A 55,654-nucleotide genomic window follows, 5' to 3' on the forward strand; every position below is an offset into this window, starting at 1 on the left:
CTTCGACCACATCACCACAGCCCGCTACTACCGAATGAAGACTTAACCGAAGAGGCCCGGGTGGGTCAGATTTACTTCGGCGGCCCGATGGGAAGGTGGGTCAGGATTAAGTCGGCGTTGACAGCTGGAGAAGCTTGTCACCTCGATCAATGCGGCCAACCTTCGCAGCAAGCTTCCCGATGGTCGCACCCTGACCGCCGCCATCGCTGCCCGCGACAGCCTGATCCAGCGCCACGCGCTCCTGCAGTCCGCCATTGGCGCGACGCAGAAGGAGCCGGACCGATACAGCGTGCGGGAGATCAAATGGGTTGCTGCCGTGGACGTTGCGAAACTCCAGCGGCAATCCGAGGATCTTGCCCGCCAGATTCGCGAGTTGAACGCCACAATCCAGGAAACGAACTGGAAGATCGAACTATGAGTTTTGGAGGTGCCGGGCGAGCGTGGGACCCTGGCACGGGGCCGGGGGGTCGAAAACTTACCGGGCCCGCTCTGGAGCGCGATGGGCAGCGCATGACTCACATCTCAGCCCATCACATCGCACCGGTGAAATTGCACGCAGCATCATGCACCACCACACGCTGACGGCACCTCCTACCCGAATGAGCTGTAACCAGCTAGTCAACAGGGCGCACAAGGGTGGCGGCTCCATTCTGTCGCACCGTCCTTGGTCCCCCCATGATTGATGCAGCACTGGCGCAAGCAGTTGTGCAACGACTGTCCGCACTCTGTGGCGAGCGTCTGGAGGATTTCACATCCGAGATTCAGGACGATGCGACATTCTTGTTTCTCACTTGTAGGCTGCCGTACGGAGGGCCTGTCGATCTCCCGAAAGAACCGCGCTCGCAGATCGTGGCGAAGCTCAATGAAATGGTCCCAGCACATCCTGAGCAGAAGCTCGGAAGCTGGCAACTAAACGTGAATCGAGGAGCAGGAATTGCAGATGCTTTGTTCCCGCAAGAGGGCTAAATTGCACTGATGGGCCCCGCGGACGTCGTGAGACAAACATGTGAGCTCTTGGTTCGCGCAGGACCGGGGGCCGCCGCTGCATTCGTCCGAAACGAGTATCCGTTGTCGAAGCCGCAGACCACGCGAACGACCTGGGCACCGCTTCGGTGTATGCCTGTCTTTGTTCGTGACCGCTTTACGGACAGGTACAGCGGCACGCCGTTGGTGTTCCCAGGGGCGTTGCGGCTTCTCTCCCTGCTGATGCCGACGGAGTTTCCGTTTCATCCCAATTGGCGGCAGTCTGAGACGCATCCTGCTTACTGGGAGCTCTCGCCCACCATCGACCATGTGGTGCCGCTGGCACGCGGCGGAACTGACGATGAATCAAACGTCGTGACAACGTCGATGCTTCGGAACGCGGCAAAGTCCAATTGGACGCTGCAAGAGTTGGGATGGTCGGTGTTGCCCGTCCCGGCAGAGAGTGGATGGGATGGGCTCCTCCCGTGGTTCATGGAGGCTTATGAGCAATTCGAGGTCGCGCGCGAGCACCTCGGTACACGCGAATGGCACAGGGTGGCGAAGAGTGCGGCTTGACATTTCAATCCTGCTGATGACAGCCATGCTCGCCGCTTGCGAAGACCCGCAGACGCGCGACGTCAAGGCACGCCTGGTGGGCACGTGGTTCGCCGAGTCGCAGGAGCACGGCGGCGTCGCTCGAAGAGCACTCACGCTGGAAGCGGGCGGTCATCTGAAGGAGAGCGTCCGCATCATTGCTCCCAATGGCGCCTCGGACCTCGAGTCGCGGGAGGGTGAGTGGTTCTTCGACGGGGTGAACCTCAAGCGCAAGTACACATACGTCGATGGCCAGCCGCTCACGAACGCGCATTTCATCTACGACACGCACGAGCTGAGGTCCGTGACGGCTTCCGAGCTCGTGGCGGTCAGCAACGTAGGCCGGGGCGAGTTGCGCTTGAAGAGAGAACAGGGCGGGGTGAGGCCGTGAGCGAGCGCTCCAAGCGTGCTCTCGGATTGGTATCCCTTGTCGTGCGCGACTATGACGAAGCTTTGGCCTTCTTCGTGGATGTCCTTGGGTTCGAGTTGGTCGAAGACACTGAACTACCGGCGCAGGGCAAGCGGTGGGTCGTCGTTAGCCCCGGAGAGTCTGGCGCGCGGCTTCTCCTGGCGAAAGCATCGTCGGAGGAGCAGGCGTCGCGGGTGGGCGCGCAGACCGGAGGGCGGGTCTTCCTCTTTCTCTACACCGACGACTGCTTGCGTGACTACTTGCGATTCAAGGCATTGGGTGTGAAGTTCGTGCGGGAGCCGGAATCCCAGCCGCATGGGGTCGTAGCTGTCTTCGAAGACCTTTATGGGAACCTGTGGGATCTCATTCAACCGAACGCGGCGAATCGGAGTTGGGAGTGGTGAGCTTTCGCTGTGACCATCGGTTCGGGCTGCCGTTCTCACGGTGAGCACGTGGTCCGTGTCGGGCACCGCGGCACCTTCGCGTGGAACGTCTGGCCGTTAATGGGGCTATAGGCCTGCAGGAGGAGCACCTGATTTGTCGGATCGCCGATGAAGGACACCGTGTCTCGGTAGGTCGCTGCGACGCCAATGTACGAACTCGCGGTGGGGCACCCGCTCAGCGTGAAGTTCACGTTGAACACGTTCTTGCCGCTCGCGCGCGGGGTCAGGTTTCCTGCGATCACGCAGTTCGTGTATGGCGCTACTCCGGAGAGAACGCCACCCGTGACTGTCATGGTCTGCGGCGCCAGCTTGGGCAGCATGAAAGTCCATGCGCCTTCGACCTGCGACACGCTCGCGGGCTGGTCGTAGTTGTAGTCCTTCTCCGCACCTGCCCGGACGACGGCCACCGTCCGCACGGACTCGCCGGGGAACTCCAGCTTCAGGGTCGGGCTGTTCGGAGGGAAAAGTGTCGAGAGCGGGTTCGACGTGCCGGTAACGAGTTCGGCTGGGCGGAACTGCCGCGACTCCCGGAATTCGGTCAGCGCAGACGGTGACTGGAACACCTGCGACACCTGGTTCTCGACGATCCGGTCGCCCGCGTAGGTGAACGTTCCTTGGGCGAACCAGAGGAGCGGGGAAGCCCCAGCCCCGTTGGCAGCCCATACCTCGCCGTTTTCGAGCACCAGGGCGCTGGCGGTGCTGAAGCGAAGGTCGATCGTGAAACTGAGGAAATCGGGAATGAGGTAAAGCCCTGCTGTAGCTGCGGTGTCGCTGCGGGCGGGGTCGCAGGCGCATCGTCGCCGCCGCCGCAGGCGCCCAGGACCAGTAATAGTGCCCCAGCCGGAACAAGTTGTCTCATGTAGCGCTCCAGCACAGGACGCGCCCGTGCGTGGCTAATCTACGCTGCAAATGCCCGACCGTAGGTGAGTTTCGCCATCGCGACGTGACCGCTAGCGGCGCTCCATCGGCCCCGGTCACACGCCGTCAAAGCCACCGAAACAGCTGTGATTGACGCGCCAGTTTCCGTAGTTACAATAACCCATGCGGGTGACCTACGATCCGGAGAAGCGCGAGTGCACGTTGCAAGAGCGCGGGCTCGACTTCGAGGATGCGAAGTTCGTCTTCTCGGGCGCGACTCTGGAGGTCGAGGACACGCGCAAAGATTACGGTGAAGCGCGCATCATCTGCTTCGGCTATCTTGCTGGTCGTATGGTTGTGGTCGGCTACACGCCGCGTGGCGCGGTTCGCCACGTTTTCAGCATGAGGAAAGCCAATGCCCGCGAGCAAGCACTCGTCGCGCCGCACCTTGAAATCTAACCTCGATCGCGTTGACAGCCACCGCATCAAGAAGTCGGAGTACGAGGAACTGCCTGAGCTCACCAAGGAGATGGTGGCGCGCGCAACCATCAATAAAGGCGGACGTCCTCCGTCCGAGAATCCGCGAAAACAGCTGACGCTGCGGCTTCCCGCTGACGTCATCGAGCGCTGGAAGGCCACTGGACCAGGGTGGCAAACGCGAATGGCCGAACGCCTGAGCCGGGTGCGCTGAGACTTGACGCTCCAGTTGCGATGGTTCTTTGCATTGCGCTGAGGAACAGAAGGCACGCGGCCGGCATACCGCCTTGCTGTTAGAACAGCTTGATTTCAAGGACCAGGTCTGTGATTGAGTGGACGATGTTTTGCTCGGTCAGCCTTGCCGACAGGAGATCGATGTCTTGCTCCTTGTAGCCAGATTGGAAGTCACCGTCCACCACACGCTCCCAATAGAATTTTCTTGGGACGACCAAGTGCGCCAAGTCTGCGTATTCAATGGCCTGGCGCCAAGTGCCGCCGTCAATCGTCCCGCTTTCGAGCAACTCGGCCTCACCTGGAAAGCCACAATTGAAGTATCGGACGCCGTGCTCCAAGCTGCTGAATGTGGTGAATGCGCACCATGAGGGACTGAGGAACGGGTCCCAGTCGCCGCGACCAAGAGTCCTGCTGCAGGTTCGAAGGCAGGTTCTCCACTCTTTGTCATCCATCGCTCACCTTCCGACGACTATGGTTTCTTCGGATCATAGGCAATCACAATTCCCGGGTCAGCCAAGTTCTTCTTCGCGTGAAAGTGCGGGCAGGGATGGTCTTTGTCGGCAGGATGCTCGACGATTTCGCCACCCTCCGGACTTCTGTGTCCGTACGGGTCGTTGCCCGCTCGTTGTCGAAGCTCCTTGTACTTGAGCTGGTCGTCCTTGGTCTTCGGCTTGTTGAACTGATCCCATCCAACCGGCGTCCACTCGGGTCCCACTCCTGCGTACTGCGCAGCGCGGAGAAACGCGTCCGTCCTCGAAGGCTGGTCTCGGCATGGATTCTCGTCCGAAACGTCTTTGCAGGCCTGATAGATTTCATAGCCCAGACTCCCTACGAGTACGAGTGTCGCCGCAGCATCTGCTACAGGGTTCGCCGGGCCGCCGCCGAGGAGAAGTGTCGCGCCAGCGCGAGTCCCAGCCCTCGTTATGAAGCCTGTTGGGTCGAACAGGCCCATCGGATCGGTACGGTCCAGTGGGCTTGCGTTGACATAGATGAACTCATTGGCACCACCTGCCTTGCCGATCGGATCTGGCTGGGTATAACGGTCTCCCGCACCCAAAAGCGTCCGTCGGTAGTTGTCGACCAGCCCGGACTCCTTGTCTCGGTATCGCCCGAGCCCCGAGATATTCAGTTCGATGCCGGGCTTGGTCCACGAGATTCGCGGAATTCCCACTTGATTGGCGGTCGTACTGAGAACATCACTCGGTTCGTTGTTAAGGAAAGCCGAATAGGGCGTCTGCCAGACGGGCTGCTTCGCTGCGTCCGTGATCAATCGTGGTGTACCGATGTGATCCGTGTGGATCGCATACAGCTTCCCGTTTCGGTACATGCCCACGAGAGTCGCCAGACCGTCACGGGTCGGCAACCAGATGAACTCCCCGGTCCCCTTGCTGCCGCTGGTGCCGTTGTCGTATTCACCAAGCAGCGCCCACGACGGAATCTCCCCGTCGCCATACACGAATGCCTGGCCAAGACTCGCCTTCCCCTTGCCTTGCGCAAAGAGCCACCCGAAGTTCTTCCGCAGCCAGTTCGTGAAGCTGTTCCCGAGCTCCACTTCGTTCGGCAACGTCTGCTCCACCTCCGGCTCACTCTTGAACACCCTCTGGCCGAGCGCGGAGTGCAGGTACCGCACGCTCGCGGCTTCGCCGTCCTTCATCACCTTGACCTTGGCGAGGCGGCCCATGTCGTCGTACACGAACGTGCGCAAGCCGTCGGACGTCATCGCCCCGTTCTCGTCGACGCTGTAGTTGACGGTGCTGCTGGTCGTGGAAACGGGTTGCCCGTTCTGCGTGCGCGTGATGGTCTGCGTGAACCCGAGCAGGCGATTGCTGCCGGGGTCCATCTTCAGCGTCTGGTTCGCCGCCTCGGCCAGGTTCGGCTGGTCGAAAGTGCCTTGAAGGTCAACGTCGCTGCCCTGCGTCTCGATGGCCGTGAGCCGGTTCGAGTTCGCGTCCAGCGTGTACACGCTCTTCGCACCGTCCCTCGCGAACGAGACCAGCCTGTCGCGGTTGTCGTAGGCAGCCGTCCAGGTGATCGGCGCCTTGTACAGCTCCGTCGTGGTCGTGGTGCCGCTCACGATCGTGCGCGAGGCCCAGAGGTCCTGCGCGATGCCGGTCATCCTTCCGGCCACGTCGTAGGAATACCGCGCGAACTCGTTGGACACCATGCGCCCGTCCGCGTCGAAGCTGCGGCTGGCCGCGTCCCCGTTGCTCCATGTCCACGACTTCGGCGCCCCGAGCGGCGTGTGGACGAGGTTGTTCACGAAAGCGAGGGCGGCCTTGTTCTTGCCCGGCTCCAGCACGTCGATGCCGCTGATCTGGCCGAGGCTGCGGCGGTAGGTCACCACCAGCCCGCTGCCGTAGCGGATGCTGGTGAGCTCGCCGTGGGTGTAGGTATAGGTGACCGTGAAGCGGCTCGGGCTCGACGGGTTGTCGTTGATGACGACCGTCTTGGTGAGCACGTTGCCCTCCAGGTCGCGCGTGTACGTGGTGCTGCCGGAGCTGTCCTCGATCCTCGAGAGGAAACCGGCTGCGTCGTACGCCAGGGTGGTCGTGTTGCCGGCGTGGTAGCGGATCGAGGTGGGCCGCCCGAGCGCGTCTCGCGTGATCGCCGTGACCTGGCCCTTCGCGTCCTTCGTCTCGACGACGTCGCCGTTCGCGTCGCGCTTGTACGTCATCGTGCCGATGTCCGGCGAGCTCTCGCTCATCGTCTCGCCGAAGGCATTCACCGTGTACGTCGTCTTCACGTTCTTCGGATCGACGACCTGCGTGAGCTGGTCCAGCGGCGTCCACGCTTGCGCAACGGAGGCGTTGTCGGGGAAGGTGGTCGCGGTCGTGCGGCGCAGGGCGTCGAGCGTCGTGCGGGTGGTCTGGTTCAGCGGGTCGGTCTGCGCGACGAGCTCACCGTTGGCGTCGTAGCCCAACTGGGTCGTCTGCCCAGCGGCACCTTGCACGCCGGCCAGCTGGCCGAGTGCGTTGATGACGCGGCGGGTCGCCAGCGCGATGTTGCCGGCCGCGTCCTTCACTTCCTCGCGGACACGGTTGCCGGCAGCGTCCAGCGTGTACGCGACGGCCGAACCGCGGTTGTCCGTGACGCCAACGAGTCGCTGCGCGGCATCGTACGAATACGAAACGACATAGCCGGTGGGCAGGGTCGCGCCTGCAAGCAAGCCGGACGGTGTGTACGAGTACGTGGTGCTCTCGCTGCCGCGCGTTTGCGCAACGACCCGCCCGCGTGCGTCGCGGGAGTACGTGGTGACGAGGCCGTAGGAGTCGACCTGCCGGATCACGCGGCCCGCGCCGTCGAACACGAACGTGGTTTCCTGGCCGAGCGGGTTCTTCACGCTGGTGCGGTTGCCCGCGGCATCATGGCCGTAGCGCCACACGCCACCCTTCGGGTCCGTCATGGCAACGGGCAGGTTGTTCACGGCGTACTCCCAGTGCCACGTTCGTGCTTCGCCGGTCGCGGTGTCCGTCACCGTTTTGGTGAGAACGTTGCCGAGGCTGTCGTACGCCAGGGCGGTGGTCCTGCCGGCCTCGGTGATCAACGTGGGCAGCCGGAAACTCGGATGCCACGTGGTCTGCGTGGTGCGTGCTTCGGGGCGGTTGGCCGCCTCGGTCACGGCCAAAGGCAACGAGCGGCTGGTATCCCACTGCGTCGTGCGCTGCACGCCCGCGAAGTCGTACTCGGCAACCGGCAGGTTCTGCTCGCCGAAGCTGGTGTTCGCCACCGAGCCGCCGAGCAGGTTGGACGAGCCGACCAATCGCACCTGGCCGTCACCGCCCTGCCATAGCTTGGTGACGGTGTTGCCCAAGGCATCCGTCGTCGTGACGCTCAGCTTGTAGAGCGCCGGGTCGACCACATGTCCGGCGACCAGCATGCCGTCGCCGCCGACTGCGCTCGGGTACGAGATGCTCTCCTTGGTCGGCACGCCGGCCATCTGCATCTCGGCGCCGCGCCCATGGGCGTCGTAGCGGTACGCGACGCGAGTGGCGCCGTCTTGCGCCACGCCGGTGAGCGCGCTGGGCCACGTGCTGTTGCCATAGGCGTATTGGCGCGTGCTGCCGTCGGCTCCGCGGCTGGTTGCGAGGCGGCCTGCGCTGTCGAAGGCAAACGCCACCGCGCTTCCATCCGGGAAGCTTGCTCCCGCAAGGCGGCCGCTGCTCTCATAGGACAGCTGCACGGATCGGCCGAACGCATTGGTGATACGCGTGAGGCGGCCCGCTTCATAGGCCAGCTCCGTGCGCCACCCGTTGCGCGCCGTCACCGACACGAGCTTGCCCGCCGTGTCGAACTGCCAGCGCGACTCGTCGGAGCTGCGCGTGAGCAGGAGCCCCGCTGTCGTGTCGACAAGTGTGTCGCGCCGGTTCGTCACCTTCCACGCGCCGTTGATACGCTCGAAGAGCAGCTTGCTGCCATCACCAAAGCGCACGACGGCGGTGGCGTCGGTCTTCTGCACCTGCGCCGCCCAGTTGTGCGCCCAGCGCGCACCCAGGCCGGCATCGACGTTGGCCGAGCTGCGGTAGTGGCGCGTGAAGGTCAGCCCGTTCGGCGCGCTGTCGGCGAAGTCGGTTTCGATTTCCTGCACATCGCCCGTGGCGGGCTGCAGTGCGGCGAACGCCGCAAGCGGCAACAGGGCAACGCAGATCGCGCCTGCGACCTTGTGAACGAATCCCATGATCTCTCCCTTACCGGATGCACACGTCGCAGTTGTCCACGACGATCTGTTTGGTGGCCGGTGCCACGCAGTCGGTGCAGGTGGCCGTGATGGTTGCGGTGGTCGCGCGCTGCGTCGGCGGCGTGTACGTGAACTGGAACTGGCCCGCGGCGTTCGTCGTGCCACTGAGCGGGCCCGAGCCGCTGATCGAGATGAACACCGCCTTGCCCGCGACTGCACTGCCCGCCTGCGTGACGGTCGCCACCTGCGGCAGCATCGGCCCCGCGGGCAGGGCCTTGGTGTGGCTGGGCCCCGAGAGCGATATCTCAGGCGGCTGCGCGGGCTTGGGCGGCGACCACGTGACGCGCGCGATCATGAGCGGCCCGCTGCCGAACCCGCTCACCGAGTTCGACGTGCGCTGGCACACGCCCCACGGCGCGTTGCCCGCGCCCGTCCAGATGGGGCCGGGCACGTAGACGTCGGTCCACGTGTACTGCGGGTAGCCGGCGCGGATGCCGGCGAGGTCCTTCTCGCACAGCTCATGCGGCGTCGCGAAGATGTACGTCGAAGGGTCCGGGTTGAACAGCCCGTACCAGCACTGGTCGGGCCACTGCCCGTACAGCGCCGCGCAGTACCCATAGCCGGTCGGCTGCGCCTGCGCAGCCACCTTGGCCGGCGCGAGGGCGCACGAAAAAACGAGCGCAACGAGCGCCCCGATCCACAAACGCATTCCCCATCTCCTTGGCTCGGCGGATGGGGTGCGAATCTAGGGCGGCAGGCTCAGTTTGTAAAACCTTTTGTTTTCAAGAGTTGCCCGGATGCATCACCAAGACTTACGTCTGTTGACTCAGGCGCGCCCGGTGCCGCTCCACCTGCGCCTTCACCTGCGCCGGCGCCGTGCCGCCGAGCGTGTTGCGCGCGCCCAGCGAGCCGCGCAGCGACAGCGCGTCGTACACGTCCTTCTGGATCGAGGGGTTGAACTGCTGCAGCACCGCCAGCGGCAGCTCCGACAAGTCGCAGTTGTGCGACGTGGCGGCCTTCACCGCATGCGCCACCACCTCGTGCGCGTCGCGGAAGGGCAGGCCCTTCTTCACCAGGTAGTCGGCGAGGTCCGTCGCCGTGGCATAGCCCTTGAGCGCCGCCTGCTCCATCGCCTGCGGCTTCACCGTGATGCCCTCCACCATCTCCGCGAAGATGCGCAGCGTGTCCTTGAGCGTGTCGACGGTGTCGAAGAGCGGCTCCTTGTCTTCCTGGTTGTCCTTGTTGTACGCGAGCGGCTGGCCCTTCATCAGCGTGATCAGCGCCATCAGGTGGCCCACCACGCGGCCCGCCTTGCCGCGCGCGAGCTCGGGCACGTCGGGGTTCTTCTTCTGCGGCATGATCGACGAGCCGGTGGTGAAGCGGTCGGCGATCTTGATGAAGCCGAAGTTCTGGCTCATCCAGATCACCAGCTCCTCCGAGAGGCGGCTCACGTGCACCATCGCGATCGACGCCGCGGCGGTGAACTCGATCGCGAAGTCGCGGTCGCTCACCGCGTCCAGCGAGTTCTGGCACACGCCCTCCATGCCCAGTTGCTGCGCGACGAACTCGCGGTCGAGCGGGTACGTCGTGCCGGCGAGAGCCGCGGAGCCCAGGGGCAGCTGGTTGGTGCGGCGGCGCACGTCCTGCATGCGGTCGTGGTCGCGCGCGAACATTTCCACGTAGGCGAGCATGTGGTGCCCAAAACTCACGGGTTGCGCAACCTGCAAATGCGTGAAGCCGGGCATCACGGTGTCGACGTTCTTGTCGGCGATGTCCACCAGCTTCTCCTGCAGTTCCACCAGCAGGCCGGAAATGAGGTCGATCTCGCCGCGCAGCCACAGGCGCACGTCGGTGGCCACCTGGTCGTTGCGGCTGCGGCCGGTGTGCAGGCGCTTGCCCGCGTCGCCCACCAGCTGCGTCAGGCGCGCCTCGATGTTCAGGTGCACGTCCTCCAGGTCCAGCTTCCACTCGAAGGCGCCGGACTCCACCTCGCCGCGGATCTGCGCCATGCCGCGCTGGATGTCCTCATGGTCTTTCGCGGAGATCACGCCCTGTTTCGCCAGCATGGCCGCGTGCGCGAGCGAGCCCTGGATGTCGGCCAGCGCGAGGCGCTTGTCGAAGAACACGCTGGCGGTGTAGCGCTTGACCAGCTCGCTCATGGGCTCGGAGAAGAGGGCAGACCAAGCCTCGGTCTTTTTTTCAAGCTGGCTCATTCGGTTCTCGGGGGTTTGGGGATGCAGGTGCCGTCCGTCAATAATGGGGCCGGACAGGACGTGGGATGGACGACTCGCAAATTTTATCGACCTTCCAGGAACTACCCGGCACGGCCCGGCAGCGGCAGCAGCGCGCGCCGCAACAGGTGCCGGTGTTCGACGCGTGCCAGATCGGCGTCGTGTTGCGGGCCGTCCTCTTCGTTGAAGCGACCGTCGCGGCCGCCGCGCTGTTCTCCGCCGGCGGCTGGTGGGACTGGCTCGTTCGCACCGCCATCGTCAGCGGCGCGGCCTTGCCGGCCACGCTGGCGTGGCTGCTCGTGGTCTGCAGCATCAAGCGGCCGCTCGCCCGCTGGCGCGTGAGCCGGCAGCACGCCTGCGGCGTCGCGCTGGGCGCGCTGGCCGGCCTGTACGGGTGCGGGATGCTGGCGCTGGTGGGCCTGGGCGAGCAGAAGTCCCCTTGGCTGGCGTCCGCCCTGGCGGGGGCGCTGATGGCGGGGTTTTTCGGGTACGCGCTGGTGCTGCGCTCCAAATTGCTGATGCCGGCGGCGACGACGGCAAGGCTGGCGGAGTTGCAGGCGCGCATCAGGCCGCATTTTTTGTTCAACAGCCTCAATAGCGCCATCGCACTGGTGCGCGACCAGCCGGCGAAGGCCGAGGCCCTGCTGGAAGATTTGAGCGAATTGTTCCGCCACGCCCTCGTGGAACAGGGTGACGCGGTGAAGCTTTCCGAGGAAATCGCCGTGGCCCGCCACTACCTGGACATCGAGCAGGTACGCTTCGGCGACCGCCTGCAGGTGGAATGGGCACTTGACCCCGATGCAGGGGATGCGCGCGTGCCACCTTTGTTTTTGCAGCCGCTTGTGGAAAATGCAGTCAAGCACGGCGTGGAGCCGAGCCCCACCGGCGCGCAGGTCAAGGTGAGCACGCAGAAGCGTGGCGGTGTGGTGGTGATCAAGGTGACCAACACGGTCCCGGGCGGGCAGGGGAGCCCGGGGCACGGGGTGGCGCAGGACAATGTGCGCGATCGCCTTCGCTTGCTCCACGACGTGGAGGCGCAATTCCAGACCATCCTCAAGGATGGCTTGTACCAGGTGCGGATGGAGGTGCCGGCATGACCAGTGGAACGACGCTGCAGGTCCTTGTGGTCGACGACGAGTCGCTCGCGCGCTCGCGTCTGCGCACGCTGCTCGCCGACTGCAACACGCCCTCGGCGGCGCTCGTCGCCGAAGCGATGAACGCCACGGAAGCCATGGAGCAGCTGCGAAGGCACCCGCGGCTCGACGCGATCCTGCTGGACATCCACATGCCGGGCGCCGACGGCCTGGCGCTGGCGCAGGCGCTGCGCTCGCTGCACGACGCTCCAGCGGTCGTCTTCGTCACGGCCCACGCCGAACATGCCGTCACGGCCTTCGAGCTCGAGGCCGTTGACTACCTGACCAAGCCCGTACGGCTCGAACGCCTGCAGTCCGCATTGCAGAAAGTGGAACGGCATCTCGCTGCGCGGCGCGCGCCGCAGGCGCCCGTGGCCGAGGAGGTGCTGGTCATCCAGGACCGCGGCCGCACGGAAAGGGTGCCGCTGGCCGAGGTGCTGTATTTCAAGGCTGAACTCAAATACATCACCGTGCGCACCGCCAGCCGCAGCTACATCCTCGATGGTTCGCTTTCCGACCTCGAAGAGCGCCACGGGCCACGCTTTCTGCGCGTACACCGCAACGCGCTCGTCGCTCGCCGCGCCGTGCGCGCGCTGGAGAAGCACTACGACCCCGAGGAGGGCGAGGGCTGGGCCGTGCGGCTGAACGGCGTGGATGAGTCGCTCTCCGTCTCCCGGCGCCAGCTGAGCGCCGTGCGCGAGGCGCTGGCCAGCTGAGCTTGCCCGGCGCCAGGTCGCGCGCCGGGCCTACACAAGAGTCATCCTGCGGCGGCGGCGCTGGCTCGGCGCTTGCCGGGATGATTGGCGCAAGCATGGATCCCACACTCGAAGAACCGCCCGAAGTGGTGGCGCGCACGCGCGTCGACCCGCGCACGCCCCCGCAGGTGCTGCTGCACCTGCCGGTGGTGGACGTGCGCAGCGTCGCGCTCGGCTTGCTGACCGTCATCGCCGTGCTGGCCGTGCTCAAGCTGGCCAGCGGGTTCTTCATCCCGCTGATGCTGGGGCTGGTGTTCACCTATGCGCTGGCGCCCGTCGTGGACTGGACCGAGCGCGTGCGCGTCCCCCGGGCGTTGAGCGCCGCGGTGCTGATCGTCGCGGTGCTGGGCGGCACCGGTGGCGTGGTGTACTCGATGGCCGACGACGCGAACCAGCTGATTTCCAGCTTGCCGGAGGCCGCCACCAAGCTGCGCGACGCGTTGCGCAAGCGCAGCGTCGGCTCGCGCACGCCGGTGGAGTCGGTGCAGAAAGCGGCGACGGAATTGCAGAAAGCTGCGGAAGATGCCACCGTCGCGGCCCCGCGCGGCGCGCAGCGCATCGTGGTGGAGCAGTCCCGCTTCGACATCCGCGAGCACCTGTGGAGCGGCACGTTGGGGCTGGCCAGCATGATCGGGCAGGCGGTGCTGGTCACCTTCCTCACCTATTTCCTGCTGATCTCGGGCGACACCTTCAGGCGCAAGCTGGTGAAGATCGCCGGGCCGGGGCTGGCGCAGAAGAAGGTGGCGGTGCAGGCGCTGGACGAGATCAATGCGCAGGTGCAGCGCTACCTGCTGGTGCAGCTGGCCGCAAGTGTCGGCGTCGGCCTTGCCACCGGCATCGCCTTCGCGTTCATCGGGCTGAACCACGCGGCGGTGTGGGGTGTGGCCGCCGGCGTGCTGAACCTGGTGCCGTACGTGGGCTCGATCCTCGTGACGATCGCGGCGATGCTCGTAGCGTTCCTGCAGTTCGGGGAGATCAATCCGGCTCTGGTGGTCGGTGCCGTGTCGCTGGTCATCAACACCATCGAGGGGTACCTGCTCGTGCCCTGGGCGACCAGCAAGGCGAGCCGGATGAACCCTGTGGCGGTGTTCATCGGCGTGCTCGCCTGGGGTTGGCTCTGGGGCGTCTGGGGGCTGTTGCTCGGGATCCCGATCCTGATGGCGGTGAAGGCGATTTGCGACAGAGTCGACCACCTCAAACCCATCGGGGAACTGCTCGGCACCTAGCCGGTGTTTCGCAGCCCGGCCGCGATCCCGTTGATCGACAGGTGGATCCCGCGCCTGGCGCGCTCGTCGCCCGAGCCCTGCCGCCAGCGGCGCACGAGTTCCACCTGCAGGTGGTGCAGGGGGTCGATGTAGGGGAAGCGATGCTTGATCGACCGCGCCAGTGCGGCGTTGCCGGCCAGGCGATGCTTCTCACCGGTGATCTTGCTCAGCGCATCCACGGTGAGATGCCACTCCGCCTCGATCGCACCGAAGATGCGCTTGCGCAAGCGGGCGTCTCCGACCAGTTCCGAGTAGCGTGAGCCGAGGGCGAGGTCGCTCTTCGCGATCACCATGTCCATGTTGGACAGCAGCGTGCGGAAGAAGGGCCATTGCCGGTACATCTTCTGCAGCAGCGCCAGCTGCTTCTTGTCGGCGGCGAATTCCTGCACCGCGGTGCCGAACCCATACCAGCCCGGCAACGTCAACCGGCACTGCCCCCAGCTGAACCCCCACGGGATCGCGCGCAAATCCTCGATGCGTTGCGACGCCTTGCGCGATGCGGGCCGCGAGCCGATGTTCAACTCCGCGATCTCGCGGATGGGCGTGGCACCGAAGAAGTAGTCGGTGAACCCGCTCGTGTCGTAAACGAGCGAGCGATAGGCCTTCATGCTCGCCTGCGACAACGCTTCGGCCGCCTGCAGGAACTCCCGCGTTGCAGGCTTCGTCGGTTGCAGCAACGTCGCTTCCAGCGTGGCGGCAACGAGCGTCTCGAGGTTGCGCCGCCCGATCTCGGGGTTCGCGTACTTCGACGCGATCACCTCGCCTTGCTCGGTCAGGCGGATTTGCCCGCGCACCGTGCCCGGCGGCTGCGCCAGGATGGCCTGGTAGCTCGGCCCGCCGCCGCGGCCCACCGTGCCGCCGCGGCCATGGAACAGGCGCAGCTGGATGTTGTGCGAATTCGCGAGTTCGTCGAACAGCTGCACCAGCGCGATCTCGGCCCGGTACAGCTCCCAGTTGCTCGTGAAGATGCCGCCGTCCTTGTTGCTGTCGCTGTAGCCGAGCATGATGTCCTGCTCGCTGCCCGAGCGCTGCACCAGCTTGGCGATGCCGGGCAGGGCGTAGAACTCGCGCATGATTGGCGCGGCATTGCGCAGGTCCTCGATCGTCTCGAAAAGCGGCACTACGATGAGGTCGCACACCGCCTTGTCGTCGACGGTGCCGCGCATCAGGCCCACTTCCTTCTGCAGCAGCAGCACCTCCAGCAGGTCGCTCACCGCCTCGGTGTGGCTGATGATGTAGTGGCGGATGGCCTGCGCGCCGTAACGCGCACGCATCTTCAACGCGGCTTCGAAGATCGCGAGTTCGCGCTGCGCATGGTCGGAATAGGCCGTGCCGATCACGCGCAGCGGGCGCGCGTCGGCCAGCAGTTTCATCAGCAACGCGCGCTTGGCGGCCTCGTCCAGCTCGCGGTAGTTGCGCTCGATGCGCGCCGCGGCCAGCAGCTCGGCGACCACTTCCTCGTGCTGCTCGGAGTTCTGGCGCAGGTCCACCGTGGCGAGGTGGAAACCAAAGACCTCCACCGCGCGCACCAGCGGCCGCAGGCGCTGCTGCGCGAGCGCGGAGCCGTGGTGCGCCAGCAGCGAGTCGCGGATGATGCGCAGGTCGGCCAGGAAATCCGCCGAGTCGAGGTACGGGTTCTGCGGCGGCAGGACGTGCCGCGCCGCATCGCCGCCGGTGAACTCCTTCAGCGTTGCCGCAAGGCGCGAATACATGCCGTTGACCGCGCGCCGGTACGGCTCGTCCTGGCGGTGGTCGCTCTTGTCCGGGGAGTGGTCGGCCAGCTTCTTCATCTCCGGCGTCACGCCCACGAGCATCGCCGACTGCGACAGCTCGCTGCCCAGCCAGAACAGCTCGGTGAGGTAGTAGCGCAGCGCCACCTCGCACTGGCGGCGCAGCGCGTATTCCAGCGTCTGCGCGCTCACGTTGGGGTTTCCGTCGCGGTCGCCGCCGATCCACTGGCCCATGCGCAAAAAGCTCGCGACGTGCTGGTTGCCCAGCTCGCGTTCGAGCTCCGCGTACAGCTTGGGGATCTCGCGCAGGAAGGTCGCTTCGTAATACGACAGCGCGGTCTCGATTTCGTCCGCCACCGTGAGCTTGGTGAAGCGCAGCAGCCGCGTCTGCCACAGCTGCTGCACGCGCGCGCGGATGTGCAATTCGTTGTCCGCCAGTTCGCGCGGCGCGAGCGCGTCCTTCGGCAGCGAGCGCTGGCGGATCTCGTCGCGCTCGGTGAGCAGCCGGGCGATGTCGCGCTCGGCGTCGAGGATGCTCTTGCGCTGCACTTCCGTGGGGTGCGCGGTGAGCACCGGCGAGAGGTACGCATGCGCGAGCGATTGCGCCACCGCCTTCGGGCCCAGCCCAGCCCACCGCAGGCGCGCGAGCGCGACCTCGATGCTGCCCTCCTGCGTGTCGCCCGCGCGCTCGTGCACCTGGCGGCGGCGGATGTGGTGCCGGTCTTCCGCGAGGTTCGCCAGGTGCGAGAAGTACGTGAACGCACGGATCACGCTGACCGCCTGGTCGCCAGTGAGCGACTTCAGCAGCGTCTTGAGCGCCTTGTCCGCCTCGTGGTCGGCGTCGCGGCGGAAGGCGACGGAGAGCTTGCGGATGCGCTCCACGAGCTCGAAGGCCTCCACGCCCTCCTGCTCGCGAATGACGTCGCCGAGGATGCGGCCGAGCAGGCGGATGTCCTCCACCAGCGGGCGTTCGTTGTCTCGGGCACGCCGCGCGGGCGGCTGCGGGCTGGGGGGCGTAGGCGCTCGGGTCATTGCTGAAATTTTTGGCAGCCGCATGCTAGCATCGACTTCCCCCAAAGCATTACAAGCAGGTTACGTAATTGAGCCCGATCACCATCGCCACCCGCGAGAGCCGCCTGGCGCTCTGGCAGGCCCATCATGTGAAGTCGCTGCTGGAGCAGCGCGGCTGCCAGGTGACGCTGCTTGGCATGACGACCAAGGGCGACGAGATCCTCGACCGCACGCTCTCCAAGGTCGGCGGCAAGGGCCTCTTCGTCAAGGAACTCGAGGTGGCGCTCGAAGAAGGCCGCGCCGACATCGCCGTGCACTCGCTCAAGGACGTGCCGATGGACCTGCCCGAAGGCTTCGAGCTGGCCTGCGTGATGGAGCGCGAGGACCCGCGCGACGCCTTCGTCTCCAACAAGTACGACTCGCTGCAGGCGCTGCCGCAGGGTGCCGTGGTCGGCACGTCCAGCCTGCGCCGCGTGGTGCTGCTGCGCGCCCAGCGCCCCGACCTGAAGATCGAGCCGCTACGCGGTAACCTCGACACGCGCCTGCGCAAGCTGGACGACGGGCAGTACGACGCGATCATCCTCGCGGCCGCCGGCCTCAAGCGCCTTGGTTTGGCCTCGCGCATCCGCGGCGTGTTCGAGACGGACCAGATGCTGCCCGCCGCCGGGCAGGGCGCGCTGGGCATCGAGATCCGCGCCGGCCGCGACGACCTGAAGCAGTTGCTGGCGCCCATGGCGCACCAGTCGACCTGGCTTTGCGTAGCCGCGGAGCGCGCCGTCAGCCGTGGTTTGGGCGGCAGCTGCTCCATGCCGCTGGCCGCGCACGCCACGCTGGCCGGCGAGGTGCTGCAGTTGCGCGCCGCCTGGGGCGAGCCCGAGGGCACGGCGCCGCTGCTGCGATCGACGGCGTCGGGCACCATCGCCGACATCGATGCCGCCGCCCGCCTGGGCGAGCAGGTCGCCGCGCAGTTGCGCGCGGCCGGTGCGCACTAGGGGCTCGCATGCTTGCGGTCGTCACCCGCCCGGTCCATGAGGCCGGGCAGTGGGTGGAGCGCCTGCGCGGGGCGGGCATCGACGCCGTGGCGCTACCGCTGATCGACATCGGCGATGTGCCGGATGGCGGTGCGCTGCGCGATGCGTGGTCGCGCATCGGCTCCTTCGCAGCCGTCATGTTCGTCAGCGGAAACGCCGTGCGGGGCTTCTTCCGCGCCAGGCCGCATGGCGCAACGTTCACGTCGCGCGCGTGGGCACCCGGTCCGGGCACGCGCGATGCGCTCGTCGAAGCAGGGCTTGCCGGGCAGCGGATCGACCTGCCGGCCGCCGACGCTGAGCAGTTCGACTCGGAAGCGCTGTGGGCGCAGGTTCAAGAGCAGGCCCGTGCGGGCAGCCGTGTCCTAATCGTGCGCGGCGGGGACGGCGACGCGGAAGGCCGCGGCCGCGACTGGCTCGCGCAGCAGCTGGAGCGCCAGGGGGTTGCCGTCGAGACGGTGGCGAGCTACGTCCGCGCCGCGCCTCGCTGGTCGCAACTGGAATGCGAGCAGGCGCTGGCCCTCGCCCGCAGCGGCGTCTGGCTGTTCAGCAGCTCCCAAGCCATCGCCAACCTGCGCAACCTGCTGCCGCAGGCCGACTGGTCGGGCGCCCGTGCCGTCGCCACCCATCCGCGCATCGCCCAGGCCGCGCGCGAGTGTGGTTTCGGCGCTGTATTGGAGAGCCGTCCCGCCTTCGACGCGGTAGTGGCAGCCCTAGAATCGTTTGCATGAGTTCCGAGAGCCCGGTGCCACCGGAAACACCGGTTGCACTGCCTTCGACCGAATTGGTCACGACACCACCGCCCGCGCCTGCCGGGGTGACGGTCAGCCGCGGCGCGCTGTTCGCACTGGTCGCGCTGGCCGGCCTCGCCCTGCTTGCCAGCGTGCTGCTGTGGCAGAGGCTCGGCGCGATCCAGGAGCAGCTCGCGCAGCAGAGCGCGCAAAGCGGCGCGGCGGCGATCGAGGCGCGAGCGCTGGCGCGGCAGGCGCAGGACATCGCCCGCGACAACACCGCGCGCCAGGCCGTGCTCGAAACCCGTTTGTCCGAAGTGGCGTTGCAGCGCAGCCAGCTCGAGGAGCTGATGCAGAGCCTTTCGCGCTCGCGCGACGAGAACCTCGTGGTCGACGTGGAGTCGGCGCTGCGCCTCGCGCAGCAGCAGATGCAGCTGACCGGCAGCGCCGAGCCGCTGCTGGCCGCGCTGCGCACCGCCGACATGCGCCTGGCGCGCGCCGGCCAGCCGCGCCTGGCGCGCGTGCGCGCCGCCGTCGCGCGCGACATCGACCGCATCAAGTCGACCAACCTCACCGACGTGCCGGGCGTGCTCGCGCGGCTCGATGAGCTCGTGCGGCAGGTCGACGACCTGCCGGCGGTGAACGCCGTGCCCCGCACCGTCGCCGACAACACGCGCAAGGCCGCCGCGCCACCCGCCACGCGCGAGTGGTGGCAGCGCATTGCCGACACGGCATGGGACGAGGCGCGTGGCCTGCTGCGCGTGAGCCGCATCGACCAGCCCGAGGCCGCGCTGCTGGCCCCCGAACAGGCCTACTTCCTGCGCGAGAACCTCAAGCTCAAGCTGCTCAATGCGCGCCTGTCGCTGCTCGCGCGCCAGACCGACGCGGCGCGCGCGGACGTGTCCTCCGCCGCGACTGCGTTGTACAAGTACTTCGACCCGGCTTCGCGCCGCACGCAGGCGGTGGCGACGCAGCTGCAGCAGGTGCAGGCGCAGCTGCGCGGGATCGAGTTGCCACGCATCGACGAAACGCTCGCCGCATTGACGACGGCGGCGGCGGGCCGCTGAGGGAGCGGGAATGCGCGCAGCCCTCTGGCTCCTCGCCCTGTTCGCCATCGCGGTGGCGATCGCGCTGTTCGCGGGCAATAACCAGGGCACGGTCACGATCTTCTGGCCGCCTTGGCGCGTCGACCTGTCGCTCAACCTTGTTCTGCTCTTGCTCGTCGCCGCCTTTGTGTTCATGCACGCGGTGCTGCAAGCGATGTCGGCGTTGTTCGACCTGCCGAAGCAGGCGCTGCGCTGGCGCACGCAGCAGAAGGAGCGCTCGATGCACGCGGCGCTGCTGGACGCGATCTCGCACATGTGGGCCGGCCGCTTCATCCGCGCGCGCAAGTCCGCCGAGGCCGCGCTCGCGCAGGAGCAGTCGCTCGACGCGGGCGGCCAGCGCCCCGCCAACGCGGGCCAGCTGCGCGCCGTCGCGCACCTGCTGGCCGCCGAGAGTGCGCAGGCGCTGCAGGACGCTTCTGCGCGTGACGATCACCTGAAGCAGGCACTGGACCAGGCGAAGGCGCGCGACGCGCAGGAGACGCACGAAGGCGCGCTGATGCGTGCCGCCGAGTGGTCGCTGCAGGACAGCGAGCCGCAATCGGCCATCGGCTGGCTCAAGGGCCTGCCGCAAGGTGCCGCGCGCCGCACGCTGGCGCTGCGCATGAAGCTGCGCGCCGCGCGGCTTGCGCAACGCACGCAGGAGGCGCTGGAGACGGCGCGCCTGCTCGCCAAGCACCACGCCTTCTCGCCCGGTGCGGCGCAGAGCCTGGTGCGGGGCCTGGCCGCGGACCTGCTCAATGGCGCCCACGACGTCGCGCAACTGCAGCGCGCATGGCTGGCGCTGGAGCCGGCCGAGCGCGCGATCCCCGAGGTGGCGATGCATGCCGCGAGGCGGCTGCTGGCGCTCGGCGGCGACGCGCACCTGGCGCGCGACTGGCTGCTGCCCGTGTGGGAGCGCTATGCGCAGCTGGGCGACGCGTCCAAGGTAAAGCTCGTGACCTCGTTGGAGGACGGCCTCGATTCGGTGGACGGCGCGTGGCTGGCGCGCATCGAAGCCGCGCAGCGCGCGAACCCGCGCGACGCGACGCTGCAATACCTCGCGGGCATGGCTTGCATGAAGCGGCAGCTGTGGGGCAAGGCGCAGCAGCTGCTCACGCAGGCCGCGCTGGGCCTGCAGGACCCGCAGTTGCACCGCAATGCCTGGCGCGCGCTCGCCGCGCTGGCGGAGCAGCGCGGGGACGAGGAGACTGCGGCGCAGGCGTGGAAGCGCGCCGCGGAGGAGTGACAGCCCTCAGGCGGCCTTTTCGAACGGCAGCGGCATCGCGCGCAGGTCGCGGCGCGTTTCCACCAGCACCAGCGGGCCTTCGTCGAGCGTGACGATGGGCGGGCGCTCGCGCGGCACGTGGATCGGCTTCGGCTCCGCGGCCATCGCGGCTTGCGCGGCGGCGATCTTCCCGGCGTCCGAGTTCACCCACTGCAGGCCCGAGCCTTCGGCGATCTGGCGCAGCTGGTCCACGGGCAGCTCGAAGGGCTGAACCTTGGGCGGGGCCGCGGGGGCCTTGGCCTGGATCGGCGCGGGTTGCTGCGGCTGCTGCGTCTGCTCGGGCGCGTAGGTCTGCGCGAGTTCGTTGGCCGATAGTTCGGCGCCCACCGGCACTTCTTCGCGCGGGATGCGGTCGTTGCGTTCGCGGCGGTCGCGGCCGAAGCGGTCGCGCGAGCGGCCGCCACGGTCGCCGCGGCGGGCCTCGTCGCTGCCCTCGCGGTTGGTGTGCGTCTCGAGGACGGCGTCGGCGGCGGAGGGCTGGTGCGCGTCGGTGGACTCGGTCACGTCGGCGACGGAGCCGGTCGCGCCGGCCAGGGCCTGCGCGGAGACTTCGTCGGCCGGCATGCCTTCGCGCGGGGCGCGCTCGCGGCGTTCGCCGCGGTCGCCGCGGCCTTCGCCGCGATCACCGCGATCCTCGCCACGGCTTTCACCGCGATCACCACGATCACCGCGGCCCTCGCCACGATCGCCACGGCCTTCGGCGCGTTCACCGCGTTCACCGCGGCCTTCGCCACGTTCACGGCGCTCGCCACGTTCGCCGCGCTCACCACGCGGCGGACGGTCCTGGCGCTGCTCGTCGCCGCCCATTTGCTGCCCGTCAACCAGCGCGCGGGCTTCGCCTTCGCGTGCCTCACGCGGCTCGCGTTGCTCGCGCGGCGGGCGGTCGCCACGCGCTTCGCGCGGCTCGCGGTTGTCGCGCTGCTGCTGGCGGTTGTCGCGGCCCTCGCCACGTTCACCGCGTTCGCCGCGCTCGCCGCGATCACGTCGCTCACCGCGCTGCTCGCCACGCTGGCCCTGCTGCTGCTCGGCACCTTCCGCGGCCACGCGCTCGCGGCGCTGCGCGTCGCCGCCGCGCTGCTCGCCGCGGCCATCGCGCCGCTGCCCGTCGCGGCGGTCGCCGCCACGGCCTTCGCCACGCCGGCCGTCGCGGCGGCCATCACCGCGGCCGTCACCGCGCCCTTCGCGGCGCGGCTCTTCCTTGCGCGCTTCGACGGGCGCCGCGACAGGCGCGGGCGTCGCGGGGGCGCCCATGCCGAGCAGGCCCTTGAACCAGCCGAAGAAGCCGCTTTGCGCGGGCACCGGCGCGGCCGGGGCCGGCGCGGGCGCGGGGGCCTTCGCCTGCTGCGGCTGCACCACCGGCGCGGGTGCCGGCGGCTTGGCCACGGGCATCGGCGCCGGCGCGTCGGGCAGCACGCCCTTGATCACCGGCTCCTGCTTGTTGGTGCGCTCGTGCGAACGGCGCGTGACCGCCGTCGGGTCCTCGATCTCCTCGGCCATGTTGTAGCTGGCCTTGATGTTGTCCAGGCGCGGGTCGTCGTGCTTCAGGCGCTCGAGCTTGTAGTGCGGCGTGTCGAGCCCCTTGTTGGGCACCAGCAGCACGTTGATGCGCTGCTTGAGTTCGATCTTGGCGATCTCGGTGCGCTTCTCGTTCAGCAGGAACGACGCCACCTCCACCGGCACCTGGCAGTGCACGGCGGCGGTGCTGTCCTTCATGGACTCTTCCTGGATGATCCGCAGGATCTGCAGCGCGGAGCTTTCCGTGTCGCGGATGTGGCCGTGGCCGCCGCAGCGCGGGCAGGGGATGGACGCGCCTTCCGACAGCGCCGGGCGCAGGCGCTGGCGGCTCATCTCCATCAGGCCGAATTTGCTGATCGAGCCGAACTGCACGCGGGCGCGGTCCTGCCGCAGCGCGTCGCGCAGGCGGTTTTCCACCTCGCGGCGGTTCTTCGACTCCTCCATGTCGATGAAGTCGATGACGATCAGGCCGCCCAGGTCGCGCAGGCGCATCTGGCGCGCCACTTCGTCGGCGGCTTCGAGGTTGGTGCGCGTGGCGGTCTCCTCGATGTCGCCGCCCTTGATGGCGCGCGCCGAGTTGACGTCGATGGACACCAGCGCTTCGGTGTGGTCGATCACGATCACGCCGCCGGACGGCAGCTTCACCTCGCGCGCGTAGGCCGACTCGATCTGGTGCTCGATCTGGAAGCGGCTGAACAGCGGCGCATCGTCGCGGTAGCGCTTCACGCGGGCGGCATGCTCCGGCATGACGTGCGCCATGAACTGGTGCGCCTGCTCGTAGATGTCGTCCGTGTCGATCAGGATGTCGCCGATGTCGTGGTTGAAGTAGTCGCGGATGCAACGGATCACGAGCGACGATTCCTGGTAGATCAGGAAGGCGCCCTTGCCGCCCTTGGCGGCGCCGTCGATCGCGGCCCACAGCTTGAGCAGGTAGTTCAGGTCCCACTGCAGCTCGGGGGCGCTGCGGCCGATGCCGGCCGTGCGCGCGATGATGGACATGCCGTTGGGGTAATCCAGCTGGTCCATGTTCTCCTTGAGCTCGGCCCGGTCCTCGCCCTCGATGCGGCGCGACACGCCGCCGCCGCGCGGGTTGTTGGGCATGAGCACCACGTAGCGGCCGGCCAGCGAGATGAAGGTGGTGAGCGCGGCGCCCTTGTTGCCGCGCTCTTCCTTCTCGACCTGCACCAGCAGCTCCTGGCCTTCCTTGATCACGTCGCTGATGCGCGCCTGCGACGGGGGCGTGTTGCCCTGGAAGAACGACTTGGAGATTTCCTTGAACGGCAGGAACCCGTGGCGGTCCTCGCCGTAATCGACGAAGCAGGCTTCCAGCGACGGCTCGACGCGCGTGACGACGGCCTTGTAGATGTTGCCCTTGCGCTGTTCGCGCCCTTCGATCTCGATTTCGTAGTCGAGCAGCTTCTGCCCGTCGACGATGGCCAGCCGGCGCTCCTCAGCCTGCGTGGCGTTGATCAGCATGCGTTTCATGCGTCACCTTCTTCTTCAAAACATCAACAGCTCCTGAGTGGAGCAACGGATGCCTGGACGGACGCTTCGAAACGACGGGAATTGCCGGAGGGCAGGCGCGGGCGGCTATGTGAGCCGGCGCTGCCAGGGCACGTGGATGGTGGCGAGAAGGACGAAGCGCGGCCGCGCCGCAGGTAGTGCGGCGAGGGCGGGGCGCGTCAGGGGATAAGCCGGTTGCATTGCAGTGGCCGCAAGGGGGCTCGTGAGCCACCGCCAGCAGGCCAGGATGAATGCCATCAGCACGTTGTTCTCGCTTCGATCCGCCTGCCAGCTCGCTGCTGGAAGGCTTGTATTCCGTATCGGTGTTCCAAAGTGTCGGCCCGCACCCCCACCTCGGCGGGAGCGGCATCGACCTCCAGCGTGGCTGGGTGGCGGGCCTGGAATAAACTCCAAGGCAAATCAACCACTTACAGCGTAACGCTAGTGAAACGGATTATAGGGTCCGAAACGGGAGGCGCAAGCGCCGTGCGGGCCCGGCTGGTCACGGTGGGGGAGGATTCCGCCGGCCAGCGCCTGGACAACTTCCTCATCCGCGAGCTCAAGGGCGTGCCCAAGACGCACGTGTACCGGATCATCCGCTCGGGCGAAGTGCGGGTGAACAAGGGGCGCGCGGGGGCGGACACGCGGGTGGAGGAGGGCGACGTGGTGCGCGTGCCGCCGGTGCGCACTTCGGAGAAAGCCGAGGAAAGGCTGCAGAAGCCGGCGCCCGCCCGCGACTTCCCGGTCGTTTACGAGGACGAGCACCTCATCGCGCTGGACAAGCCGGCCGGCGTGGCCGTGCACGGCGGCAGCGGCGTGAGCTTCGGCGTGATCGAACAGCTGCGGCAGGCGCGGCCGCAGGCGAAGTTCCTGGAGCTGGTGCACCGGCTCGACCGTGAGACCTCGGGCATCCTGCTCGTCGCCAAGCGGCGCTCGGCTCTGACCAAGCTGCAGGACCAGTTCCGCGACCGCGAAACCGGCAAGACCTACCTCGCGCTCGTCAGCGGCGCCTGGCCCGCGAACAAGAAGGTGATCGACCAGCCGCTGCACAAATACCTGCTGGCTGATGGCGAGCGCCGGGTGAAGGTCGTGGCGAAGGACGACCCCGACGGCATGCGCTCGGTCACGCTCGTCAAGGTTGCGCGAAAGCTGGAAGATTTCACGCTGCTGGAGGTCACCATCAAGACCGGCCGCACGCACCAGATCCGCGTGCACCTGGCGTCCAACGGCCACCCGATCCTGGGCGACGACAAATATGGAGACTTCGAGCTGAACAAGACGCTGGCGAAGCAGGGCCTCAAGCGCATGTTCCTGCATGCGTGGCGGTTGAAGTTCGCGCACCCGGCCACGGGCGAAGAGGTCGCGCTGGAAGCCCCACTGCCCGCGGAGCTGGCGGCATTCGTCGAGAATCGCTAGCCATGCAGTCGCGTCCCCGCCGCTTCGACCTGATCGCCTTCGATTGGGACGGCACCCTTTTCGATTCCACCAAGATCATCGTCCGCTGCATCCAGAACGCGGTGGCCGACGTCGGCGGCAAGGTGCCCTCGGACAAGGACGCTTCGTATGTGATCGGCATGGGTTTGATGCAGGCGCTCGCGCATGCCGCCCCCGACGTGCCCAAGGACCTGTACAAGCAACTGGGCGAGCGCTACCGACACCACTACCTGCAGCACATGGACGACATCGTGCTCTTCGAGGGCGTGCTGCCGCTGCTGCAGGAGCTGAAGGCACGGCACCACTGGCTGGCGGTGGCCACGGGCAAGTCACGCCGCGGGCTCGACGATGCGCTGCGCACCGTGCAGCTCAAGGGCATGTTCGACGGCTCGCGCACCGCCGACGAGACGGCGGGCAAGCCGCACCCGCAGATGCTGCACGAGCTGATGCGCGAGTTCGGCACCGAGCCCGAGCGCACCTTGATGATCGGCGACACCACGCACGACCTGCAGATGGCGCGCAATGCCGGCTGCCCGAGCGTGGGTGTGAGTTATGGCGCGCACGAAGGCTCGGAGTTCGAGGGCCTGAAGCCCGAGTTCGTCGCGCATTCCGTGCGCGCGCTGCACGACTGGCTGCTGGAACACGCGTGACAGACTCCGTCGCCATTCCCCTGTGCCGTTCGTCGGACCTCGCCGAGGCGGGCGAGGCCGTCCCCTTCGACGTGGTCTACGGCGGCTACACCTGCCGCGCCTTCGCGGTGCGCTGGAACGGCGCGGTGCATGCGTACCTCAATCGGTGCGCGCACGTGGCGATGGAGATGGACTGGCAACCCAACCGCTTCTTCGACGACAGCGGCCAGTGGCTGCTTTGCTCGACGCACGGCGCCGTCTATCGGCCCGACACCGGTGAATGCGCGGGCGGGCCGTGCCGTGGCGGGCTCGTGAAGATCGAGCTCACCGAGAATGACGGGGTCGTGCACTGGCATACTGCCTTCAACCTGAAACCTGTCGAGTTCTAGAAGAAACCTGAGATGAGCGACTACCCGAACGACCCGGCACGGCCGGAGGACGAACCCGCGCCCACGCCTGCGCCAGCGCCAGCGCCGAGCCTTGCGCCGGCCGCGGCGCGTGCCGCGCAACCGGGGCTTGCGCCCGGGTGGGAGAAGGACACGCTGGAAAAGCTGCTCTTCGCGACGCTGGAGGAGCAGAGGAAGGCGCGCCGCTGGCGCACGTTCGTGCGGCTCGCGTGGCTCACGTTCTTCGCGGTGCTGCTGTGGAACGTCTCGTTCCGCGGGCCTTCGGCGGCCAAGACGACGGCCCACACGGCGGTGATCGAGATCAAGGGCGAGATCAGCTCCGACTCCACCGCCGGCGCGGAGAACGTCGTCTCGGCGGCCAAGGCCGCGTTCGAAGACCCGGGCGCGCAGGCCATCGTGCTGCTGATCAACTCGCCCGGCGGCAGCCCGGTGCAGGCCGGCATCATCAACGACGAGCTCAAGCGGCTGCGCGGCATCTACAAGAAGCCGGTGTATGCGGTGGTGGAGGAGTCGTGCGCTTCGGCGGCGTACTACATCGCGGCGGTGACGGACCGCATCTTCGTGGACAAGGCCAGCATCGTGGGCAGCATCGGCGTGCTGATGGACGGCTTCGGCTTCGTCGGGCTGATGGAAAAGCTCGGTGTCGAGCGGCGCCTCATGACCGCCGGCGAGAACAAGGGTTTCCTCGACCCGTTCAGCCCTCAGAGCGACAAGCAGCGCGAGCATGCGCAGGCGATGCTCAACGTCGTGCACAAGCAGTTCATCGACGTGGTGAAGGCCGGCCGCGGCAAGAAGCTGAAGGAGACGCCGGAGCTGTTCTCGGGGCTGTTCTGGACCGGGCAGCAGGCCGTGGAGATGGGCCTTGCCGACCAGCTCGGCAACCTGGAGTTCGTCGCGCGCGAAATCGTGAAGGCCGAGGAGCTGGTGGATTACACGCGGCGCGAGAACGTGGCGGAGCGGCTGGCGAAGCGCTTCGGTGCGTCGATCGGTGAAGGCGCCGTGCGGGCGCTTCGCGCGGTCTCGATCCGCTGACTATTTGCCGACGGCGAACACCGCCGGTGTGTCGTTGGCAACCGGCGCCGGGAGTTCACGCCACCGCTGGACGGCATGCGAGCCATTGCTCGCGGCCGCGAGCGTGAGACCGCTCGCATAAGCCAGACGCGTCGACGGCCTCAGCGATTGCAGCAGGGCCTGCCAGAGCACCTGGTTGCGGTAGGGCGTCTCGATGAACAGTTGCGTCTGGCCTTTGAGCGCGAGCGCTTCGAGCTCGCGGATGCGCTGCGTGCGCGCGGCGGCGTCCTGCGGCAAGTACCCCACGAAGGCGAAGTTCTGGCCATTGAGCCCGCTCGCGGCGAGCGCGAGCAGCAGCGACGAGGTGCCGGCGAGCGCGACGACCTCGATACCGAGATCGTGAGCAGCTCGCACGACGGAGCTGCCGGGGTCGGCCACTGCGGGCAAGCCGGCTTCGCTGAGCAGGCCGATGTCATGGCCGTCTTTCGCCGCCGCGAGCATCGGGCGTGCATCGAAACCGCCGGCGTGGTCGCCCTTCTTGTGCACTTCGCGCGGCAGTTCGGCCATCTGCATCTGCTGCAGCGGCACGGCGAGTGGATGCACTTCACCGACGCGCTTGAGAAAGGCGCGTGCCGTCTTCGCGTTCTCGACGATCCAGTGGGTGAGCTGCGAAGCAGCGACCAGCGATGCGTCCGGAAGCGCGCGGTCCAGAGGTACGGGCGGCTCGCAACCGAAATCCAGCGGCGCAGGCACGAGCAGCAACCGTCCGGCCATCAAAGCACTTTCACGCCCGCCGCACGGATCATCCGGCAAGTGCGGATGAGGGGCAGGCCCACGAGGGCCGTCGGGTCGTCGTTGTCGATCGCCTCCAGCAACGCGATGCCCAGCCCCTCGCTCTTCGCACTGCCCGCGCAGTCGTACGGCTCCTCCTTGCGCAGGTAGGCCTCGATCTCCTCCGCGCCGAGCCGGCGGAACTGCACGCGCACCGCGGCCAAGTCCAGTTGCTCGAACCCCGTCTCGGCACACACCACCGCAAGCGCCGTCTGGAAGATCACCGACTTCCCGCTCATGCGGTTCAGCTGCGCGACCGCGTTGTCGTGGTTGCCCGGCTTGCCGAGCGATTCGCCATCGAGGTCCGCCACCTGGTCCGACCCGATGACCACCGCCTGCGGAAAGCGCGCCGCAACGGCGCGCGCCTTCGCCAGCGCCAGCCGCTTGGCAAGCTCTGCAGGGCGTTCGCCCGCCAGCGGCGTCTCATCGACCTCGGGCGCCGCCACATCGAATGGCACGCCCAAGCGCTGCAGCAGCTCGCGCCGGTAGCGCGACGTTGAGCCAAGGACGAGCGTGCGGGAGCCTTCTTGCATCCGCCGATTCTCTTACACTGCCCCCGATGAAAAAGAGCTTCGACGCGCGCCGGCTCGACGTCCGCCGCTTCGCCGAGGAAGGCGGCGAGCTCTCGGCCGAGGACGCGCTGCGCGACTACCCCCGGCTGGCCAGCGAGGCCGAAGGCCGCGGCGACGATCGGCCGCTGCAATGGACCGCCCGCGGCGAGATGCGCAATCCGCGCCACGTGCAGCCCGAGGTATGGGTCCACCTGGAAGCACACGCCTCGCTGCCCCTCATTTGCCAGCGCTGCCTCGCCCCCGTGGACATCAAGGTGGACGTGGACCGCTCGTTCCGTTTCGTCGGCGATGAAGCCACCGCCGCCGCCGAGGACGACGAGGCCGAGGAAGACGTGCTGGCCGAAAGCCGCGACTTCAATCTGAAGGAGCTGGTGGAGGACGAAGTGCTGATGGGCTTGCCGGTGGCGCCGCGGCACGTGATCTGCCCCGTGCTGCCGAGCTTCAGCGCCACCGACCCCGATTTCGACAAGGCCCAGGAGGGGAAGAAGAACCCGTTCGAGGTCCTGAAGGCGCTCAAACCCGGCAAAAACGGCAGTTAGGCTATAATGGCGGGCTTCGCTGGGAAGGCTACAGCCTGGCGGACCCCACCAACCCCATTGACCCGCGCTGCCCGCACGGCAACGCAGACCGATCCAGGAGCCCCAAATGGCCGTCCAGCAAAACAAGAAGTCGCCCTCGAAGCGCGGCATGCACCGCTCGCACAACGCCCTCGATGTGCCGGGCATCGCTGTCGAGCCCACCACGGGCGAGACGCACCTGCGCCACCACATCAGCCCCAACGGTTTCTACCGCGGCCGCAAGGTCCTGAAGACCAAGAACGAAGGCTGACCGAAGTCAATCCAACAAGGGCCCGGCTGCACCGCAGCACGGGCCCTTTCCTTTTTGCACGGCCCAAAGGCTCTACAGTTACGCCCATGACGATCCTGGCAGTCGACTGCATGGGGGGCGACCACGGCCCCGGCGTGACCCTTCCCGCGTGCAAGGCCTTTCTCGAACAACATCCGCAGGCGCAGCTGCTGCTCGTGGGGCAGCCCGAAGCCCTGAACGCCTTCTCGCATGAGCGCGCGCGCGTTGTCGCCGCCACCGAAGTGGTGGAGATGCACGACGCCGTCGAGGTCGCATTGCGCAAGAAGAAGGACTCCTCGATGCGCGTGGCGATCCAGCAGGTCAAGGACGGCGCCGCGCAGGCGGCCGTCTCCGCCGGCAACACCGGCGCGCTGATGGCGCTGGCCCGTTACCTGCTGAAAACGGTGGAGGGCATCGACCGACCCGCCATCGCCTACCCGCTGCCCAACGCGAAGGGCGGCGCCACCACCGTGCTGGACCTGGGCGCCAACGTGGATTGCACCGAGCAGCACCTGCTGCAGTTCGCGGTGCTGGGTTCGGCACTGGTCGCCGCGCTGCGCAACGACGACGCCGACCCGTCCGTGGGCCTGCTCAACATCGGCGAAGAGGTCATCAAGGGCAGTGAGGTGATCAAGCGCGCGGGCGAGCTGCTGCGCAGCGCCGCGGCCTCGGGCGACCTCAACTTCTACGGCAATGTCGAGGGCAACGACATCTTCAAGGGCACGACGGACATCGTGGTGTGCGACGGCTTCGTCGGCAACGTGGCCCTGAAGACGAGCGAGGGCCTCGCCTCCATGATCGGCGGTTTCCTCAAGGAAGAGTTCTCGCGCACGCCGCTGACCAAGCTGGCGGCGCTGGTGGCCTACCCGATCCTCTCGGCCTTCAAGAACCGCGTCGACTACCGCCGCTACAACGGCGCCGCGCTACTGGGCCTGCGCGGACTTGTGTTCAAGAGCCACGGCTCGGCCGATGCCTTCGCCTTCGGGCAAGCCTTGAACCGCGCGTATGATGCGGCCCACAACAACCTGCAGGGGCGCGTGCAGGCGCGCATCGCGCACGCACGGCCGCTGCTCGCCGCCGCCGATGCAAGCGCCGGCGAAGCGGTGACCCCCTAGAGAGATGACGAGATACTCCCGAATCACCGGCACCGGCAGCTACCTGCCCCCGCGCCGCGTGACCAACGCCGACCTCGCGGCCGACCTGGCCGCCAAGGGCATCGAAACCTCCGACGAGTGGATCATCGAGCGCACGGGCATCCGCGCGCGCCACTTCGCGGCCCCCGACGTGACGAGCAGCGACCTCGGCGCGCACGCCGCGCGCGCGGCGCTGGAGTCCGCGGGCCTGAAGGCCGGCGAGATCGACCTGATCATCGTCGCCACGTCCACGCCGGACATGGTGTTTCCCTCGGCCGCTTGCATCCTGCAGAACAAGCTGGGCATCGCGGGCTGCGCGGCGTTCGACGTGCAGGCGGTTTGCAGCGGCTTTGTCTATGCACTGACCGTCGCGGATTCGATGATCAAGACCGGCTCTGCGAACAAGGCGCTGGTGATCGGCGCCGAAGTGTTCTCGCGCATCCTCGACTTCAACGACCGCACCACCTGCGTGCTGTTCGGCGACGGCGCGGGCGCGGTGGTGCTGGAGGCGTCGGACACGCCCGGCATCCTGGCGACCGACCTGCATGCGGACGGCAAGCACGTCGGCATCCTGTGCGTGCCGGGCACCGTCTCCGGTGGTGCCGTGCTCGGTGACCCGTTCCTCAAGATGGACGGGCAGGCGGTGTTCAAGCTGGCCGTGGGTGTGCTCGAGAGCGCCGCGCGCGCCACGCTCGCGAAAGCCGGCAAGACCGATGCCGACATCGACTGGCTCATCCCGCACCAGGCCAACATCCGCATCATGCAGGGCACGGCGAAGAAGCTGAAGATGCCGCTCGACAAGCTCATCGTCACGGTGGACGAGCACGGCAATACGTCCGCCGCGTCGATCCCGCTGGCGCTGGACGCTGCGGTGCGCAGCGGCAAGATCAAGAAGGGTGACACGCTGATGCTCGAGGGCGTCGGCGGCGGTTTCACCTGGGGCGCCGTGCTGCTCGATTTCTGAAGAAGAGAAGAAGATGAAACCGTTCGCCTTTGTCTTCCCGGGGCAGGGATCGCAGGCCGTGGGCATGCTCGACGCGTGGGGCGACAACCCCGCGGTGCTCGAGACACTGAAGGAAGCTTCCGATGCGCTCGGCGAGGATGTCGCGAAGCTCATCAAGGAAGGCCCCAAGGAAGCCCTCGCGCTCACGACCAACACGCAACCCGTGATGCTGGTTGCAGGCGTGGCCGCGTATCGCGCGTGGAAGGCCGAAGGCGGTGCCGACCCCGCCGTCGTCGCCGGCCATTCGCTCGGCGAGTATTCGGCATTGGTGGCGTCGGGCGTGCTCACGCTCGCCGACGCCGTGCCGCTCGTGCGCTTCCGCGCGCAGGCGATGCAGGAGGCCGTGCCTGTGGGCACGGGGGCGATGGCCGCCATCCTCGGCATGGACGCCCAGAAGGTGATCGAAGGCTGCGCCGAAGCCGCGCGCTCGTTCGGAGCGAACAGCGGCGAAGTGGTGGAAGCCGTCAACTTCAACGATCCGGTGCAGACCGTGATCGCCGGCAGCAAAGCCGCCGTCGAGAAGGCTTGCGAGGTGCTCAAGGCGAACGGCGCGAAGCGCGCGCTGCCGCTGCCCGTTTCCGCGCCTTTCCACTCGAGCCTGATGAAGCCCGCGGCCGAGAAGCTCAAGGCGAAGCTCGCGGCCACCGCGATGAACGCGCCGCGCATCCCGGTCGTGAACAACATCGAGGTCAAGGTCGAGACCGACCCGGACCGCATCCGCGCCGCGCTCTACGAGCAGGCGTTCGGCCCGGTGCGCTGGGTCGAGTGCGTGCAAGCCATCAAGGCGCGCGGCGTCGACGTCATCATCGAGTGCGGGCCCGGCAAGGTGCTGGCGGGCATGGTCAAGCGCATCGACCCGGCCCTCACCGGCGCCGCGATGTTCGACCCGGCGACGCTCTCCGAAGCAAAGGGGCTCGTGACATGACGACAGTCAAGATGGAAGGGCAGGTCGCGCTCGTCACGGGCGCCTCGCGCGGCATCGGCGCGGCCATCGCGGCTGAGCTTGCGCATCGGGGCATGAAGGTCGTGGGCACTGCAACCACCGACGACGGCGCGGCGAAGATCACCCAAGCGCTCTCGGCGTTTGCGGGCTGCAAGGGCGCGAAGCTCGACGTCAACGATGCCGGTGCCGGCGAGGCGCTGGTCGATGCCGTCGCCAAGGAAAACGGCGGGCTGCACGTGCTGGTCAACAACGCCGGCATCACGCGCGACACGCTGGCCATGCGCATGAAGGACGAGGACTGGGACGCGGTGCTCGACACCAATCTCAAGGCCGTCTTCCGGATGAGCCGCGCCGTGATGCGCACGATGATGAAGCAGCGCTACGGCCGCATCGTCAACATCACCAGCGTGGTCGGCGCCTCCGGCAACCCCGGCCAGGCGAACTACGCCGCCGCGAAGGCGGGGCTGGCCGGCATGTCGCGGGCGCTCGCGCGCGAGCTCGGCAGCCGTGGCATCACGGTCAATTGCGTGGCCCCCGGCTTCATCGAGACCGACATGACGTCCGCTTTGCCCGAAGAGCAGCAGAAAGCATTGCTCGGCCAGATTCCCCTCGGCCATCTCGGCAAGCCCGCCGACATCGCGCACGCGGTGGCCTGGCTATCCTCCCCGCAAGCCGGTTATGTGACGGGGCAGGAAATACACGTCAACGGCGGGATGTTCATGGCCTGAGGGAGGCCAGCCCGGCCGCACCCCACCCCGGACTAAAATCCCGGATTCATTCCACAAACCCTTTGAGGGAACCCATGAGCGATATCGAAGCACGTGTCAAGAAAATCATCGCCGAGCAGCTCGGCGTGGAGGAGTCCCAGGTCACCAGCGAAAAGGCTTTCGTGGCGGACCTCGGCGCCGACTCCCTGGACACGGTGGAACTGGTGATGGCGCTCGAAGACGAGTTCGGCATCGAGATCCCCGACGAGGACGCGGAGAAGATCACCACGGTGCAGCACGCGATCGACTACGCCCTGCAGCACCAGAAGGCCTAAAGCAAGAATGCGTCGCCGCGTCGTCGTCACGGGGCTCGGCTGTGTTTCGCCGGTAGGCAACACGGTGGCCGAGTCGTGGTCCAACCTGCTGGCCGGCAAGCCCGGCATCGACCTGATCACCGCGTTCGACGCGAGCGCGTTCGCCTGCAAGTTCGCCGGCGAGGTCAAGGGCTTCAACATCGCGGACTACATCCCCGAGAAGGAAGCCCGGCACATGGACCGGTTCATCCACTTCGGGCTGGCCGCGGCCGCGCAGGCGGTGGCCGATTCGGGCCTGCCCACCGGTGAGGCCCTCGGCGACGAGCTGGCCACGCGCATCGGCGTGAACATCGGCTCGGGCATCGGCGGGCTGCCGATGATCGAGGAGACGAAGGCGGAGCTCATCAACCGCGGGCCGCGCCGCATCTCCCCGTTCTTCGTGCCGGCGTCGATCATCAACATGATCTCGGGCCATGTCTCGATCAAGTTCGGCTTCAAGGGGCCGAACATCGCGGTGGTGACGGCCTGCACGACCGGCCTGCATGCGATCGGCCTGTCGGCCCGCATGATCGAGTCGGGCGACGCGGACGTGATGGTTGCCGGCGGTGCCGAGGCCACCGTGTCGCCGCTCGGTATCGGCGGTTTCGCGGCCTCGCGGGCGCTGTCCACTCGCAACGACGACCCGAAGACGGCGTCCCGCCCCTGGGACAAGGACCGCGACGGCTTCGTGCTGGGCGAGGGCGGCGGCGTGCTGGTGCTCGAGGAGTACGAGCATGCGAAGAAGCGCGGCGCGAAGATCTACGCCGAGGTCGCGGGCTTCGGCATGAGCGCCGACGCGTACCACATGACCGCGCCCAACGTCGACGGGCCGCGGCGCGCCATGCAGGCGGCGCTGCGCAACGCCGGCGTCAACGCGGACCAGGTGAACTACCTCAACGCGCACGGCACCTCCACGCCGCTGGGCGACGTGAACGAGAGCAACGCGATCAAGCTGGCGCTGGGCGACCACGCGAAGAAGGTCGTCGTCAACTCCACCAAGTCCATGACCGGCCACCTGCTGGGCGGCGCGGGCGGCATCGAGTCGGTGTTCACGGCGCTGGCCGTGCACCACCAGAAGAGCCCGCCCACCATCAACATCTTCAACCAGGACCCCGAGTGCGACCTGGACTACTGCGCCAACGAGGCGCGGGACCTGAAGATCGACGTCGCCGTGAAGAACAACTTCGGCTTCGGCGGAACCAACGGCACGCTGGTGTTCAAGCGGGTCTGACATACCGGACGCTTCCATGCACGGCGCCCCATCGGTGAGTTACCCGGTGGGGCGTTGCCGTTTTGCGGGGGCGCTGTCGGGCGTCGTGTGGCTCGTGGCGTCTGCCGTCACGGCCGCGTGGCTTTGGCAGGCGCCTGAAGCGAGCCGGGTTCCGTGGCTGGGTGTCGCCGTCCTCGCGCTGGCGGGTGGATTCGCATGGACCGCCTGGCACCGCGCCCCCGCCGGCCTGCTGGCCTGGGATGGCGAAGGCTGGCGCTGGGCCGACGGCCTGGGCGAGGCGCCCGGCCGCGTCGAGATTGCGCTGGACCTGCAGCGCTGGCTGCTCGTGCAGTGGCAGCCCGACACCGGGCGCGGCCGGTGGCTGTGGCTCGAACAAAGGCGCGAGCCGAATGCCTGGATGCCGCTGCGCCGTGCGGTATATTCGCCCGCCACGCCGCCCGCGGCGAGAACATGACCAGCAAGCCTCCCGCCTCCCCGCCCACCCCCGACCTCACCGACCAGGCCCTGGTGGAGCGCACCGTGGCGGGCGACCAGAAGGCCTACGAGCTGCTGGTGATCAAGTACCAGCGCCGCATCGAGCGCCTGATCGGCCGCATGGTGCGCGACCAGGACCTGGTCGAGGACATCGCGCAGGAGACCTTCATCCGCGCCTACCGGGCGCTCGCCCAGTTCCGCGGCGAGGCCCAGTTCTACACCTGGCTGTACCGGATTGCCGTCAACACCGCGAAAAAAGCCCTCGTCGACCTCAAGCGGGACCCGGTGGTTTCCGAGAGCGCGCTCAAAGGCGGCGACGATGAGGACGAAACTTCCGGCGTGGAGAACGAACTAACCTCCGCGGAAACACCGGAGACGGTGCTGGCCGCCAAGGAAATCGCCGCCACGGTCAACTCGGCCATGGAAGCCTTGCCCGACGAATTGCGCCAGGCGGTGACGCTGCGCGAGATCGAGGGCCTGAGCTATGAAGAGATTGCGGAAGTGATGAATTGCCCGATAGGCACCGTGCGGTCCCGGATCTTCCGGGCGCGCGAGGCGATATCGGCGAAGGTGAAGCCCCTGCTGGAAAACCAGTCGGGCAAGCGGTGGTGATGGATATGAACGACAAGACGGACCAACAGGAATTGATCTCGGCACTCGCCGACGGGCAGCTCGAAGGCGAGGCGCTGAAGCAGGCGCTGGCCGCGGCGTGCGCGGACGGCGAGGCGCGTGCGGCATGGCAGGCGTACCACGTCATCGGCGACGTGCTGCGCTCGCCCGACCTGGCGCGCGGCGCCGACCCGCTGGCCTTCGTGTCGCGCCTGAACGAAAGGATCGCCACCGAGCGCCCCCAGCCGGCGCCGCTGATGCCGCCCCTCGCGGTGCGGCCGGCGGCGAATGACTCCAACTTCCGCTGGAAGCTCGCCGCGGGTTTTGCGTCCTTCATGGCCGTGGCTGCGATCGGCTGGAACGTGGCCGGCACCGCGACGCCCCTGCAGCCGCAACTGGCCGCCGGGCCGGCGGCCGTGGTGCCGGTGGCCGTGGCCAGCGGTGGCCGCCCGCAGATGATGATCCGCGACCCCAACCTCGATCGCCTGCTGGCCGCGCACCGCCAGCTGGGGGGTGGTGCGACGGCGCTGCAGCAACCCGCCGGGTTCCTGCGCAACGCGACCTTCGAGGCACCGGCCCGCTAGGCCACCGGCGCGCATGACGACCCGCCTCCTCGCCTCCCGCGCCCTTGCCCTGCGCTGGCTCGCCGTCGTGGCGGCCGGCAGCATGTTCGGCTTCGCCGCCGCCCAGACCGCCACGCCCGCGCGAAACGCGCCCGAGCGCACTGTGGGCGAGTGGCTCGCTCGCATGCACGAGGCCTCGCGGTTGCGCAGCTACGTCGGCACTTTCGTCGTGTCCTCGGGCGCCGCCACTTTTTCCAGCGCGCGCATCTGGCATGCGTGCGAAGGGCAGCACCAGGTCGAACGCGTGGAGACGCTGACCGGCGCGCCGCGCTCGACCTTCCGCCGCAACGACGACGTCCTCACCTTCATCCCCGAGCATCGCCTGGTGCGCAGCGAGAAGCGCGAGTCGCTCGGCGTCTTCCCGGACCTCTTCAAGTCGGCGGCGGGCACCATCGGCGACTTCTACACCGCCAACCGCATCGGCAGCGACCGCGTGGCCGGCTTCGACGCCGACGTGGTGCAGCTCGCGCCCAAGGACGGCCTGCGCTTCGGCTACCGCATCTGGAGCGAGAAGAAAAGCGGCCTCGTGGTGAAGCTGCAGACGCTCGACAAGGACGGCAACGTGCTCGAGCAGGCGGCCTTCTCCGAGCTGCAGCTGGACGCGCCGCTCAAGCCCGAGCGCATCGCGCAGCAGATGGTCGTGCCGCCGGGCTGGCGCGTCGAGAAAGCCGAAGCGCAGAAGACGACGCCGGCTGCCGAAGGGTGGGGCCTGAAGGCCGCCGTGGCCGGCTTCGCGCCGATGAGCTGCTACCGCCGCGTCTCGGACGGCGGCGTGCTGCAGTGGATCTTCTCGGACGGGCTCGCTTCCGTCTCGCTGTTCGTCGAGCCGTACGACCGCCAGCGCCACCAGCAGGAAGGCGCGTTCGCCAGCGGCGCGACGCACACGGTCGTGCGCCGGCTGCAGGACTGGTGGCTCACCGCGGTGGGCGAGGTGCCGGTGCAGACGCTGCGCGCCTTTGCGGACAATCTGGAGCGCCGCAAGTAGGCGGGCCTTGAACTGCGCGGAACCTGCCGCCATGTTCACGTGATCTTTGCAAGACGAGACGGTGGCTGACGCTGAACCAAGTGGCGCCGCCGTACTCTCAGCCTCATCGGTTCCGATTCGAGCCCCCCAAGAAAGGCCCTACAACATGTTCCGCATTGGAAATGAGCCCCCACGCTCCCCCGCTTCGCGTGGTCCGCTGCCCCCCGAGGGGGCTGGCGCGCCTTGGGGCGGCCCGGCGGCGCGCGCGTGGCAGAAACTGCGTGGCTATGCCGTGGTCGCGGCGCTCGCGGTGACGTCGACCATCGCCCTGATGCCCGCCAAGCCCGTGGTCGCGCAAAGCGCGCCGCAGCGCGGCGTGCCCGACTTCTCCGAGCTGGCCGACCAGGTCGGTCCCGCGGTGGTCAACATCCGCACCCTCGAGCGCACCAGCTCGCGCTCCTTCGGCCCCGGCGGCGGGCAGATGGACGAGGAGATGCAGGAGTTCTTCCGCCGCTTCTTCGGCGTGCCCATGCCCGGCAACCCCGGCAACCCCGGCCAGCCGCGCCGGCCGCAGCGCCCGCAGCAGCCCGAGCAGGAAGAGACGCCGCGCGGCGTCGGCTCCGGCTTCATCCTCACCAACGACGGCTTCGTCATGACCAACGCCCACGTGGTGGAAGGCGCCGACGAAGTGGTGGTCACGCTCACCGACAAGCGCGAGTTCAAGGCCAAGATCGTCGGCGCCGACAAGCGCACCGACGTGGCGGTGGTGAAGATCGATGCGACAGGCCTGCCCGCCGTGCGCGTGGGCGACGTCGGCAAGCTGAAGGTCGGCGAGTGGGTGATGGCCATCGGCTCGCCCTTCGGCCTGGACAACACGGTCACCGCCGGCATCGTCAGCGCCAAGGGGCGCGACACGGGCGACTACCTGCCCTTCATCCAGACCGACGTCGCCATCAACCCCGGCAACTCGGGCGGCCCGCTGATCAACCTGCGCGGCGAAGTGATCGGCATCAACAGCCAGATCTACTCGCGCTCGGGCGGCTTCATGGGCATCTCGTTCGCCATCCCGATCGACGAGGCCGTGCGCGTGGCCGAGCAGCTGCGCGCGAGCGGCCGCGTGACGCGCGGGCGCATCGGCGTGCAGATCGACCAGGTGACGAAGGACGTCGCCGAATCCATCGGCCTGGGCGGCCGCGCGCAGGGCGCGCTGGTGCGCAGCGTCGAGAGCGGCTCGCCGGCCGAGAAGGCGGGCCTCGAGGCAGGCGACATCATCACCAAGTTCAACGGCGCGACGATCGACCGCGCGACGGACCTGCCGCGTTTCGTCGGCAACACCAAGCCCGGCACGCGAGTGAACGTCACCGTGTTCCGCCGCGGTGCCACGCGCGACCTGCAGATCACCGTCGCCGAGCTGGAGCCCGAGCGCACCGCGCAGCGCGGCGGCTCGCAGCCGCAGCAGCCCGCGCAGGGCACAGCGCCGGCGCCTGCCGCGAAGTCGCTGGGCCTCGTGGTGGGCGAGCTGACCGAAGCGCAGAAGCGCGAGAGCAAGACCAAGGGCGGCGTGCGCGTCGACTCCGTCGCCGATGCCGCCGCGCGTGCCGGCATCCGCGAGGGCGACGTGATCGTCGCGATCGGCAACACCGAGATCAGCAATGCGCGCGAGTTCGAGGCCGCGGTGGCCAAGGCCGACAAGTCCAAGCCCATTCCGGTGCTGCTGCGCCGGGGCGAGCTGGCCACGTACCTGCTGATCCGGCCCCCGCGCGGCTGATAGCGTTTCGCCGCCGGGCCGCCCCAAGGCGAAACAGCCCCCTCGGGGGGCAGCGAACCTCGCGCAGCGGGGAGCGTGGGGGCGTATTTCTCCTGCCACAACCCGCCCAAAGCCCCAAGCCCGCAGTCGGGTTTGGGGCTTTCCGGTTTTCGGGTGGGTCAAAACAGACAGCGCCCGAAAAAAATATTCGGGCCAGATTTGGCGACCAGAGTGTTTGCGACCACTAACTTGAGCGGGAGCTAACGATAAATTTCGATAGAATCGAGGCCCTGCAGCCGGCCCAACGCGCATATCGGGACGAGCCATCACCACCATGCGGGATGGTTTTGCGCTCTCCACCGCCCGTCCACAGATCGCCCACAAGTTGCCCCTGCACTGCTCCCCAAATTGTGTTGAAAACCTGTGTATAAGATCTCAGTTGCGACCCTGCAACGGCCCGGCAGGGGTGACCCGTCGGCTGTACGCCCGGCGCGTTTTGCCTACAATGAAGTTCCAACTATCGCAGTTGCCATAGATTGTTGGTTTAGGGCGCAGCCAGAAACGGCGCGCCCTTTTTTCTTTGCGCGCCCCCTTTCGAATCAATCACTTGAGCGTTCCCGTTGATGAATCACATCAGAAACTTTTCGATCATCGCGCACATCGACCACGGCAAGTCGACGCTCGCCGATCGCCTGATCCAGCGTTGCGGCGGGCTGTCGGATCGCGAGATGGAAGAGCAGGTGCTCGACTCGATGGATCTCGAAAAGGAGCGTGGGATAACCATCAAGGCGCAGACCGCGGCGCTCACGTACAAGGCCCGTGACGGGCAGGTCTACAACCTCAACCTGATCGACACGCCGGGCCACGTCGACTTCTCGTACGAGGTCTCGCGCTCGCTGTCCGCGTGCGAGGGCGCGCTGCTCGTCGTCGACGCGAGCCAGGGCGTCGAAGCGCAGACCGTTGCCAACTGCTACACCGCGCTCGACCTGCACGTCGAGGTGATCCCGGTCCTGAACAAGATGGACCTGCCGCAGGCCGACCCCGAGCGCGCGAAGGAGGAGGTGGAGGACGTGATCGGCATCGACGCGAGCGATGCGATCCCGATCTCCGCCAAGACCGGCATGGGCATCGACGACGTCCTCGAGGCCATCGTCGCGCGCATGCCGTCGCCGCGCGGCAACCCCGACGGCCCGCTGCGCGCGATGATCGTCGACAGCTGGTTCGACACGTACGTCGGCGTCGTGATGCTGGTGCGCGTGGTGGACGGGCGCCTCGCCAAGGGCGACAAGATCCAGCTGATGGCCACCGGCGCCACCTACGAGGCCAACCAGCTCGGCGTGTTCACGCCGGCCAACGTGCAGCGCGAATCGCTCGAAGCCGGCGAGGTGGGTTTCATCATCGCGGGCATCAAGGAGCTGCAGGCCGCCAAGGTGGGCGACACCGTCACGCGCATCCGCGCCGGCCAGGCCAACGTGGCGCCGGCCGCCGAGCCGCTGCCCGGCTTCAAGGAGATCCAGCCGCAGGTGTTCGCGGGCCTGTACCCCACCGAGGCCAACCAGTACGACAGCCTGCGCGACAGCCTGGAGAAGCTCAAGCTGAACGACTCGTCGCTGCGCTACGAGCCCGAGGTGAGCCAGGCGCTGGGCTTCGGCTTCCGCTGCGGCTTCCTGGGCCTGCTGCACCTGGAGATCGTGCAGGAGCGGCTGGAGCGCGAGTTCGACCAGGACCTGATCACCACCGCGCCGTCGGTGGTCTACCAGGTGGAGACCAACGACGGCAACGTCACGATGGTCGAGAACCCCGCCAAGATGCCCGACCAGGGCCAGATCCGCGAGATCCGCGAGCCGATCGTCACGGTGCACCTGTACATGCCGCAGGAGTACGTGGGCCCGGTGATGACCCTGTGCAACCAGAAGCGCGGTGTGCAGGTCAACATGGCCTACCACGGCCGGCAGGTGATGCTCACGTACGAGCTGCCGCTGGGCGAGATCGTGCTGGACTTCTTCGACAAGCTCAAATCGGTCAGCCGCGGCTACGCGTCCATGGACTACGAGTTCAAGGAGTACCGCGCCGCCGACGTGGTGAAGGTGGACATGCTGCTCAACGGCGAGAAGGTGGACGCGCTGTCCATCATCGTGCACCGCTCGCAGGCGCAGTACCGGGGGCGCGCCGTGGCCGCCAAGATGCGCGAGATCATCAGCCGCCAGCAGTTCGACGTGGCCATCCAGGCCGCCATCGGCGCCAACATCATCGCGCGCGAGAACATCAAGGCGCTGCGCAAGAACGTGCTGGCAAAATGCTACGGCGGCGACATCACCCGCAAGCGCAAGCTCCTCGAAAAACAAAAGGCAGGCAAGAAACGCATGAAGCAGATCGGCTCCGTGGAAGTCCCGCAGGAAGCTTTCCTCGCCATTCTCCAAGTCGAAGAATGATGCAGGCCATCACCGCCGCGGTGCTCGCGGCCTTCGTCGGTTACGCCGGCGCGTGGTACTTCGACAAGGTGGAGGGCAACTTCGCCCTGCTGCTGTTCCTGGCGACCGTCGTCACCGGCGTGTACTGGGTGGCCGAGCGCGTCTACTTCCTCCCGCAGCGCCGCGCGGCGGCCGCCAAGCTGGAGGCGGACGCGGCGACGCGGCGCGCGGAGCTCTCCGCGCGCGGCATCACGCAGACGGACACCGTCGACATCCGCGAGGCGCAGCAGAAGATCCTGATGCAGCCCTGGTGGCTCGACTGGACCGCGGGCCTGTTCCCCGTGATCATCGCCGTCTTCGTGCTGCGCTCGTTCCTCTTCGAGCCGTTCAAGATCCCCAGCGGCTCGATGATCCCCACGCTGCTGGTGGGCGACCTCATCCTCGTCAACAAGTTCACCTACGGCCTGCGCCTGCCGGTGATCAACACCAAGCTCACCGACGGCACGCCCCCGGCACGCGGCGACGTGATGGTGTTCCGCTACCCGCCCAAGCCCAGCCTGGACTACATCAAGCGCGTGGTGGGCGTGCCGGGCGACGAGGTGGCTTACCTGAACAAGCGCCTGACCATCAACGGCAAGCCCGTGTCGAAGGACCCCAGGCCGGACTACTTCGACGAGGACGCGATGCGTTACTTCAAGCAGTTCGAGGAGGTGCTGGGGGACAAGCGCCACCGCATCCTCAACGACGACGACCGCCCGGCCTTCATCGCCGGCATCGAGGACTTCCCGGCCAAGGAAAATTGCCGCTACAGTGTCGAGGGCGTGACGTGCAAGGTCCCTGCCGGCCATTACTTCATGATGGGCGACAACCGCGATAATTCGCTGGACTCGCGTTACTGGGGGTTCGTCCCCGACCGCAACATCGTGGGCCGTGCCTTCTTCATCTGGATGAATTTCGGCAGCCTCAAGCGGATCGGATCGTTCGAATAAGCATTCCGAGGAGAGAACATGAATCGGTCGAAGTCTGGGCAGCGCGGCGGCATGATGCTGGTGCTGATCCTCGTGGGCCTGCTGGCGTACATCGGCGTGCTGGGCGCGCAGGTGTTTCCCACCTACATGGAGTTCCAGTCGATCCAGAAGGCCGTGAAGAAGGCCGCGGCCGAGGGCAACTCGGTGGCTGAAGTGCGGCTGATCTACGAGAAGGCCACGGCGGTGGAGGACATCAAGTCCGTGCAGCCCAAGGACCTCGAGGTGGTCAAGCAGGGCGACCGCTGGGTCGCCAAGTTCGCCTACAGCAAGGAAATCCACCTGTTCGGCCCCGCGTACCTCGTGATGAAGTACGCCGGCTCCAGCTGACGGCGGAGGCCCGGGAGCCGCAGGTGCCCGTCGATGGACCGCACGCCGCCCTGCAGGCCCGCTTGCAGCATCGCTTTGCCGACCCGCGGCTGCTCGCGCGCGCGCTGACGCACCGCAGCTTCTCGGCCGTCCACAACGAGCGGCTCGAGTTCCTGGGCGACTCCGTCCTCAACCTTGCCGTCGCCGGGCTGCTCTACCAGCGCCTGCAGGACCTGCCCGAGGGCGACCTCTCCCGCGTTCGCGCCAACCTGGTCAAGCAGGACACGCTGCACAAGCTTGCGGTCGGGCTGGGCCTGCCGGACGTGATCCAGCTCGGCGAGGGCGAGTCCCGCTCGGGCGGCCAGAAGCGCCCCTCGATCCTCGCGGACGCGCTGGAGGCGGTGATCGGGGCCGTGTACCTGGACGCCGGCTACCCGGCCGCGGAGGCGCTGGTGCAGCGCCTGTTCAAGGACGTGGAGATCACGCCGCACATGAGCGCGGCCGCCAAGGACCCCAAGACGGAACTGCAGGAGTGGCTGCAGGGTCGCAAGATGAAGCTGCCCGTCTACCGCGTGGCCGGCACGCTGGGCGCCGCGCACAAGCAGACGTTCGACGTGGAGTGCGAGGTGACCGAGCTCGGCGTGGTCGAGCGCGGCATCGGTGCTTCGCGGCGGGCCGGCGAGCAGGCCGCGGCCGCGGCCGTGCTGATGACCTTGAAGGACAAGATGAAATGACCGACGACGCCACGGGGCCGATGCGCTGCGGGATGGTGGCGATCGTTGGCAAGCCCAATGTCGGCAAGTCCACGCTGCTCAACGCACTGGTCGGCCAGAAGATCAGCATCACCTCGCGCAAGGCGCAGACGACGCGGCACCGCATCACGGGCATCCGCACCGTGGGCACGTCGCAGTTCGTCTTCGTGGACACGCCCGGCTTCCAGACCCGCCACAGCTCCGCGCTGAACCGCTCGCTCAACAAGGCCGTGACCGGCGTGCTGGGCGACGTCGACCTCGTGCTCTTCGTGGTGGAAGCGGGCAACTTCACCCTCGGCGACGCCAAGGTGCTGGCGCTGCTCAAGCCGGGCATCCCGGCGGTGCTCATCGCCAACAAGCTCGACACGGTGCACCGCCGCGGCGACATCGCGCCGTGGCTGCGCGACATGCAGCAGCGGCACGAGTTCGCCGAGTTCGTGCCGATGTCGGCCAAGAACCCGAAGGACGTCGAGCGGCTGTTCGCCATCTGCGAGAAGTACCTGCCCGAGCAGCCGTGGTGGTACGGCGAGGACGAGCTGACCGACCGCAGCGAGAAATTCCTCGCCAGCGAGATCGTGCGCGAGAAGCTGTTCCGGCTGACGGGCGAGGAGCTGCCCTACACGTCGACGGTGGTGATCGAGCAGTTCGAGGAGGAGCCGAGCCCCAAGCACGGCCGCTTCGTCAAGATCGCCGGCACCATCGTGGTCGAGCGCGACAGCCACAAGGCGATGATCATCGGCGAGAGGGGCGAGCGCCTCAAGCGCATCGGCACCGAGGCGCGCAACGAGCTGGAGAAGCTGATGGGGGCGAAGGTGTTCCTGCAGCTGTGGGTCAAGGTGCGCAGCGGCTGGGCCGATGACGAGGCCCGCGTCAAGAGCTTCGGCTACGAATGAAGCGAGTCGCGGCCCAGCCCGCGTACGTGCTCCACCGTTACGACTGGAGCGAGTCCAGCCTGATCCTCGAAGTGCTCACGCGCGACTACGGGCGCGTGGCGGTGGTCGCGAAGGGCGCGAAGCGGCCCAGCTCCAACTTCCGGCCGGTGCTGCTGCCGCTGCAGCGGCTGGAGATCGCGTTCGGCGGCGATTCCGAGATCCGCACCCTCAAGTCGGCCGAATGGGCCGGCGGGCAGGTGATGCCCACCGGCGACGCGCTGATGTCGGGCTACTACCTCAACGAGTTGCTGCTGCGGCTCCTCGCGCGCGAGGACGCGCACCCGCAGCTGTTCGACGCCTATGCGTCGGCCGTGCAGGTGCTGGCCAGCGAACACCAGGAGGCGCTGGAGCCGGCGCTGCGGGCGTTCGAGCTGGTCCTGCTGCGCGAGATCGGCCTGCTGCCGTCGCTGGACGCGCAGACGCTCACGATGGCGCCGCTGGATGCCGCGGGGCGCTACAGCCTGGTGCCGGAAAGCGGCCTTGTCGCGGCGCGTGACGGCGATGCGCGTGCAAGCCTTGCGGGCGCCCAATGGGCCGCCCTGCAGCAGGCGCTGGACGACCCGGCGCCCTTCTCGACCACCCTGCGCGAAGCGGCAACGGCCGCGGCCGAGCTGAAGCCGCAGCTGCGCGCGCTGCTGCACTACCATTGCGGCGTGGCCACGTTGCGCACGCGGCAACTGATGATGGACCTTCAATCCCTGTGAGCACAGCCCTCTCCGTCAACGTCAACAAGGTCGCGCTGGTGCGCAACACGCGCCACCTCGGCATCCCCAGCGTCGAGCGCGCGGCCACGCTGTGCCTGCAGGCCGGCGCGCACGGCATCACGGTGCATCCGCGGCCGGACGAGCGCCACATTCGCGCCCAAGACGTCTACGACCTCGCGAAGTTGATGAAGGGCTGGCCGCAAGCCGAGTTCAACATCGAGGGCAACCCGTTCCACAACCTGATGGGCTTCATCCGCGACGTGCGGCCGCACCAGTGCACCTTCGTGCCCGACAGCGAAGGGCAGTTCACGAGCGACCACGGGTGGGACCTCGCAAAGGACGGCGAGCGCGTCAAGCCGCTGATCGACGAGGCGAAGGCGCTGGGCGTGCGCGTGAGCCTGTTCATGGACCCCGTGCCCGAGGCGATGGCGCGCGCCAAGGCGCTGGGCGCGGATCGCGTCGAGCTCTACACCGAGCCCTATGCCGCCGCGTGGGGCACGCCGCAGCAGGACGCGGTGCTCGAGCAGTTCGCCGATGCCGCGCGCGCCGCGCAGGCCGCCGGCCTGGGCGTGAACGCGGGCCACGACCTCAACCGTGACAACCTGTCGGCCTTCGTGCGCACGGTGCCCGGCGTGCTGGAAGTGTCGATCGGCCACGCCCTCATCGCCGACGCGCTCGAGTTGGGTTACGCGGAGACGGTGCGGCAGTACCTCGCAGCGCTGGCGGGATGATCTACGGCATCGGCACCGACATCTGCGACGTGCGGCGCATCCGTGCCTCATTGGAGCGGCACGGCGAACGCTTTGCCGCGAAGATCCTCTCGGACGGCGAGCTCGCGACCTGGAAGGCGCGCAGCCGGCGCTGGCCCGAACGGGGCGTGCGCTACGTGGCGACACGCTTTTCCGCGAAGGAGGCGTTCAGCAAGGCCGTGAAGATGGGCATGCGCATGCCGATGACGTGGCGCTCGTGCGAGATCGCCAAGCTGCCCAGCGGCGAGCCGACCATCGTGCTGCACGGCGCCCTGAAGGAATGGTTCGACGCGCGGGGCCTCTCGGCCCACGTCAGCGTCACCGACGAAACCGATTACGCCGCGAGCTTCGTGGTGGTGGAAAAGAAACCATGACCCAACACGCACCCCTGGTCATCGACGTGGCCGGCCTCGCCCTCACGCCCGTGGACCGCAAGCGCCTCGCCAACCCGCTCGTGGGCGGCATCATCCTGTTCGGCCGCAACTGGAAGGACCGCGAGCAGGTCACGAAGCTGTGCGCCGAGATCAAGGCCGTGCGCGGCGACATGCTGATCTGCGTGGACCACGAGGGCGGGCGCGTGCAGCGCTTCCGCACCGACGGCTTCACCCACCTGCCGCCGATGCGGGCGCTGGGCGAGATGTGGATGGCGGATGCGATGCAGGCCACGAACGCGGCCAGTGCGTGCGGCTATGTGCTCGCGTCGGAGCTGCGCGCGTGCGGCGTGGACCTGAGCTTCGCGCCGGTGCTGGACCTGGACTACGGTGCCAGCAGCGTGATCGGCGACCGCTCGTTCCACCGTGATGCGCGTGTCGCCGCCTTGCTGGCCAAGAGCGTGATGCACGGCATGCTGGCCGCGGGCATGGCCAACTGCGGCAAGCACTTCCCCGGGCACGGCTTCGTGAAAGCTGATTCGCACGTCGACATCCCGGTCGACAACCGGCCGCTGAAGGACATCCTCGGCGACGACGCGCTGCCGTACGGCTGGCTGAGCACGACGCTCACCAGCGTGATGCCCGCGCACGTGATCTACACGAAAGTGGACAAGCGGCCTGCGGGTTTCTCGACGAAATGGCTGAACGACATCCTGCGCGGGCAGCTGGGCTTCCAGGGCTGCGTGTTCAGCGACGACCTGAGCATGGAAGGCGCGCGCCGAATCGAAGGCAAGGCCGTGAGCTATTCGCAGGCGGCCGTGGCGGCGCTCACGGCGGGCTGCGACATGGTGCTGCTTTGCAACGAGTCGGCGCAGTCGGGCGGCAAAGCCATCGACGTGGTGCTCGACGAGCTGATGGCCGCCAAGGTGGCCGGTGAGTGGCAGGCCAGCGAGGCCAGCGAGAACCGCCGGCTGTCGCTGCTGCCGTCGGCGTATGCGATGACTTGGGATACCTTGATGGGCGACCCCGTGTACATGCACGCCGTCGGCATGGTGCCCTGACTCAGCCCTCCCGCCGCAGCGCCGGAAAGAGGATCACGTCCCGGATGCTCGGGCTGTCCGTCAGCAGCATCATCAGCCGGTCGATGCCCACGCCGCAGCCGCCGGCGGGCGGCATGCCGTACTCCAGCGCACGCACGAAGTCGTGGTCGAAGAACATGGCCTCGTCGTCGCCCGCGTCCTTGGCGCTCACCTGCGCCTGGAAGCGCGCGGCCTGGTCCTCGGCGTCGTTCAGCTCGGAGAAGCCGTTGGCCATCTCGCGGCCGGTGATGTAGAGCTCGAAGCGCTCGGTGACTTCCGGGCGCTCGTCGTTCGCCCGGGCCAGCGGCGAGATCTCGGTGGGGTGCTCCATGATGAAGGTGGGCTGCCAGAGCGCTTCTTCCACCTTCTCCTCGAAGTACAGCACCTGCAGCGAGGCCAAGGAGCGCTGGGAGAGCTTTTCCTTCTCCTCGCTCATGCCCAGCTTGCGCAGCGCGTTGGTGAGCCACTCGCGGTTGTCGACGTTCTCGCCGGCGTCGCTGTGCTTGACGATCGCTTCGCGGATGGAGAGGCGCTCGAACGGCTTTTCGAGGTCCACTTCGCGGCCGCCGTAGGAGAGCTTGAGCGTGCCCACCGCCTTCTGCGCCGCGTCCCGCACGATGCCTTCGGTGAAGGTCATGAGGTCACGGTAGTCCCAGTACGCCGCGTAGAACTCCATCATCGTGAACTCGGGGTTGTGGCGCACCGAGATGCCTTCGTTGCGGAAGTTGCGGTTGATCTCGAACACGCGCTCGAAGCCGCCCACCACCAGGCGCTTCAAGTACAGCTCCGGCGCGATGCGCAGGTACATCTCCTGGTCCAGCGCGTTGTGGTGCGTCACGAACGGCTTCGCATTGGCGCCGCCGGGGATGGGGTGCAGCATCGGCGTCTCGACCTCGAGGAAGCCGTGCGCCACCATGAACTCGCGGATGCCGCTGACGGCGCGGCTGCGCGCGACGAAGCGCTTGCGCGCCTCCTCGTCCATCATGAGGTCCACGTAGCGCTGGCGGTACTTCAGCTCCTGGTCGGCCACGCCGTGGAACTTGTCCGGCAGCGGGCGCAGGTTCTTCGTCAGCAGCTTGATCGACGTGGCGTGGATGGAGAGCTCGCCGGTCTTGGTCTTGAACAGCTTGCCTTCGATGCCGACGATGTCGCCGAGGTCCCAGTGCTTGAAGGCGGCGTAAACCTCCTCACCGACCGCGTCGCGTGTGATGTAGGCCTGAATGCGGCCGGTGGCGTCCTGCACCGTGGCGAAGCTGGCCTTGCCCATGACGCGCTTGAGCATCATGCGGCCGGCGACCTTGGCGGTGTGGCCTTCCGTCTCCAGCTGGGGCGCTTCCTTTTCGCCGTGTTCCGCGTGGAGTTGGGCGGCGCGGTGGGTCGGCTTGAAGTCGTTGGGGAAGGCGGGGCCGGCGCCGTTCTTCGCCGCTTCGCGCAGTTGGCGGAGTTTTTCCCTCCGCTCGGCGATCAACTGGTTCTCGTCAACGGGCGGGGGCGGCGGGGCGGCATTGCTGGACATAGCCCTCCATTCTAGTTTTTCACAGGCACTCGATAATCCGCGCCTATGTTTCTTCGTGCGGGTGCGCTGTCGCTCGGTCTTCTGGTGCTTAGCCGGCTTCTGGGGCTGGTGAGGGAGTCGGCGCAGGCGGCTGCGTTTGGCGCCACGGGGCTGGGCGACGTGGCCGTGCTCATGCTGGCCTTGCCCGACTGGATCGCCGGCCTGCTCGCGGCCGGGGCGCTGAGCTACGTGCTGCTGCCGGCATGGGCGCGCGACCCCGCGGGTGTCGCGGCTCTGCAGCGGCGCGTCGCGTGGGTGCTCCTGGGCATCGGCGCGGGTGTTGCCCTGCTGGTAGCCGTCGCACGGGGCCCTGCGCTGGACCTGCTCGCGGCGGGCCTGAAGGAAACGCTGCGGCCCGCCGGCATGCAGGCTCTCGTTTTCAGCGCCTTCGCGATTCCGCTCTCCTTGCTCGCCGCGCTCTGGACCACTCGCCTGCAGCACGAGCGGGAATTCGTCGGGATGTACGCGGCCAACCTCGTCGTCAATGGCGTGCTGGTCGCGGCGCTCTGGTTCGTCGCGGGGCGCCAGGACCTCACGTGGCTTGGCGTCGGCCTGCTCGTAGCCATGGCCGCGCGCCTTGGTTGGCTCGCGTGGAAGATGGCGAAGGTGCAGCGGCAGTCGCCTGCGCACATGGCCCGTAGCGGCGTCGCGACCAACGCGCAGCCGCAACGCCTGCCCGACGAGCCCGCCACAGGCTCCCCCACCGCTGCAACCTGGACCTTGGCCGCACTCGCAGCCGGCCTTCCGCTCGCACTGCCCTTCGTCGCGCGCTCGCTCGCATCGCAATCCGGAGAGGGCGCGCTCGCGACGTTCAACTACGCGTGGAAGCTGGTCGAGCTGCCCCTGATGCTCGCCATCCAGCTCGTCGCCACGCTCGCCTTCCCGGCCATCGCCCGTGCAGTGGCCGCGAACGAAGGCACGACGGCGATCCGCAACGGGTTCGCGCTCGCCTGGACGCTCGCCTGCGCGTCAGCCGCAGGCCTGGTGCTCGCCGCGCCGGCGCTGGCGGAATTGCTCTTCGGCTGGGGGCGCATGCAGCCGGAGGCCCTCGTGAACGTCGCCGACTGGGGCCGCATCGGCGCCTGGGGGCTGCTGCCGCAGGCCTGCATTGCGGTCGGCGTGACCGTGCTGGCCGCCTGCGGGCGGATGGCGCCGGCTGTGCTGGCGTACGCGGCCGGGCTCGCGGTGCTGCTGTTTTCCGGCTTCGAGCACGGCCACGCCTTGATGGTCCTGATGAACCTGGTGCTGATCGGCGTTGCCATCGTCGTGATCGTGGCGCTGGGCCGCTGGCGCGACGTGCCGTGGCGGACGTTTGCCGTGGCGTTCACGAGCCTGCTCGCGTGCGACGTCGGCTCGCGCTTCGTGCCCGTGCCGGGGATGGCCGGCCAGCTCGCGATGGCAGTCGTTGGCGGCGTGCTGGTCATCGGTGTCACGGCGGCTGCCAGCCCCGAGGTGAGAGCGGCCCTGCGGCGATAATCCCCGGTTCCCCATGCTGGACCTGCTGCAGATCACGAATGACCCCGCGTTCGCGCGCCGCTGCGACGCGCTGGACGGCATGCGCCTGTTCGTGGATCTCGAACGCCTGGGCAAGGCCGAACGCCAGGCGGGCCGCAACACGTTCATCAGCGCGCATGAGCTTGGCGATGTGGCACGCATCCGCGACGTGGCCAAACGCTCGAAGCTGATGGTCCGTGTGAACCCGCTCAACCAGGGCAGCGCCGAAGAAGTGGACGCGGTGCTCGCCCACGGCCCGGACCTTTTGATGCTGCCGATGTTCACGTCGGCGCAAGAGCTGCGCGAGTTCGCGCGCATCGTCGGCGGGCGCGTGCCGATCGTGCCCTTGCTGGAGAACGCGGGCGCGCTGGCCTCGCTCGACGAATGGGTTTCGACGCCGGGCCTGTACGAGGTCTACGTCGGCCTGAACGACCTGCACCTGTCGCTGGGTTGCCGCTTCATGTTCGAGCCGCTCGCGCAAGGCGTGGTGGACCGCGTGGCCGATGCCGCGCGTGCGGCCGGCCTGCGCTTCGGCTTCGGCGGCATTGCGCGCCTGGACGAGGGCCTGCTGCCCGGGCGCGACGTGCTGGCCGAGCACCTGCGGCTCGGCTCGGGCGCGGTGATCCTCTCGCGCACTTTCCACAGGCCGGATTCCGACACGGTTTTCGAGCACGAGATCGCGGAGCTGCGCGCGGCCGAACAGGTTCTGGCCGGGCGCGACCCGCAGCAAGTGATCCGCGATGCGCAGCGCATCCGCGTGCGCATCCGCGAGATCGGCGCGCAACTGGCCGCGCAGGCATGAAACGGCTGGTGGACGTGGTGCTTTCGCTGGGGGCGCTCGTGCTGTTGTCGCCGCTGCTGCTGGCGGTGGCGCTGGCCGTCGCGCTGGAGAGTGGATTCCCGGTGCTGTTCAAGCAGGTGCGCGTGGGGCAGGGCGGGCGCGAGTTCGGCATCTACAAGTTCCGCAGCATGGTCAAGAACGCGGCGGCGATCGGGCCGTACCACACGGCCAGCGACGACCCGCGGATCACGAAGGTGGGCCGCTTCATCCGGCGCACCAGCCTCGACGAATTGCCGCAGTTGCTGAATGTTCTCAAGGGTGAAATGAGTCTCGTGGGCCCTCGCCCCGACGTGCCTGCGCAGCGCGCCCTCTACACCGACTCAGACTGGACAACCCGCTGCAGCGTGCGCCCGGGCATCACCGGCCTTGCGCAGGCCGAGCTGCGCTCGGCAGCCACGCCCGAGCAGCGCCTCGAACTGGACCTGCGCTACGCACGCGAGCACAGTCTGCTGATGGACTTCTGCATCATGGCGAAGACCGTCGGCCGGCTGACCGGCAAAGGCAGCAACTGACATGTGCGGCATCTTCGGCTACTGGGACCGCGCGAAGCGCGAGCTGCCGCAGGACATCCTCGAATCGATGGGCCTGGCGCTGCAGCACCGCGGCCCGGACGACCACGGCGTGTGGCACCAGCCGCGGCGCGGCGTGGCCGTCGGCAACCGGCGGCTCTCCATCATCGACATCGCGGGCGGCCACCAGCCCTTCGTTTCCGACGATGGCCGCATCGCGCTCGTGCAGAACGGCGAGATCTTCAACTACGTCGAACTTGCCGACGAGTTGCGCGCGCAGGGCGTCGAGCTGAAGACGCATTCCGACACCGAGGTGCTGCTGCGCCTCTACGAGCGCGAGGGCATCGGCTTCCTGCAGCGCCTGAACGGCATGTTCGCGATCGCGATCGACGATGCGCGCGAGGACGCGCTCTACCTCGTGCGCGACCGCATCGGCGTCAAGCCGCTGTACGTGGCGGACGACGGCACGCGCGTGCTGTTCGGCTCGGAGCTCAAGGCCCTGCTCGCGGCGGGTGAGCGGGCCGAGGTGGACCTCGAAGCGATCCACCATTACCTCACGTTCAACTACATCCCGGCGCCCTGGACCATCTGGCAGGGCATCCGGCACGTGATGCCGGGGACGTGGGTGAAGTACACCCGCGGCGCCACCGAGGTGCAGCGGTGGTGGGACTTGTCGCGGCAGCGCGAGCAGGATTTCTCCTTCGAGGACTGGTCCGCGCAATTCCTCTCCATCCTCGACGACGCCACGCGCATCCGCCTGCGCGCCGACGTGCCCTGGGGCGCATTCCTCTCGGGCGGCGTCGACTCCAGCACGATCGTCGGGCTGATGGCGCGGCATGTCACGCGGCCGGTGAAGACCTTCTGCATCGGCTTTGCCGACGCGCGCTTCGACGAATCGCCGTACGCCGAGGACGCCGCGCGGCGCTTCGGTTGCGAGCACACGATGGAGATTGCGGAGCTCAACATGCTCGGCCGCTGGCCGCACGTGCTGTGGCACCTGGACCAGCCGCATGGCGATGCCTCCTTCATGCCGACGCTGCGGGTGAGCGAGCTCGCGGCCAAGCACGTGAAGGTGGTGCTCACGGGCGACGGCGGCGACGAGCTGTTCGCGGGCTACGAGAAGTACGACGAGTTCTTCGCGCGCGAAGGCGTCGATGCGCTCTCCGACGAGGAATTCCGCCGCAGCTACTTCGATTCCATCTCGCTCTTCGCGCCGCAGGCGAAGGCCGACCTGTACCGCCCCGAAATCGCGGCGCAGCTGCGCGCGATCGACAGCTTCGAGGTCGCGGCGAAGCCGTGGTTCGACGAAGCCGCGCATTTCGACCGCATCAACCAGGCGCTGTACCTCGACATGCAGTTGCTGCTGTCCGGCAACAACCTCGTCAAGCCCGACCGCATGGGCATGGCCGTGTCGATCGAGGCGCGCACGCCCTTCCTCGACTGGCGGATGATGGAGTTCGCGTTCCGTTCGCGCGGCGCGACCAAGCTGCACGGGCGCGACAAGAAGCACTGGTACAAGAAGGCGGTGGTGCCGTTGATCGGCGAGGAGCTCGCGTACCGCAAAAAGCAGATGTTCACCGTGCCGGTGGGCGAGTGGTTTCGCGGCGAGAGCTACCCGTGGCTGGCGGAGACCCTCTCAACGAGCGAGCTGCTGCGCAAGCTGTTCCGCGCCGAGGCCGTCACTTCGATGCTGGAGCGCCATCGCGACGGCAGCGCCAACTTCACGCGCGAGCTGCGCGCCCTGGCTGCGCTGGCGCTGTGGGCGCAAAGGCACGGCGCATGAAGAAGGTTCTATTCATCTGCTACGGCGGCGGTCACGTTCGCATGGTCCTCCCCGTGGCGAAGGAACTGCACGAGTCAGGCCGCGCGGACGTGAAGGTGCTTGCGCTCACCACGGCCGCGCCGGTTGCCAGAGCGGCCGGCCTGCCAGTCGTGCAGTTCAAGGACTTCGTGCAGCCCGGCGACGAGGCTGCGCTCGCGCACGGCCGCAGGCTCGCCGCGCAGATGAAGGACGTGGTCGATCTCGACGAGACCGCCGCTTACCTGGGTCTTTCGTCCGCCGACCTGGTGGCCGACGTCGGCGCGCAGGAGGCCTTCCGCCGCTACGAGAAGGACGGCCGCCAGGCCTTCCTGCCGCGCGGCACCCTGCGCCGCATCCTGAAGAAGCTCGAGCCGGACCTCGTGGTCGCGACGAACTCGCCGCGCGCCGAACGTGCCGCCATCGAGGTCGCGCGGGAGGTCGGAATCCCGGCCGTGTGCATCGTCGACCTGTTTGCCATCGACGAGGTGCGCTGGATCGGGCAGCCCGGGTACGCGGACCGCGTCTGCGTGCTCAACGAAGCCGTGCGCGACTTTCTCGTCGCCGCCGGCCGCAAGCCCGAGGAGATGGTGGTCACCGGCAACCCGGCCTTCGACGTGCTGTCCGATCCCGAAGTGGCGCAGGAAGGCGCTGCGCTGCGTGCGGACGAAGGCTGGGACGGCAAGCGGGTGCTGCTCTGGGCCGAACAGGTCGAGCCAGCGTTCCATCCGTTCGACGGCCGCCCGGGCGACCCGACCTTGCCCGTGCGGGCGCTTCAGGCGCTCGTGGACTGGACGGCTGCGAACGACGACGCAGTACTTTGCATCCGGCCGCGGCCGGGGCAGCAGATGAGCCTGGACGCCTTGGGTCCCCGCCTGCGCGGGGACGACGGGAGACTCGTGCTGACCGGCCAGGACTGGCCACTGCCGCCGCTGCTGCACGCCGTCAGCACAGTGGTGACGCTCACCTCCACGGTCGGCCTCGAAGGCCACCTGGCCGGCGCCCGCCTCGTGCAGGTGCAAGGCTCGGTGTTCGACGAAGCCATGCCCCTGGCCCGCTTCGGGGTTGCGGACGCCGCCGTCCCGGTGGCGGGCCTGGGGGAGGCGCTCGACCGCGTCACCCGCCTCGGCCGCCGCCCACTGGCACAATCCGGTCTGGCGGCCACCGGCCGCGTGCTGTCCGTCCTGGGCGCCTTCCTGTAAGCCAGTTCCATGTCCCTCATCCCCGCTCCCCGCCCCGTCGACCTCGCTGCCTTCGAGGCGCCGCAGGAGGCCGCGCAGGTCCGCTACGGCCTGCCGCGCTACGTGCACTTCTGCAAGCACTGCGTCATCTCCAACCAGCGCCCCAATTCCGCGGTGGAGTACCAGCACACCAAGGACAGCAAGAAGGCCACGATCAACTTCGACGACGAGGGCGTTTGCGACGCCTGCCGCTTCGCCGAGCAGAAGAAGGCGGGCATCGACTGGAAGGCGCGCGAGGACCAGCTCGCCGCGCTGTGCGACAAGTTCCGCAGCAAGAGCGGCTACGACTGCCTCGTCCCCGGCTCCGGCGGCAAGGACAGCTTCTACGCCTCGCACATCCTCAAGACGCGCTTCGGCATGCACCCGCTCACGGTGACGTGGGCGCCGCACGTGTACACCGAGTGGGGCTGGAAGAACTTCCAGTCGTGGATCCACGCCGGGT

56 protein-coding genes (1 of these 56 cut by a window edge) are annotated in these 55,654 nt (G+C 67.8%); 46 read left to right on the forward strand and 10 right to left on the reverse strand.

Going from position 1 to position 55,654, the window contains the following annotated elements:
• The first annotated feature begins 124 nt into the window (after window positions 1-124).
• The 5 genes from H8R02_RS30900 to H8R02_RS28030 all read left to right on the forward strand — a co-directional run bounded on the left by H8R02_RS30900 (window position 125) and on the right by H8R02_RS28030 (window position 2,370).
• Window positions 125-418, forward strand: a complete 294-nt coding sequence (locus H8R02_RS30900) for a DIP1984 family protein (protein ID WP_354004993.1) — start codon at window positions 125-127, stop codon at window positions 416-418.
• A gap of 257 nt (window positions 419-675) precedes the next feature.
• Window positions 676-966: a hypothetical protein gene (locus H8R02_RS28015; protein WP_187084995.1), complete on the forward strand. Its 291-nt coding sequence runs from the start codon at window positions 676-678 to the stop codon at window positions 964-966.
• Window positions 967-1,068: 102 nt separating this feature from the next.
• Window positions 1,069-1,539: an HNH endonuclease gene (locus H8R02_RS28020; protein WP_187084997.1), complete on the forward strand. Its 471-nt coding sequence runs from the start codon at window positions 1,069-1,071 to the stop codon at window positions 1,537-1,539.
• A 16-nt stretch (window positions 1,540-1,555) separates the two neighbouring features.
• Window positions 1,556-1,948: a hypothetical protein gene (locus H8R02_RS28025; protein WP_187084999.1), complete on the forward strand. Its 393-nt coding sequence runs from the start codon at window positions 1,556-1,558 to the stop codon at window positions 1,946-1,948.
• Window positions 1,945-2,370 (forward strand): VOC family protein, encoded by a 426-nt coding sequence (locus tag H8R02_RS28030; RefSeq protein WP_187085001.1) that lies wholly within the window; start codon window positions 1,945-1,947, stop codon window positions 2,368-2,370. Before H8R02_RS28025 ends, H8R02_RS28030 begins: the two co-directional genes overlap by 4 nt.
• 35 nt (window positions 2,371-2,405) lie before the next feature.
• Here H8R02_RS28030 and H8R02_RS28035 read toward each other — a convergent pair whose 3' ends face one another.
• On the reverse strand, window positions 2,406-3,092 hold the full coding sequence (locus tag H8R02_RS28035) for a hypothetical protein (protein WP_187085003.1): 687 nt from the start codon (window positions 3,090-3,092) through the stop codon (window positions 2,406-2,408).
• Between the two features lie 358 nt (window positions 3,093-3,450).
• Between H8R02_RS28035 and H8R02_RS28040 the strand changes: the two genes are divergently transcribed.
• Together H8R02_RS28040 and H8R02_RS28045 are read left to right on the forward strand one after the other, a co-directional pair.
• Entirely contained in the window at window positions 3,451-3,726 is a 276-nt protein-coding gene (locus tag H8R02_RS28040) for a BrnT family toxin (RefSeq protein WP_187085005.1), read from the forward strand.
• The gene (locus tag H8R02_RS28045; RefSeq protein ID WP_187085007.1) at window positions 3,683-3,958 is read left to right on the forward strand and encodes a BrnA antitoxin family protein; all 276 of its coding nucleotides are present in this window, start codon (window positions 3,683-3,685) and stop codon (window positions 3,956-3,958) included. Before H8R02_RS28040 ends, H8R02_RS28045 begins: the two co-directional genes overlap by 44 nt.
• A 79-nt stretch (window positions 3,959-4,037) precedes the next feature.
• Here H8R02_RS28045 and H8R02_RS28050 read toward each other — a convergent pair whose 3' ends face one another.
• The 4 genes from H8R02_RS28050 to argH all read right to left on the reverse strand — a co-directional run bounded on the left by H8R02_RS28050 (window position 4,038) and on the right by argH (window position 10,866).
• Window positions 4,038-4,316 (reverse strand): hypothetical protein, encoded by a 279-nt coding sequence (locus H8R02_RS28050; RefSeq protein WP_187085009.1) that lies wholly within the window; start codon window positions 4,314-4,316, stop codon window positions 4,038-4,040.
• 131 nt (window positions 4,317-4,447) lie between these two features.
• Entirely contained in the window at window positions 4,448-8,653 is a 4,206-nt protein-coding gene (locus H8R02_RS28055) for a DUF6531 domain-containing protein (protein ID WP_187085011.1), read from the reverse strand.
• 10 nt (window positions 8,654-8,663) lie between these two features.
• Window positions 8,664-9,362, reverse strand: coding sequence for an Ig-like domain-containing protein (locus H8R02_RS28060; protein ID WP_187085013.1), 699 nt, complete (start codon window positions 9,360-9,362; stop codon window positions 8,664-8,666).
• Window positions 9,363-9,465: 103 nt separating this feature from the next.
• Window positions 9,466-10,866, reverse strand: a complete 1,401-nt coding sequence (argH, locus tag H8R02_RS28065; protein WP_187085015.1) for an argininosuccinate lyase — start codon at window positions 10,864-10,866, stop codon at window positions 9,466-9,468.
• 65 nt (window positions 10,867-10,931) lie between these two features.
• Between argH and H8R02_RS28070 the strand changes: the two genes are divergently transcribed.
• The 3 genes from H8R02_RS28070 (at window position 10,932) to H8R02_RS28080 (ending at window position 13,998) form a co-directional block, all read left to right on the forward strand.
• The gene (locus tag H8R02_RS28070) at window positions 10,932-11,981 is read left to right on the forward strand and encodes a histidine kinase (RefSeq protein WP_187085017.1); all 1,050 of its coding nucleotides are present in this window, start codon (window positions 10,932-10,934) and stop codon (window positions 11,979-11,981) included.
• Window positions 11,978-12,733 carry a LytR/AlgR family response regulator transcription factor gene (locus tag H8R02_RS28075; protein ID WP_187085019.1) on the forward strand — a complete coding sequence of 252 codons (756 nt, stop codon included), beginning with the start codon at window positions 11,978-11,980 and terminating at the stop codon, window positions 12,731-12,733. The genes H8R02_RS28070 and H8R02_RS28075 overlap by 4 nt, the downstream gene beginning before the upstream one ends.
• 95 nt (window positions 12,734-12,828) lie before the next feature.
• Window positions 12,829-13,998 (forward strand): AI-2E family transporter, encoded by a 1,170-nt coding sequence (locus H8R02_RS28080; RefSeq protein WP_187085021.1) that lies wholly within the window; start codon window positions 12,829-12,831, stop codon window positions 13,996-13,998.
• Here H8R02_RS28080 and ppc read toward each other — a convergent pair.
• Window positions 13,995-16,799 (reverse strand): phosphoenolpyruvate carboxylase, encoded by a 2,805-nt coding sequence (gene ppc / locus H8R02_RS28085; RefSeq protein WP_187085023.1) that lies wholly within the window; start codon window positions 16,797-16,799, stop codon window positions 13,995-13,997. The genes H8R02_RS28080 and ppc overlap by 4 nt on opposite strands.
• Before the next feature lie 68 nt (window positions 16,800-16,867).
• On the opposite strand from ppc, the gene hemC reads away from it, so the two are divergent.
• From hemC to H8R02_RS28105, 4 genes are read left to right on the forward strand one after another with little or no spacing between them, the layout of a single operon-like run.
• The gene (gene hemC, locus H8R02_RS28090; RefSeq protein ID WP_187085025.1) at window positions 16,868-17,770 is read left to right on the forward strand and encodes a hydroxymethylbilane synthase; all 903 of its coding nucleotides are present in this window, start codon (window positions 16,868-16,870) and stop codon (window positions 17,768-17,770) included.
• 8 nt (window positions 17,771-17,778) lie between these two features.
• Window positions 17,779-18,537 carry a uroporphyrinogen-III synthase gene (locus H8R02_RS28095; RefSeq protein WP_187085027.1) on the forward strand — a complete coding sequence of 253 codons (759 nt, stop codon included), beginning with the start codon at window positions 17,779-17,781 and terminating at the stop codon, window positions 18,535-18,537.
• Window positions 18,534-19,604 (forward strand): uroporphyrinogen-III C-methyltransferase, encoded by a 1,071-nt coding sequence (locus H8R02_RS28100; RefSeq protein WP_187085029.1) that lies wholly within the window; start codon window positions 18,534-18,536, stop codon window positions 19,602-19,604. Before H8R02_RS28095 ends, H8R02_RS28100 begins: the two co-directional genes overlap by 4 nt.
• Before the next feature lie 10 nt (window positions 19,605-19,614).
• A complete protein-coding gene (locus H8R02_RS28105) occupies window positions 19,615-20,868 on the forward strand; it encodes a heme biosynthesis protein HemY (protein WP_187085031.1) in 1,254 nt (417 codons plus the stop codon).
• A 6-nt stretch (window positions 20,869-20,874) separates the two neighbouring features.
• Here the strand turns inward: H8R02_RS28105 and H8R02_RS28110 are convergent, their stop codons facing one another.
• Window positions 20,875-23,907 carry an Rne/Rng family ribonuclease gene (locus H8R02_RS28110; protein WP_187085033.1) on the reverse strand — a complete coding sequence of 1,011 codons (3,033 nt, stop codon included), beginning with the start codon at window positions 23,905-23,907 and terminating at the stop codon, window positions 20,875-20,877.
• Between the two features lie 462 nt (window positions 23,908-24,369).
• Between H8R02_RS28110 and H8R02_RS28115 the strand changes: the two genes are divergently transcribed.
• The 4 genes from H8R02_RS28115 to H8R02_RS28130 are packed head-to-tail and all read left to right on the forward strand — an operon-like array spanning window position 24,370 to window position 27,427.
• A complete protein-coding gene (locus tag H8R02_RS28115; protein ID WP_187085035.1) occupies window positions 24,370-25,341 on the forward strand; it encodes an RluA family pseudouridine synthase in 972 nt (323 codons plus the stop codon).
• A 2-nt stretch (window positions 25,342-25,343) separates the two neighbouring features.
• Complete coding sequence (locus H8R02_RS28120) at window positions 25,344-26,009, forward strand: HAD family hydrolase (RefSeq protein WP_187085037.1); 666 nt, start codon at window positions 25,344-25,346, stop codon at window positions 26,007-26,009.
• Window positions 26,006-26,377 (forward strand): Rieske (2Fe-2S) protein, encoded by a 372-nt coding sequence (locus tag H8R02_RS28125; protein ID WP_187085039.1) that lies wholly within the window; start codon window positions 26,006-26,008, stop codon window positions 26,375-26,377. The genes H8R02_RS28120 and H8R02_RS28125 overlap by 4 nt, the downstream gene beginning before the upstream one ends.
• Before the next feature lie 12 nt (window positions 26,378-26,389).
• The gene (locus H8R02_RS28130) at window positions 26,390-27,427 is read left to right on the forward strand and encodes a S49 family peptidase (protein WP_187085041.1); all 1,038 of its coding nucleotides are present in this window, start codon (window positions 26,390-26,392) and stop codon (window positions 27,425-27,427) included.
• On the opposite strand, the gene H8R02_RS28135 is transcribed toward H8R02_RS28130, so the two are convergent.
• Window positions 27,428-28,180, reverse strand: a complete 753-nt coding sequence (locus H8R02_RS28135; RefSeq protein WP_187085043.1) for an SAM-dependent methyltransferase — start codon at window positions 28,178-28,180, stop codon at window positions 27,428-27,430. It abuts the gene before it with no gap.
• On the reverse strand, window positions 28,180-28,770 hold the full coding sequence (locus H8R02_RS28140) for a Maf family nucleotide pyrophosphatase (RefSeq protein WP_187085045.1): 591 nt from the start codon (window positions 28,768-28,770) through the stop codon (window positions 28,180-28,182). The genes H8R02_RS28135 and H8R02_RS28140 overlap by 1 nt, the downstream gene beginning before the upstream one ends.
• Before the next feature lie 26 nt (window positions 28,771-28,796).
• Here H8R02_RS28140 and H8R02_RS28145 point away from each other — a divergent pair, with 26 nt between their 5' ends.
• From H8R02_RS28145 to nagZ, 22 genes are all read left to right on the forward strand, one after another.
• On the forward strand, window positions 28,797-29,348 hold the full coding sequence (locus H8R02_RS28145; protein WP_187085047.1) for a YceD family protein: 552 nt from the start codon (window positions 28,797-28,799) through the stop codon (window positions 29,346-29,348).
• Window positions 29,349-29,454: 106 nt separating this feature from the next.
• A complete protein-coding gene (gene rpmF / locus H8R02_RS28150) occupies window positions 29,455-29,637 on the forward strand; it encodes a 50S ribosomal protein L32 (RefSeq protein ID WP_187085049.1) in 183 nt (60 codons plus the stop codon).
• Window positions 29,638-29,723: 86 nt separating this feature from the next.
• Window positions 29,724-30,770: a phosphate acyltransferase PlsX gene (plsX, locus tag H8R02_RS28155; RefSeq protein ID WP_187085051.1), complete on the forward strand. Its 1,047-nt coding sequence runs from the start codon at window positions 29,724-29,726 to the stop codon at window positions 30,768-30,770.
• Between the two features lie 4 nt (window positions 30,771-30,774).
• Window positions 30,775-31,752: a beta-ketoacyl-ACP synthase III gene (locus H8R02_RS28160; protein ID WP_187085053.1), complete on the forward strand. Its 978-nt coding sequence runs from the start codon at window positions 30,775-30,777 to the stop codon at window positions 31,750-31,752.
• 13 nt (window positions 31,753-31,765) lie between these two features.
• The gene (fabD, locus tag H8R02_RS28165; protein ID WP_187085055.1) at window positions 31,766-32,716 is read left to right on the forward strand and encodes an ACP S-malonyltransferase; all 951 of its coding nucleotides are present in this window, start codon (window positions 31,766-31,768) and stop codon (window positions 32,714-32,716) included.
• The gene (gene fabG, locus H8R02_RS28170) at window positions 32,713-33,462 is read left to right on the forward strand and encodes a 3-oxoacyl-ACP reductase FabG (protein ID WP_187085057.1); all 750 of its coding nucleotides are present in this window, start codon (window positions 32,713-32,715) and stop codon (window positions 33,460-33,462) included. Before fabD ends, fabG begins: the two co-directional genes overlap by 4 nt.
• Window positions 33,463-33,536: 74 nt before the next feature.
• A complete protein-coding gene (gene acpP / locus H8R02_RS28175) occupies window positions 33,537-33,776 on the forward strand; it encodes an acyl carrier protein (protein WP_187085059.1) in 240 nt (79 codons plus the stop codon).
• Between the two features lie 7 nt (window positions 33,777-33,783).
• Window positions 33,784-35,025, forward strand: coding sequence for a beta-ketoacyl-ACP synthase II (fabF, locus tag H8R02_RS28180; protein ID WP_187085061.1), 1,242 nt, complete (start codon window positions 33,784-33,786; stop codon window positions 35,023-35,025).
• A gap of 16 nt (window positions 35,026-35,041) precedes the next feature.
• Window positions 35,042-35,479: a hypothetical protein gene (locus H8R02_RS28185; RefSeq protein ID WP_187085063.1), complete on the forward strand. Its 438-nt coding sequence runs from the start codon at window positions 35,042-35,044 to the stop codon at window positions 35,477-35,479.
• Window positions 35,476-36,111, forward strand: coding sequence for an RNA polymerase sigma factor RpoE (gene rpoE / locus H8R02_RS28190; RefSeq protein ID WP_187085065.1), 636 nt, complete (start codon window positions 35,476-35,478; stop codon window positions 36,109-36,111). The genes H8R02_RS28185 and rpoE overlap by 4 nt, the downstream gene beginning before the upstream one ends.
• A gap of 5 nt (window positions 36,112-36,116) precedes the next feature.
• Entirely contained in the window at window positions 36,117-36,692 is a 576-nt protein-coding gene (locus H8R02_RS28195) for a sigma-E factor negative regulatory protein (protein WP_187085067.1), read from the forward strand.
• 13 nt (window positions 36,693-36,705) lie between these two features.
• Window positions 36,706-37,716 (forward strand): MucB/RseB C-terminal domain-containing protein, encoded by a 1,011-nt coding sequence (locus H8R02_RS28200; RefSeq protein WP_187085069.1) that lies wholly within the window; start codon window positions 36,706-36,708, stop codon window positions 37,714-37,716.
• A gap of 310 nt (window positions 37,717-38,026) precedes the next feature.
• A complete protein-coding gene (locus H8R02_RS28205; RefSeq protein WP_187085208.1) occupies window positions 38,027-39,463 on the forward strand; it encodes a DegQ family serine endoprotease in 1,437 nt (478 codons plus the stop codon).
• A gap of 602 nt (window positions 39,464-40,065) precedes the next feature.
• On the forward strand, window positions 40,066-41,874 hold the full coding sequence (gene lepA, locus H8R02_RS28210; RefSeq protein ID WP_187085071.1) for a translation elongation factor 4: 1,809 nt from the start codon (window positions 40,066-40,068) through the stop codon (window positions 41,872-41,874).
• On the forward strand, window positions 41,874-42,842 hold the full coding sequence (gene lepB, locus H8R02_RS28215) for a signal peptidase I (protein WP_187085210.1): 969 nt from the start codon (window positions 41,874-41,876) through the stop codon (window positions 42,840-42,842). Before lepA ends, lepB begins: the two co-directional genes overlap by 1 nt.
• Window positions 42,843-42,860: 18 nt before the next feature.
• Window positions 42,861-43,208 carry a DUF4845 domain-containing protein gene (locus tag H8R02_RS28220; RefSeq protein WP_187085073.1) on the forward strand — a complete coding sequence of 116 codons (348 nt, stop codon included), beginning with the start codon at window positions 42,861-42,863 and terminating at the stop codon, window positions 43,206-43,208.
• Between the two features lie 23 nt (window positions 43,209-43,231).
• A complete protein-coding gene (gene rnc, locus H8R02_RS28225; RefSeq protein ID WP_187085075.1) occupies window positions 43,232-43,921 on the forward strand; it encodes a ribonuclease III in 690 nt (229 codons plus the stop codon).
• A complete protein-coding gene (gene era, locus H8R02_RS28230; protein ID WP_187085077.1) occupies window positions 43,918-44,832 on the forward strand; it encodes a GTPase Era in 915 nt (304 codons plus the stop codon). Before rnc ends, era begins: the two co-directional genes overlap by 4 nt.
• On the forward strand, window positions 44,829-45,575 hold the full coding sequence (gene recO, locus H8R02_RS30580) for a DNA repair protein RecO (protein ID WP_255429613.1): 747 nt from the start codon (window positions 44,829-44,831) through the stop codon (window positions 45,573-45,575). The genes era and recO overlap by 4 nt, the downstream gene beginning before the upstream one ends.
• Window positions 45,572-46,306 carry a pyridoxine 5'-phosphate synthase gene (locus H8R02_RS28235; RefSeq protein WP_354004989.1) on the forward strand — a complete coding sequence of 245 codons (735 nt, stop codon included), beginning with the start codon at window positions 45,572-45,574 and terminating at the stop codon, window positions 46,304-46,306. The genes recO and H8R02_RS28235 overlap by 4 nt, the downstream gene beginning before the upstream one ends.
• Window positions 46,303-46,698, forward strand: a complete 396-nt coding sequence (gene acpS / locus H8R02_RS28240) for a holo-ACP synthase (RefSeq protein WP_187085081.1) — start codon at window positions 46,303-46,305, stop codon at window positions 46,696-46,698. Before H8R02_RS28235 ends, acpS begins: the two co-directional genes overlap by 4 nt.
• Window positions 46,695-47,756 (forward strand): beta-N-acetylhexosaminidase, encoded by a 1,062-nt coding sequence (nagZ, locus tag H8R02_RS28245; RefSeq protein ID WP_187085083.1) that lies wholly within the window; start codon window positions 46,695-46,697, stop codon window positions 47,754-47,756. Before acpS ends, nagZ begins: the two co-directional genes overlap by 4 nt.
• Window position 47,757: 1 nt before the next feature.
• On the opposite strand, the gene lysS is transcribed toward nagZ, so the two are convergent.
• Window positions 47,758-49,290, reverse strand: coding sequence for a lysine--tRNA ligase (lysS, locus tag H8R02_RS28250; RefSeq protein ID WP_187085085.1), 1,533 nt, complete (start codon window positions 49,288-49,290; stop codon window positions 47,758-47,760).
• Between the two features lie 45 nt (window positions 49,291-49,335).
• On the opposite strand from lysS, the gene H8R02_RS28255 reads away from it, so the two are divergent.
• The 6 genes in view from H8R02_RS28255 to H8R02_RS28280 are tightly spaced (at most 13 nt apart) and all read left to right on the forward strand, a layout consistent with a single transcriptional unit that may run on beyond the window.
• Window positions 49,336-50,805, forward strand: coding sequence for a lipid II flippase MurJ (locus H8R02_RS28255; RefSeq protein WP_187085087.1), 1,470 nt, complete (start codon window positions 49,336-49,338; stop codon window positions 50,803-50,805).
• 13 nt (window positions 50,806-50,818) lie between these two features.
• Complete coding sequence (locus H8R02_RS28260) at window positions 50,819-51,625, forward strand: aldolase/citrate lyase family protein (protein ID WP_187085088.1); 807 nt, start codon at window positions 50,819-50,821, stop codon at window positions 51,623-51,625.
• The gene (locus tag H8R02_RS28265; protein ID WP_187085090.1) at window positions 51,622-52,176 is read left to right on the forward strand and encodes a sugar transferase; all 555 of its coding nucleotides are present in this window, start codon (window positions 51,622-51,624) and stop codon (window positions 52,174-52,176) included. Before H8R02_RS28260 ends, H8R02_RS28265 begins: the two co-directional genes overlap by 4 nt.
• 1 nt (window position 52,177) lies before the next feature.
• Entirely contained in the window at window positions 52,178-53,956 is a 1,779-nt protein-coding gene (gene asnB / locus H8R02_RS28270) for an asparagine synthase (glutamine-hydrolyzing) (RefSeq protein ID WP_187085092.1), read from the forward strand.
• Entirely contained in the window at window positions 53,953-55,173 is a 1,221-nt protein-coding gene (locus H8R02_RS28275; protein WP_187085094.1) for a glycosyltransferase family protein, read from the forward strand. The genes asnB and H8R02_RS28275 overlap by 4 nt, the downstream gene beginning before the upstream one ends.
• Window positions 55,174-55,182: 9 nt before the next feature.
• Window positions 55,183-55,654 carry the start of an N-acetyl sugar amidotransferase gene (locus H8R02_RS28280; protein WP_187085096.1) on the forward strand. Its footprint extends 839 nt past the window's final position, so the window shows 472 of its 1,311 coding nt (coding positions 1-472); it begins with the start codon at window positions 55,183-55,185; its stop codon lies off the right edge, out of view.

This window comes from Ramlibacter albus (genome assembly GCF_014297445.1).
Lineage (GTDB): Bacteria > Pseudomonadota > Gammaproteobacteria > Burkholderiales > Burkholderiaceae_C > Ramlibacter > Ramlibacter albus.

Coding starts and splice junctions, on each gene's coding strand:
- rpmF (WP_187085049.1), top strand. CDS start 29,455: ATGGCCGTCCAGCAAAACAAGAAGTCGCCCTCGAAGCGCGGCATGCAC.
- H8R02_RS28075 (WP_187085019.1), top strand. CDS start 11,978: ATGACCAGTGGAACGACGCTGCAGGTCCTTGTGGTCGACGACGAGTCG.
- lepB (WP_187085210.1), top strand. CDS start 41,874: ATGCAGGCCATCACCGCCGCGGTGCTCGCGGCCTTCGTCGGTTACGCC.
- fabG (WP_187085057.1), top strand. CDS start 32,713: ATGACGACAGTCAAGATGGAAGGGCAGGTCGCGCTCGTCACGGGCGCC.
- H8R02_RS28260 (WP_187085088.1), top strand. CDS start 50,819: ATGCTGGACCTGCTGCAGATCACGAATGACCCCGCGTTCGCGCGCCGC.
- H8R02_RS28105 (WP_187085031.1), top strand. CDS start 19,615: ATGCGCGCAGCCCTCTGGCTCCTCGCCCTGTTCGCCATCGCGGTGGCG.
- nagZ (WP_187085083.1), top strand. CDS start 46,695: ATGACCCAACACGCACCCCTGGTCATCGACGTGGCCGGCCTCGCCCTC.
- recO (WP_255429613.1), top strand. CDS start 44,829: ATGAAGCGAGTCGCGGCCCAGCCCGCGTACGTGCTCCACCGTTACGAC.
- H8R02_RS28100 (WP_187085029.1), top strand. CDS start 18,534: ATGAGTTCCGAGAGCCCGGTGCCACCGGAAACACCGGTTGCACTGCCT.
- H8R02_RS28070 (WP_187085017.1), top strand. CDS start 10,932: ATGGACGACTCGCAAATTTTATCGACCTTCCAGGAACTACCCGGCACG.
- H8R02_RS28080 (WP_187085021.1), top strand. CDS start 12,829: ATGGATCCCACACTCGAAGAACCGCCCGAAGTGGTGGCGCGCACGCGC.
- H8R02_RS28205 (WP_187085208.1), top strand. CDS start 38,027: ATGCCCGCCAAGCCCGTGGTCGCGCAAAGCGCGCCGCAGCGCGGCGTG.
- H8R02_RS28015 (WP_187084995.1), top strand. CDS start 676: ATGATTGATGCAGCACTGGCGCAAGCAGTTGTGCAACGACTGTCCGCA.
- H8R02_RS28195 (WP_187085067.1), top strand. CDS start 36,117: ATGAACGACAAGACGGACCAACAGGAATTGATCTCGGCACTCGCCGAC.
- H8R02_RS28255 (WP_187085087.1), top strand. CDS start 49,336: ATGTTTCTTCGTGCGGGTGCGCTGTCGCTCGGTCTTCTGGTGCTTAGC.
- H8R02_RS28145 (WP_187085047.1), top strand. CDS start 28,797: ATGAAAAAGAGCTTCGACGCGCGCCGGCTCGACGTCCGCCGCTTCGCC.
- H8R02_RS28120 (WP_187085037.1), top strand. CDS start 25,344: ATGCAGTCGCGTCCCCGCCGCTTCGACCTGATCGCCTTCGATTGGGAC.
- H8R02_RS28025 (WP_187084999.1), top strand. CDS start 1,556: ATGACAGCCATGCTCGCCGCTTGCGAAGACCCGCAGACGCGCGACGTC.
- H8R02_RS28185 (WP_187085063.1), top strand. CDS start 35,042: ATGCACGGCGCCCCATCGGTGAGTTACCCGGTGGGGCGTTGCCGTTTT.
- asnB (WP_187085092.1), top strand. CDS start 52,178: ATGTGCGGCATCTTCGGCTACTGGGACCGCGCGAAGCGCGAGCTGCCG.
- ppc (WP_187085023.1), bottom strand. CDS start 16,799: ATGACCCGAGCGCCTACGCCCCCCAGCCCGCAGCCGCCCGCGCGGCGT.
- H8R02_RS28130 (WP_187085041.1), top strand. CDS start 26,390: ATGAGCGACTACCCGAACGACCCGGCACGGCCGGAGGACGAACCCGCG.
- H8R02_RS28265 (WP_187085090.1), top strand. CDS start 51,622: ATGAAACGGCTGGTGGACGTGGTGCTTTCGCTGGGGGCGCTCGTGCTG.
- plsX (WP_187085051.1), top strand. CDS start 29,724: ATGACGATCCTGGCAGTCGACTGCATGGGGGGCGACCACGGCCCCGGC.
- H8R02_RS28140 (WP_187085045.1), bottom strand. CDS start 28,770: ATGCAAGAAGGCTCCCGCACGCTCGTCCTTGGCTCAACGTCGCGCTAC.
- H8R02_RS28045 (WP_187085007.1), top strand. CDS start 3,683: ATGCCCGCGAGCAAGCACTCGTCGCGCCGCACCTTGAAATCTAACCTC.
- H8R02_RS28160 (WP_187085053.1), top strand. CDS start 30,775: ATGACGAGATACTCCCGAATCACCGGCACCGGCAGCTACCTGCCCCCG.
- H8R02_RS28110 (WP_187085033.1), bottom strand. CDS start 23,907: ATGAAACGCATGCTGATCAACGCCACGCAGGCTGAGGAGCGCCGGCTG.
- fabF (WP_187085061.1), top strand. CDS start 33,784: ATGCGTCGCCGCGTCGTCGTCACGGGGCTCGGCTGTGTTTCGCCGGTA.
- H8R02_RS28135 (WP_187085043.1), bottom strand. CDS start 28,180: ATGGCCGGACGGTTGCTGCTCGTGCCTGCGCCGCTGGATTTCGGTTGC.
- H8R02_RS28055 (WP_187085011.1), bottom strand. CDS start 8,653: ATGGGATTCGTTCACAAGGTCGCAGGCGCGATCTGCGTTGCCCTGTTG.
- lysS (WP_187085085.1), bottom strand. CDS start 49,290: ATGTCCAGCAATGCCGCCCCGCCGCCCCCGCCCGTTGACGAGAACCAG.
- acpS (WP_187085081.1), top strand. CDS start 46,303: ATGATCTACGGCATCGGCACCGACATCTGCGACGTGCGGCGCATCCGT.
- H8R02_RS28275 (WP_187085094.1), top strand. CDS start 53,953: ATGAAGAAGGTTCTATTCATCTGCTACGGCGGCGGTCACGTTCGCATG.
- H8R02_RS28060 (WP_187085013.1), bottom strand. CDS start 9,362: ATGCGTTTGTGGATCGGGGCGCTCGTTGCGCTCGTTTTTTCGTGCGCC.
- lepA (WP_187085071.1), top strand. CDS start 40,066: ATGAATCACATCAGAAACTTTTCGATCATCGCGCACATCGACCACGGC.
- acpP (WP_187085059.1), top strand. CDS start 33,537: ATGAGCGATATCGAAGCACGTGTCAAGAAAATCATCGCCGAGCAGCTC.
- argH (WP_187085015.1), bottom strand. CDS start 10,866: ATGAGCCAGCTTGAAAAAAAGACCGAGGCTTGGTCTGCCCTCTTCTCC.
- H8R02_RS28200 (WP_187085069.1), top strand. CDS start 36,706: ATGACGACCCGCCTCCTCGCCTCCCGCGCCCTTGCCCTGCGCTGGCTC.
- H8R02_RS28040 (WP_187085005.1), top strand. CDS start 3,451: ATGCGGGTGACCTACGATCCGGAGAAGCGCGAGTGCACGTTGCAAGAG.
- rpoE (WP_187085065.1), top strand. CDS start 35,476: ATGACCAGCAAGCCTCCCGCCTCCCCGCCCACCCCCGACCTCACCGAC.
- H8R02_RS28220 (WP_187085073.1), top strand. CDS start 42,861: ATGAATCGGTCGAAGTCTGGGCAGCGCGGCGGCATGATGCTGGTGCTG.
- fabD (WP_187085055.1), top strand. CDS start 31,766: ATGAAACCGTTCGCCTTTGTCTTCCCGGGGCAGGGATCGCAGGCCGTG.
- H8R02_RS28095 (WP_187085027.1), top strand. CDS start 17,779: ATGCTTGCGGTCGTCACCCGCCCGGTCCATGAGGCCGGGCAGTGGGTG.
- era (WP_187085077.1), top strand. CDS start 43,918: ATGACCGACGACGCCACGGGGCCGATGCGCTGCGGGATGGTGGCGATC.